General features: G+C 72.1%; 50 protein-coding genes and 1 pseudogene (1 of these 51 cut by a window edge). 26 read left to right on the top strand and 25 right to left on the bottom strand.

Annotated elements, in window-relative coordinates; genetic code table 11:
* Positions 1-875 carry the 5' portion of a hypothetical protein gene (locus ACZ6I3_RS33830; protein ID WP_469419886.1) on the bottom strand. It extends 76 nt beyond the left edge of the window, so 875 of the gene's 951 nt are visible here — the first part of the coding sequence; its start codon is at positions 873-875; its stop codon lies beyond the left edge, outside the window.
* Between the two features lie 347 nt (positions 876-1,222).
* On the opposite strand from ACZ6I3_RS33830, the gene ACZ6I3_RS33825 reads away from it, so the two are divergent.
* The 4 genes from ACZ6I3_RS33825 to ACZ6I3_RS33810 are packed head-to-tail and all read left to right on the top strand — an operon-like array spanning position 1,223 to position 3,463.
* Entirely contained in the window at positions 1,223-2,146 is a 924-nt protein-coding gene (locus tag ACZ6I3_RS33825; protein WP_469419885.1) for a DMT family transporter, read from the top strand.
* A 31-nt stretch (positions 2,147-2,177) separates the two neighbouring features.
* Positions 2,178-2,693 (top strand): NUDIX hydrolase, encoded by a 516-nt coding sequence (locus ACZ6I3_RS33820; protein ID WP_469419884.1) that lies wholly within the window; start codon positions 2,178-2,180, stop codon positions 2,691-2,693.
* A 45-nt stretch (positions 2,694-2,738) separates the two neighbouring features.
* Positions 2,739-3,131, top strand: a complete 393-nt coding sequence (locus ACZ6I3_RS33815) for a YidH family protein (RefSeq protein ID WP_215122459.1) — start codon at positions 2,739-2,741, stop codon at positions 3,129-3,131.
* Positions 3,119-3,463, top strand: coding sequence for a DUF202 domain-containing protein (locus ACZ6I3_RS33810; protein ID WP_469419883.1), 345 nt, complete (start codon positions 3,119-3,121; stop codon positions 3,461-3,463). The genes ACZ6I3_RS33815 and ACZ6I3_RS33810 overlap by 13 nt, the downstream gene beginning before the upstream one ends.
* Before the next feature lie 26 nt (positions 3,464-3,489).
* Here ACZ6I3_RS33810 and ACZ6I3_RS33805 read toward each other — a convergent pair whose 3' ends face one another.
* On the bottom strand, positions 3,490-4,434 hold the full coding sequence (locus tag ACZ6I3_RS33805; protein WP_469419882.1) for an NADP-dependent oxidoreductase: 945 nt from the start codon (positions 4,432-4,434) through the stop codon (positions 3,490-3,492).
* Between the two features lie 200 nt (positions 4,435-4,634).
* Here ACZ6I3_RS33805 and ACZ6I3_RS33800 point away from each other — a divergent pair, with 200 nt between their 5' ends.
* Both ACZ6I3_RS33800 and ACZ6I3_RS33795 read left to right on the top strand, forming a co-directional pair.
* The gene (locus tag ACZ6I3_RS33800) at positions 4,635-5,669 is read left to right on the top strand and encodes a phosphotransferase family protein (RefSeq protein ID WP_469419881.1); all 1,035 of its coding nucleotides are present in this window, start codon (positions 4,635-4,637) and stop codon (positions 5,667-5,669) included.
* A 5-nt stretch (positions 5,670-5,674) separates the two neighbouring features.
* A complete protein-coding gene (locus tag ACZ6I3_RS33795) occupies positions 5,675-6,889 on the top strand; it encodes an acyl-CoA dehydrogenase family protein (RefSeq protein WP_469419879.1) in 1,215 nt (404 codons plus the stop codon).
* Between the two features lie 133 nt (positions 6,890-7,022).
* Here the strand turns inward: ACZ6I3_RS33795 and ACZ6I3_RS33790 are convergent, their stop codons facing one another.
* Genes ACZ6I3_RS33790 through ACZ6I3_RS33780 form a run of 3 tightly spaced genes read right to left on the bottom strand, consistent with a single transcriptional unit; the run spans position 7,023 to position 10,080 of the window.
* Entirely contained in the window at positions 7,023-7,616 is a 594-nt protein-coding gene (locus tag ACZ6I3_RS33790) for a TetR/AcrR family transcriptional regulator (protein WP_469419878.1), read from the bottom strand.
* Positions 7,617-7,645: 29 nt separating this feature from the next.
* Positions 7,646-9,310: a class I adenylate-forming enzyme family protein gene (locus ACZ6I3_RS33785; protein WP_469419877.1), complete on the bottom strand. Its 1,665-nt coding sequence runs from the start codon at positions 9,308-9,310 to the stop codon at positions 7,646-7,648.
* A complete protein-coding gene (locus ACZ6I3_RS33780) occupies positions 9,307-10,080 on the bottom strand; it encodes an SDR family oxidoreductase (protein ID WP_469419875.1) in 774 nt (257 codons plus the stop codon). Before ACZ6I3_RS33780 ends, ACZ6I3_RS33785 begins: the two co-directional genes overlap by 4 nt.
* A gap of 221 nt (positions 10,081-10,301) precedes the next feature.
* Here ACZ6I3_RS33780 and ACZ6I3_RS33775 point away from each other — a divergent pair, with 221 nt between their 5' ends.
* On the top strand, positions 10,302-11,537 hold the full coding sequence (locus tag ACZ6I3_RS33775) for an exo-beta-N-acetylmuramidase NamZ family protein (RefSeq protein ID WP_469419873.1): 1,236 nt from the start codon (positions 10,302-10,304) through the stop codon (positions 11,535-11,537).
* 106 nt (positions 11,538-11,643) lie between these two features.
* Positions 11,644-12,960 (top strand): serine-threonine protein kinase, encoded by a 1,317-nt coding sequence (locus tag ACZ6I3_RS33770; RefSeq protein WP_469419872.1) that lies wholly within the window; start codon positions 11,644-11,646, stop codon positions 12,958-12,960.
* A gap of 28 nt (positions 12,961-12,988) precedes the next feature.
* On the opposite strand, the gene ACZ6I3_RS33765 is transcribed toward ACZ6I3_RS33770, so the two are convergent.
* Entirely contained in the window at positions 12,989-15,787 is a 2,799-nt protein-coding gene (locus ACZ6I3_RS33765; protein WP_469419870.1) for a penicillin acylase family protein, read from the bottom strand.
* 264 nt (positions 15,788-16,051) lie between these two features.
* Between ACZ6I3_RS33765 and ACZ6I3_RS33760 the strand changes: the two genes are divergently transcribed.
* Together ACZ6I3_RS33760 and ACZ6I3_RS33755 are read left to right on the top strand one after the other, a co-directional pair.
* The gene (locus ACZ6I3_RS33760; RefSeq protein ID WP_469419869.1) at positions 16,052-16,657 is read left to right on the top strand and encodes a hypothetical protein; all 606 of its coding nucleotides are present in this window, start codon (positions 16,052-16,054) and stop codon (positions 16,655-16,657) included.
* Between the two features lie 74 nt (positions 16,658-16,731).
* Positions 16,732-17,469 (top strand): 3-keto-5-aminohexanoate cleavage protein, encoded by a 738-nt coding sequence (locus ACZ6I3_RS33755; RefSeq protein WP_469419868.1) that lies wholly within the window; start codon positions 16,732-16,734, stop codon positions 17,467-17,469.
* Between the two features lie 54 nt (positions 17,470-17,523).
* Here ACZ6I3_RS33755 and soxR read toward each other — a convergent pair whose 3' ends face one another.
* Entirely contained in the window at positions 17,524-17,988 is a 465-nt protein-coding gene (soxR, locus tag ACZ6I3_RS33750; RefSeq protein ID WP_469419866.1) for a redox-sensitive transcriptional activator SoxR, read from the bottom strand.
* A gap of 101 nt (positions 17,989-18,089) precedes the next feature.
* Between soxR and ACZ6I3_RS33745 the strand changes: the two genes are divergently transcribed.
* Complete coding sequence (locus ACZ6I3_RS33745) at positions 18,090-18,551, top strand: MaoC family dehydratase (protein ID WP_215122445.1); 462 nt, start codon at positions 18,090-18,092, stop codon at positions 18,549-18,551.
* Here the strand turns inward: ACZ6I3_RS33745 and ACZ6I3_RS33740 are convergent.
* The 3 genes from ACZ6I3_RS33740 to ACZ6I3_RS33730 form a co-directional block, all read right to left on the bottom strand.
* Positions 18,542-19,186, bottom strand: coding sequence for a TetR family transcriptional regulator (locus ACZ6I3_RS33740; RefSeq protein ID WP_469419864.1), 645 nt, complete (start codon positions 19,184-19,186; stop codon positions 18,542-18,544). The two genes, ACZ6I3_RS33745 and ACZ6I3_RS33740, sit on opposite strands and share 10 nt — an antisense overlap.
* 70 nt (positions 19,187-19,256) lie before the next feature.
* On the bottom strand, positions 19,257-19,508 hold the full coding sequence (locus tag ACZ6I3_RS33735; RefSeq protein WP_469419863.1) for a YiaA/YiaB family inner membrane protein: 252 nt from the start codon (positions 19,506-19,508) through the stop codon (positions 19,257-19,259).
* 59 nt (positions 19,509-19,567) lie between these two features.
* Complete coding sequence (locus tag ACZ6I3_RS33730; protein WP_469419862.1) at positions 19,568-20,719, bottom strand: acyl-CoA dehydrogenase family protein; 1,152 nt, start codon at positions 20,717-20,719, stop codon at positions 19,568-19,570.
* A 92-nt stretch (positions 20,720-20,811) separates the two neighbouring features.
* Here ACZ6I3_RS33730 and ACZ6I3_RS33725 point away from each other — a divergent pair, with 92 nt between their 5' ends.
* From ACZ6I3_RS33725 to ACZ6I3_RS33715, 3 genes are all read left to right on the top strand, one after another.
* Complete coding sequence (locus tag ACZ6I3_RS33725) at positions 20,812-21,453, top strand: TetR/AcrR family transcriptional regulator (protein WP_261683994.1); 642 nt, start codon at positions 20,812-20,814, stop codon at positions 21,451-21,453.
* A 46-nt stretch (positions 21,454-21,499) separates the two neighbouring features.
* Positions 21,500-22,210, top strand: a complete 711-nt coding sequence (locus ACZ6I3_RS33720; protein ID WP_469419860.1) for an ArsR/SmtB family transcription factor — start codon at positions 21,500-21,502, stop codon at positions 22,208-22,210.
* A gap of 360 nt (positions 22,211-22,570) precedes the next feature.
* Positions 22,571-23,536 (top strand): DMT family transporter, encoded by a 966-nt coding sequence (locus ACZ6I3_RS33715; protein WP_469419917.1) that lies wholly within the window; start codon positions 22,571-22,573, stop codon positions 23,534-23,536.
* Here ACZ6I3_RS33715 and ACZ6I3_RS33710 read toward each other — a convergent pair.
* The 11 genes from ACZ6I3_RS33710 to ACZ6I3_RS33660 all read right to left on the bottom strand — a co-directional run bounded on the left by ACZ6I3_RS33710 (position 23,525) and on the right by ACZ6I3_RS33660 (position 37,803).
* Positions 23,525-24,916 carry an MFS transporter gene (locus ACZ6I3_RS33710; protein ID WP_469419859.1) on the bottom strand — a complete coding sequence of 464 codons (1,392 nt, stop codon included), beginning with the start codon at positions 24,914-24,916 and terminating at the stop codon, positions 23,525-23,527. The two genes, ACZ6I3_RS33715 and ACZ6I3_RS33710, sit on opposite strands and share 12 nt — an antisense overlap.
* A gap of 191 nt (positions 24,917-25,107) precedes the next feature.
* Positions 25,108-26,190: a Zn-dependent alcohol dehydrogenase gene (locus ACZ6I3_RS33705; protein ID WP_469419858.1), complete on the bottom strand. Its 1,083-nt coding sequence runs from the start codon at positions 26,188-26,190 to the stop codon at positions 25,108-25,110.
* 22 nt (positions 26,191-26,212) lie between these two features.
* Positions 26,213-27,601, bottom strand: coding sequence for an aldehyde dehydrogenase family protein (locus tag ACZ6I3_RS33700; RefSeq protein WP_469419857.1), 1,389 nt, complete (start codon positions 27,599-27,601; stop codon positions 26,213-26,215).
* A gap of 110 nt (positions 27,602-27,711) precedes the next feature.
* Positions 27,712-29,046, bottom strand: a complete 1,335-nt coding sequence (locus tag ACZ6I3_RS33695) for an ABC transporter ATP-binding protein (protein WP_469419855.1) — start codon at positions 29,044-29,046, stop codon at positions 27,712-27,714.
* Between the two features lie 182 nt (positions 29,047-29,228).
* Positions 29,229-30,653: a class F sortase gene (locus tag ACZ6I3_RS33690; protein WP_469419854.1), complete on the bottom strand. Its 1,425-nt coding sequence runs from the start codon at positions 30,651-30,653 to the stop codon at positions 29,229-29,231.
* Positions 30,640-31,221 (bottom strand): hypothetical protein, encoded by a 582-nt coding sequence (locus tag ACZ6I3_RS33685; protein WP_469419853.1) that lies wholly within the window; start codon positions 31,219-31,221, stop codon positions 30,640-30,642. Before ACZ6I3_RS33685 ends, ACZ6I3_RS33690 begins: the two co-directional genes overlap by 14 nt.
* A 93-nt stretch (positions 31,222-31,314) precedes the next feature.
* Positions 31,315-32,610, bottom strand: a complete 1,296-nt coding sequence (locus ACZ6I3_RS33680) for an MFS transporter (protein ID WP_469419851.1) — start codon at positions 32,608-32,610, stop codon at positions 31,315-31,317.
* A gap of 28 nt (positions 32,611-32,638) precedes the next feature.
* Complete coding sequence (locus ACZ6I3_RS33675; protein ID WP_469419849.1) at positions 32,639-34,075, bottom strand: CitMHS family transporter; 1,437 nt, start codon at positions 34,073-34,075, stop codon at positions 32,639-32,641.
* A gap of 135 nt (positions 34,076-34,210) precedes the next feature.
* Entirely contained in the window at positions 34,211-36,454 is a 2,244-nt protein-coding gene (locus ACZ6I3_RS33670; protein WP_469419848.1) for a molybdopterin oxidoreductase family protein, read from the bottom strand.
* A gap of 123 nt (positions 36,455-36,577) precedes the next feature.
* Positions 36,578-37,195 (bottom strand): TetR/AcrR family transcriptional regulator, encoded by a 618-nt coding sequence (locus ACZ6I3_RS33665; protein WP_468197238.1) that lies wholly within the window; start codon positions 37,193-37,195, stop codon positions 36,578-36,580.
* Positions 37,192-37,803: a hypothetical protein gene (locus tag ACZ6I3_RS33660; RefSeq protein WP_469419847.1), complete on the bottom strand. Its 612-nt coding sequence runs from the start codon at positions 37,801-37,803 to the stop codon at positions 37,192-37,194. The genes ACZ6I3_RS33665 and ACZ6I3_RS33660 overlap by 4 nt, the downstream gene beginning before the upstream one ends.
* Before the next feature lie 172 nt (positions 37,804-37,975).
* On the opposite strand from ACZ6I3_RS33660, the gene hmgA reads away from it, so the two are divergent.
* From hmgA to ACZ6I3_RS33640, 4 genes and pseudogenes are all read left to right on the top strand, one after another.
* Positions 37,976-39,337, top strand: a complete 1,362-nt coding sequence (gene hmgA / locus ACZ6I3_RS33655) for a homogentisate 1,2-dioxygenase (protein WP_469419845.1) — start codon at positions 37,976-37,978, stop codon at positions 39,335-39,337.
* Between the two features lie 26 nt (positions 39,338-39,363).
* A complete protein-coding gene (locus ACZ6I3_RS33650; RefSeq protein ID WP_469419843.1) occupies positions 39,364-40,110 on the top strand; it encodes a GntR family transcriptional regulator in 747 nt (248 codons plus the stop codon).
* 34 nt (positions 40,111-40,144) lie between these two features.
* Positions 40,145-41,311, top strand: coding sequence for a type ISP restriction/modification enzyme (locus ACZ6I3_RS33645; protein WP_469419842.1), 1,167 nt, complete (start codon positions 40,145-40,147; stop codon positions 41,309-41,311).
* Positions 41,312-41,335: 24 nt separating this feature from the next.
* Positions 41,336-41,509 (top strand): annotated as a pseudogene (locus ACZ6I3_RS33640) (ABC transporter permease); the annotation flags it as partial.
* Between the two features lie 117 nt (positions 41,510-41,626).
* Here ACZ6I3_RS33640 and ACZ6I3_RS33635 read toward each other — a convergent pair.
* From ACZ6I3_RS33635 to ACZ6I3_RS33625, 3 genes are all read right to left on the bottom strand, one after another.
* Complete coding sequence (locus ACZ6I3_RS33635) at positions 41,627-41,893, bottom strand: hypothetical protein (RefSeq protein ID WP_184562045.1); 267 nt, start codon at positions 41,891-41,893, stop codon at positions 41,627-41,629.
* A gap of 126 nt (positions 41,894-42,019) precedes the next feature.
* Positions 42,020-42,838 carry an anti-sigma factor gene (locus tag ACZ6I3_RS33630; protein WP_469419840.1) on the bottom strand — a complete coding sequence of 273 codons (819 nt, stop codon included), beginning with the start codon at positions 42,836-42,838 and terminating at the stop codon, positions 42,020-42,022.
* On the bottom strand, positions 42,835-43,377 hold the full coding sequence (locus ACZ6I3_RS33625; protein ID WP_215122421.1) for a sigma-70 family RNA polymerase sigma factor: 543 nt from the start codon (positions 43,375-43,377) through the stop codon (positions 42,835-42,837). Before ACZ6I3_RS33625 ends, ACZ6I3_RS33630 begins: the two co-directional genes overlap by 4 nt.
* A 226-nt stretch (positions 43,378-43,603) precedes the next feature.
* On the opposite strand from ACZ6I3_RS33625, the gene ACZ6I3_RS33620 reads away from it, so the two are divergent.
* From ACZ6I3_RS33620 to ACZ6I3_RS33605, 4 genes are all read left to right on the top strand, one after another.
* Positions 43,604-45,136, top strand: a complete 1,533-nt coding sequence (locus ACZ6I3_RS33620) for a DUF4331 domain-containing protein (protein ID WP_469419839.1) — start codon at positions 43,604-43,606, stop codon at positions 45,134-45,136.
* A 116-nt stretch (positions 45,137-45,252) separates the two neighbouring features.
* Positions 45,253-46,770, top strand: coding sequence for a tetratricopeptide repeat protein (locus ACZ6I3_RS33615; protein WP_469419838.1), 1,518 nt, complete (start codon positions 45,253-45,255; stop codon positions 46,768-46,770).
* Complete coding sequence (locus ACZ6I3_RS33610; protein ID WP_469419837.1) at positions 46,767-48,365, top strand: HoxN/HupN/NixA family nickel/cobalt transporter; 1,599 nt, start codon at positions 46,767-46,769, stop codon at positions 48,363-48,365. The genes ACZ6I3_RS33615 and ACZ6I3_RS33610 overlap by 4 nt, the downstream gene beginning before the upstream one ends.
* 114 nt (positions 48,366-48,479) lie before the next feature.
* On the top strand, positions 48,480-50,120 hold the full coding sequence (locus ACZ6I3_RS33605; RefSeq protein ID WP_469419835.1) for a serine/threonine-protein kinase: 1,641 nt from the start codon (positions 48,480-48,482) through the stop codon (positions 50,118-50,120).
* Positions 50,121-50,124: 4 nt separating this feature from the next.
* On the opposite strand, the gene ACZ6I3_RS33600 is transcribed toward ACZ6I3_RS33605, so the two are convergent.
* Complete coding sequence (locus ACZ6I3_RS33600; RefSeq protein ID WP_469419833.1) at positions 50,125-50,931, bottom strand: SGNH/GDSL hydrolase family protein; 807 nt, start codon at positions 50,929-50,931, stop codon at positions 50,125-50,127.
* 278 nt (positions 50,932-51,209) lie between these two features.
* Between ACZ6I3_RS33600 and ACZ6I3_RS33595 the strand changes: the two genes are divergently transcribed.
* The 4 genes from ACZ6I3_RS33595 (at position 51,210) to ACZ6I3_RS33580 (ending at position 55,515) form a co-directional block, all read left to right on the top strand.
* The gene (locus ACZ6I3_RS33595) at positions 51,210-52,415 is read left to right on the top strand and encodes a S8 family peptidase (RefSeq protein ID WP_469419832.1); all 1,206 of its coding nucleotides are present in this window, start codon (positions 51,210-51,212) and stop codon (positions 52,413-52,415) included.
* A gap of 481 nt (positions 52,416-52,896) precedes the next feature.
* Positions 52,897-53,718, top strand: a complete 822-nt coding sequence (locus ACZ6I3_RS33590; RefSeq protein ID WP_469419830.1) for a glycosyltransferase family 2 protein — start codon at positions 52,897-52,899, stop codon at positions 53,716-53,718.
* Entirely contained in the window at positions 53,715-54,722 is a 1,008-nt protein-coding gene (locus tag ACZ6I3_RS33585) for a glycosyltransferase family 2 protein (RefSeq protein WP_469419828.1), read from the top strand. The genes ACZ6I3_RS33590 and ACZ6I3_RS33585 overlap by 4 nt, the downstream gene beginning before the upstream one ends.
* Positions 54,715-55,515 carry a polysaccharide deacetylase family protein gene (locus ACZ6I3_RS33580; protein WP_469419826.1) on the top strand — a complete coding sequence of 267 codons (801 nt, stop codon included), beginning with the start codon at positions 54,715-54,717 and terminating at the stop codon, positions 55,513-55,515. Before ACZ6I3_RS33585 ends, ACZ6I3_RS33580 begins: the two co-directional genes overlap by 8 nt.
* Positions 55,516-55,645: the final 130 nt, after the last annotated feature.

Raw genomic sequence — 55,645 nt, 5'->3', positions numbered from 1 at the left:
GCCGGGGTGGCGTACCGGTCGATCCGGTGGAACAGGGCGGCGGCCTCGGCGCCCCGCCCCTCGCAGAACTTGGCGTGGGCGAGGAAGTTCAGGTCGATCAGCCGCCGCGGGTGGCCCTCCAGCTCCCACTCCAGCCACCAGTCGAAGGCGGTCTTCATCACCTGCCGGGCGCGGCGGCCGGCCCAGTGGCCCGAGGTGGCCGGATCGGCGGGCTCGTACCCGGCGGCCGCCAGCACGCGGTAGCGCTCGGCGTGTGCGATGACGGGCAGGATCGCGAGCGGGGAGTCGGCCGGTGCCTGTTCGGCGGCCCAGTTGGCGAAGTCGTAGACCTCGTGCAGCGGGTCCGGGCCGGCCTCGGTGCGGCGTGCGGCGAGCCGGGCGACCATCAGGTGGTGGGCGTGGTGGTGGTCGGCGTACCGGCCGCGCACCGCCTCGAAGCGCCGGACCACGTCCATGTCGGTGCCGGTCGCGCACTCCAGCATGAGCAGGCCGAGCCAGGGGGTGGGGTCGGCCGGGGCGCGGGCGACGGCGGTCTCGCAGGCCTCGCGGGCGCGGACCGGCTTGCCCTTGCCGCGCAGCGCCCGCCGGACCTCGGCGAGGGCGAGCAGGACGGAGGCGTCGGCGGACTCGGGTTCGGCGAGCAGCCACTCACGGGCCCAGGCGGCGCAGTAGGACTCGGCCGCGAGGACCGTGATCCGATGGCCGCGGCGGTCCCAGTCCTCTCCGGTCCGGACCAGCAGGGAACGGACGTGCTGCCAGCGGCCCTGCGCGAGCGCGGCGCGCGCGGCCACGAGGTCGGCGTCGTCGAGGGCCTCGTCGAAGGCCTGAGCCGCACGTCTGCGGCCACGGCCGAGGGGAGGCGGGGGTGGGGACACCGCGGGACTTCCTCACGCGCTCTTCTGGTGTTTCGGCTCACGGCGGTCGATGGGGCGCGGGTGTGCGCAATGCCATGAACTGATCACGCACAGCCAACCCCCCGCCAATGGTTGACGTCAAGGGCCGTCTTCGCGTTACACGCGTCAAGTGGCGTTACTTGTGAGGGTCTTGTGATCAACGGGGTGCGGGAGGAGCATGTGACCGGCATCCGATTTTTCCGTTTCGCCCTTTGTGACGTACGTCATAGCGTTCGCCGGTTTCGACCCGGACCATGGCAGGACGTACGGGCGCGCCGGGCGGAGCCGGCCGGTACAGTCGGCCCCTACGCAACCGTGAACCCGACCTGATGATCGAGGTACACCGCGTGTCGGTTCTAGTTCTCGTGCTCGCCCTGAGCGCCGCCTGCTGTCTTGGCTTCGGTTTCGTCCTGCAGCAGAACGCGGCCCAGCGGGCACCGCTGAGCGACTTCCTCTCCTTCCGGCTGCTGATCGACCTGGTGAAGGTGCCGCGCTGGCTCGGCGGCATCGCGCTGATGGTGGTCGGCATGGCGCTGGGCGCCGCCGCCCTTGGACAGGGCGAGCTGTCCCTGGTGGAGCCGCTGCTGGCGACGAACCTGCTGTTCGCGCTCGCGCTGTCCCGCAGGCAGACCAAGCAGCCACTGGGCCGTCAGGGCTGGGCGGGCCTGCTGCTCCTGGCGGGCGGAGTGACCGCGTTCATCGTGGCGGGTCAGCCGCAGGGCGGAGCCGCGACGGCGGATCCGGTGCGGCAGTGGCTGATCATCGGGGTCATGGTCGGTCTCGCCCTGCTGCTCACGACCCACGCCAAGCGCTCGCGGCTGAGCTCCGGACCGGTGCTGCTGGCCCTGGCCGCCGGGCTGCTCTACGGCGTGCAGGACGCGCTGACCCGGGTGAGCGGGCAGAAGTTCGCCGAGGGCGGCTTCGCCGAGCTGCTCACCGGCTGGCAGCCGTACGCGGTCCTCGCGCTGGGCGTCACGGGGCTGGTCCTCGTGCAGAGCGCCTTCGAGACCGCCTCCCTGCGCAAGTCGCTGCCCGCCCTGACCGCGGCCCAGCCGCTCGCCGGGATCATCTGCGGCGTCGGCTTCCTCGGCGACCGGCTGCGCACCGACGCGGTGGCCCTGAGCTGGGAGGCCGGCGGCCTGCTGGCCGTGGTCGCGGGGATCGTGCTGCTGGGGCTGCATCCGGCCATGCCGCACGGACTGGCGGAGCGGGCCCGCGTGGGGAAGCTGCAGCCGCAGCCGCAGCCGCAGTGATTCCGGCGCCGCCCCCTGCTTGGATGAGGGCATGAGCGCTGCTGACGAGATCCTCGACATCGTCGACGAGAAGGACCAGGTCATCGGACAGCTGCCCCGAGGCGAGGTCTACGCCGAGGGCCTGCGGCACCGCTGCGTGTTCATCCAGGCCCGGGACGCCGGGGGACGGATCTTCGTGCACCGGCGGACCCCGACCAAGCTGGTCTTCCCCTCCCTCTACGACATGTTCGTCGGCGGAGTCGTCGGCGCGGGCGAGGCCTACGACACGGCGGCCCTGCGCGAGGCCGAGGAGGAACTGGGCGTGACCGGCCTGCCGGAACCGCGGTACCTCTTCAAGTTCCTCTACGACGACGGCGGCGGCCGGAGCTGGTGGTCGGCGGTGTACGAGGTCCGCTGCGAGCTTCCCGTACGGCCGCAGGCCGAGGAGGTGGCCTGGCACGACTTCCTGCCCGAGGAGGAGGTGGAGCGGCGCCTCGGGGACTGGGAGTGGGTGCCGGACGGGCTGGCGGCGTACGAACGCCTCAAGGCGTTTCGGTCGAGGCCCTAGTGGGCGACGGCGACCGGCGAGCGGCTCCCGGGTAGGGTCGCGCAGATGATCGAGTTCGTACGGAACGTCCGTTTGTGGTTCGCGCCCGCGGAGGTCCGGCAGGACGGCGAGACGCCCGACTACCGGTTCTCGCTGGCGAACGAACGCACCTTCCTGGCCTGGCTGCGCACCGCGCTCGCGCTGATCGGCGGCGGCTTCGCCGTGGACCAGTTCCTGCCGGACCTGCGCTGGGGCTGGAGGGTCGGGCTGGCCCTCGCGCTGCTCGCCGCGGGGGTGCTGTGCTCGCTGCGGGCGGTCAACCACTGGGTGCGCTGCGAGCGGGCCATGCGCCGGGGCGAGGATCTGCCGGTGTCCCGGTTCCCGGCGTTGCTGAGCCTCGTCGTCGCGGTCGTCGCCGTGGCGATGGTGCTTGTGGTGCTCGTGGGGTGGGAGGGGTGAGCGCGGCTCCCAGCGCGCCTCGGACCCCCGACCGCGACCCCGGGCTCCAGCCCGAGCGGACCCGGCTCGCCTGGCGGCGCACGACGCTCTCGGGCACGGTCGCCGCCGTGCTCGCCGTGAAGACCGCGCTGCACGGCGGCGCGTCGGTGGCCGGGGTCGTCGGATGCGCCCTGTGCTGTGTCCTGTGGCTTGGCTTCCTCGGCGTCGCCCACCGCCGCATCCGCACGCTCTCCGCGCCCGGCAGCCCCGCGGCGTTCGCGCCCCGGCACGCGACGGCCGCCGTGCTGTGCACGGTGGCGATGGCGGCGTGCGGGGCCGCCCTCGTCCTCTGAGGCCCGTGGGTCTGAGCGGCCGGCGGCTACGCGCCCTCCGTCTCCCAGTCCACCGTCACGACGATCTTGCCTCGGGTCCGGCCCTCCTGGTTCAGCAGGTGCGCGTCCGCCGCCCGCTCCAGCGGGAACGTCTCGGAGACGTGCACGCTCACCACGCCCTGTTCCGCCAGGTCGGTGAGCCGCTGGAGGTCGTCGGCGTCGGGGCGTACGAAGTAGTAGCGGCCGCCGTAGTTCACGACGTCGCCGTCGGCGATCGACACCAGGCGCCCCTCGGGGGCCAGCAGGTTGGCCGAGGCCTTCAGGGCGTCACCGCCGACCGTGTCGAACACCGCGTCCACGCCCTCGGGCGCCAGCCCCCGCACCCGCTCGCCGAGGCCCTCTCCGTAGGTCACCGGCTCGCCGCCGAGGCCCCGCACGAAGTCGTGGTTGGGCTCGCTCGCCGTGCCGATCACCCGGGCGCCGAGGTGGGTGCCGAGCTGTACGGCGATCGAGCCGACGCCGCCGGCCGCCGCGTGCACCAGGACGGTCTCGCCCCGCCTCACCTGGAGGACCTTGAGCAGCACCTGATAGGCGGTGAGCCCGACCAGCGGCAGCCCGGCCGCCTCCTCGAAGGAGAGGTTGCGCGGCTTGCGGGCGAGGGTGCGCAGGGGCGCGGCCACGTACTCGGCGAAGGTGCCCCGGGAGAGGAAGTCCTCGCGTACGTACCCGATGACCTCGTCCCCGACGTCGAACTCCGAGACGGCCACGCCGGGCCGTACGACGACGCCCGAGACATCCCAGCCGGGCACCACGGGGAAGACGGGTTCCAGGACGGCGTCGAGGTAGCCCTCGCGGGCCTTCCAGTCGACGGGGTTCACGGACGCCGCCCGTACCTTCACCAGCACCGTGTCCGGGCCGACCTTGGGATCGCGGACCTCCCCGAACGCCAGCGCCTCGGGTCCGCCGTACCGTGAGTAGCTGATGGCCTTCATGGCTCCGACCTTCCGGGCTTCCCACGCGGCACGCAAGCCGGACTGGCCTGAACGAAGCGGGCCGTGGCCTCCCCGGCGTCTCGCGCGAGGAGCCTTCGGCCTATCGTGGCTCCGATCACGTTTCGGCCCCCCTCTGGACGACATACCGACCGGTCGGCATCATGAGTCGGGAACCGTCCATCTCCCCGTAGGAGCGACGCATGAGCCCCGACCATCCGCCCGGACTCGATCTCGACCGGCTGCGCGGCCTGCTCGACCGGGAGCGCCCCGGCCTGGTGAACGGCCCGCTGTCCGGCCGGCTGATCGAGGGCGGCCGGTCGAACCTCACGTACGCCGTGTCCGACGGCACCGCGCGCTGGGTCGTACGGCGGCCTCCGCTCGGCCATGTGCTGGCCACCGCGCACGACATGAAGCGCGAGCACCGGGTGATCAGCGGGCTGTATCCGACCGCCGTGCCGGTTCCGCGGCCGGTGCTGCTGTGCGAGGACGAGGAGGTGCTCGGGTCGCCCTTCTACGTCATGGAGTTCGTCGAGGGCACCCCGTACCGCACCGCCGACCAGCTGGTGCCGCTCGGTCCGGAGCGGACCCGGGGCGCGGTGCTGAACCTGGTGGACACCCTGGTGGAGCTGCACGCGGTGGACCCGGGCGAGGCGGGTCTCGCGGACTTCGGCCGGCCCGAGGGCTTCCTGGACCGGCAGCTGCGGCGCTGGGGCAAGCAGCTGGACGCCTCCCGCAACCGCGATCTGGACGGTATCGACGAACTGCACGCCGCCCTCGGCCGGGACCTGCCCCGCTCCCCCGCCCCGGCCGTCGTGCACGGCGACTACCGGCTCGACAACGTGCTGATCGGCGAGGACGACCAGATCAAGGCCATCCTCGACTGGGAGATGTCGACGCTGGGCGACCCGCTCACCGACCTCGGCCTGCTGGTCATGTACAGCATGCCGCTCGGCATGCCCGAATCCCCCGTCTCCACCACCGCCGAGGCTCCCGGGAATCCGGCACCGTCCGAACTCATCGAGCGGTACGCCGCGCGCTCGGGGCGCGACGTCTCCGCGGTCTCCTGGTACACGGCGTTCGCCTGGTTCAAGCTCGCCGTGATCCTCGAGGGCATCCACTACCGCTACACGCTCGGCCAGACGGTCGGGCGCGGGTTCGACCGCATCGGCGACCTCGTGCCCGTCTTCGTCCGGCACGGGCTGACCACGCTTCACGAGGGCCTTCAGGAGGGCTGATCCGTATGGACTTCGCGTTCGACGCACGCACCGAGGAGCTGCGCGCCAAGCTGCTCACCTTCATGGACGAGTACGTCTATCCGGCCGAGGCGGTGGCGGAGGAGCAGCGCGCCCTGCTCGCCTCGCCGTGGGACACCCCGGCGGTGGTGGAGGAGCTCAAGGCCGAGGCGCGCAGGCAGGGGCTGTGGAATCTCTTCCTGCCGGACTCCGAGTACGGGGCCGGGCTCACCAATCTGCAGTACGCGCCACTCGCCGAGATCATGGGCCGCTCCCCGCACCTGGCGCCGACGGCGACGAACTGCGCGGCGCCCGACACCGGGAACATGGAGGTGCTGACCCAGTTCGGTGACGAGCAGCAGCGCAAGCAGTGGCTGGAGCCGCTGCTGGCGGGCGAGATCCGCTCGGCGTTCGCGATGACCGAGCCGGAGGTGGCCTCCTCGGACGCCACCAACATCACCACGCACATCCGGCGGGACGGCGACGAGTATGTCGTCACCGGCCGCAAGTGGTACATCTCCGGGGCTATGAACCCGGACTGCAAGATCTTCATCGTGATGGGCAAGACGGACCCGGACGGGGACGACATCCGCCGTCAGCAGTCCATGGTGCTGGTCCCCCGCGACACGCCGGGTGTGACCGTCAAGCGCGCGATGCGGGTGTTCGGCTACGAGGACCACTCCCACGGCGGCCACGCCGAGGTGATCTTCGACGACGCGCGCGTGCCGGCGTCGAACCTGATCGGCGAGGAGGGCGGTGGCTTCGCCATCGCGCAGGCCCGGCTCGGTCCCGGCCGGATCCACCACTGCATGCGGCTGATCGGCATGGCGGAGCGGGCGATCGAGCTGATGTGCCGGCGGGCCGTGGCCCGTACGGCCTTCGGCAAGGCGCTGGCGCAGCAGGGTGTGGTGCACAACTGGATCGCGGACGCGCGGGTGACGGTCGAGCAGTTGCGGCTGCTGGTACTGAAGACGGCCTGGCTGATGGACACGGTCGGCAACAGGGGGGCGCACACCGAGATCCAGTCGATCAAGATCGCTACGCCTCGTGCGGTGGTGGACATTCTCGACCGGGCGATCCAGTTGCACGGTGCGGGGGGTGTCAGTCAGGACTTCCCGCTGGCGGAGCTGTATGCGGCGGCGCGGACGCTGATGATCGCGGACGGGCCTGACGAGGTGCATCAGCGGTCGCTGGCCCGGCGGGAGTTGAAGCAGTACCTGTAGGCGGTGCGGGCGGTGGGGGTTTTCTCGCCCCCGCCGCCCTTACCCGTCCCATCCTCAGGGGGCTCCGCCCCCTGGCCCCCCGTTCGGCCTGAACGGCCTCGTCCTCAAACGCCGGACGGGCTGGTTCGGGCAGCTAGGGGCGCAGGGCCCTCATCAGCAGGTCGGCCAGGTGGTCGGCTACCTGTTGCGGGCTCATGGGCCCGTCCGGGCGGTACCACGTCGACAGGTGGTGGACCGAGCCGAAGTGGTAGTCGACGACCAGGTCCGCCGGGGTCGTCCTGGAGAAGATGCCCGACTCCTGGCCCTCCTCGACCAGCGCGCGGAAGCGCTCGTGGTAGCGGCGGCGCTCGGAGCGGACCTGCTTGTTCTTCTCGGGGCTGAGATGGTGCATCGACCGCCAGAAGATCATCGCGTCGTCGAGGTTGTCGATCGTCGTCACCACGACGTCCGCGGCCGCGGACCGCAGCCGCTTCTCCACCGGCTCGTCCGCGTCCGCGACGGCGTCCAGCCGCTCCTGCTGGATGCGCAGCACGCGCGCGTACACCTCGTGCAGAAGGTCGTCCTTGGAGCCGAAGTAGTGGTACAGCGCCCCCTTGGTGACGCCGGCCGCCTCGACGATCTCCTGCACCGAGGTGCGGTCGTAGCCCCGGTCGGCGAAGAGCCGGGTGGCGGCGGCCAGGAGCCGCTGAGGCACGGGGGTGCCGTCCGAGTCCGTGGTCCTGGGCACTGCCGCCACCTGCCTTTCCGTACTGCTGGTCAATTGCCTTGCGTCCGGGAACGCAGTTCCCGACGGAGGATCTTCCCACTGGCCGTCTTCGGCAAGTCGGGCAGGATCTCCACCTGGCGCGGGTATTTGTAGGCGGCCAGTCTCTCCTTGCAGTAGGCGGCGAGTGCATCCGGGTCCGTCTCGGCGTCCGGACGCAGGCTGATGTACGCCTTGACGGTCTCCCCGCGATAGCCGTCGGGCACCCCGACGACGGCGGCCTCGCGCACCGCCGGGTGCGTGTAGAGCACGTCCTCGACCTCGCGCGGCCACACCTTGAATCCGGACGCGTTGATCATGTCCTTCTTGCGGTCGACGACGTACAGCCAGCCCTGCTCGTCCATGAAGCCGATGTCGCCGGTGCGCAGTTCGGCGCCGGGGAAGGTCTCGGCGGTGGCGTCGGCGCGCCGCCAGTAGCCGGGCACGACCTGCGGGCCGCGTACGGCGATCTCGCCCTGCTCGCCGAAGGGCACCTCGTCACCGTTGTCGTCGACGATCCGTACGACCGTGTCGGGGCCGGGCAGGCCCACGGCGAGCGTCCCGGAGGCCGGGTCGACGGGCGCCTCCAGACCGGGCGGCACCGAGGCGCAGGGCGCGGTGCACTCGGTCAGCCCGTAGCCGTTGCGGATGTACGGCCCGAAGCCAGCCCGGAACTTCTCCACCAGCGCGGGCGGCAGCGGGGCGCCGCCGGAGGAGATCACCCGGAAGGAGGAGAAGTGGTCGCGAGTGACGGAGGGGTGGGCGGCCAGCGCCATGAAGGCCGTGGAGGGGCCGACCGTGTAGTGCGGCGCGTGCTCGGCGAACGCGTCCAGCACCGTGCCCGCCTCGAAGCGGTAGGCCAGCACGAGCGTGCCCCCGCTGTTCAGGCAGGCGCCGAACTGGCAGACCATGCCCGTGATGTGGAACAGCGGCGCCATCGCGAAGTACACGGGCCGCTCGGGCAGCTCCAGGCCGGTCCGCTGCCGCTCGGCGTTGTACATGATGTTGCCGTGCGTGTTGGTGGCGCCCTTGGGCGTGCCGCTCGTGCCGGAGGTGTAGCTGATCAGCGCGATGTCGGAGGGGCCGGGCGCACGGTCCGCCGGTGCCTTGTTCCCGGCTCGCGCCACCGTCACCAGGTCATCGGCGTCCGGGGCCTGCGGCAGCCGCTCGAAGGCCAGCACGCGCGCGTCGTCACGCGTCTGGAAGTCCAGCTCGCACCCGGTGAGCGCGATCCGCACCGGCGAGTCCGCGGCCGTCTCGCGCAGATACGACTCCCACGCCCGGTCCGAGCAGATCAGCGCGGCGACCTCGCCGTCCCGCAGGACGTGGGCCACCTCGCCCGACTTGTACATCGGATTGACGGGCACGACGACCGCGCCCGCCTTCCACGCGCCGAGCACGGCGAGCACGAAGTGCGGGGAGTTCTGGAGCAGCACCGCGACCCGGTCGCCGGGCTCCAGGCCGCGCGCCGCGAGATGCCCGGCGACGGAGTCGCTGAGCTCGTCGGCCTCCCGGTAGGTCAGCCGGCCGTCGAAGTAGGCCAGGAAGTCGTGGTCCGGCGTCTCGGCCACCACCCGGCGCAGGGCGTGCACGAGGGAGCCGGCGGGGCTTATCGCGCCCTTCTGGGCCTCGCCGAGCAGGGCGAGCCAGGGTTTGGCGGCGTAGCGGGACTCGGTCACCGGGTCTCCTCCCACTGCTGCTGGATGCGGTTCATGCCGGTCAGCCACCGGTCGGGATCACCTGCCCGGGCCTGGTGGTAGGCGGCGACCTCCGGGTGCGGCAGGATCAGGAAGCGGTCCTCCTCGATGCCCTTGAGCAGGGCGTCCGCGACGGCCTCCGGCTCGATCGCGGTCGGCTGCAGCACCAGGTCGCCCGCGCTGCCGGTGGCGGCGAGCATGTCGGTGCGGACGCCCTGCGGGCAGATGGCGTGGACGTTCACGCCCCGGTGCCGGTACGTCAGCGACAGCCACTCGGCGAACGCGAGGGCGCCGTGCTTGGTGACGGCGTAGGGCGCGGCTCCGATCATGGTGAGCAGCCCGGCGGCGGACACGGTGGACACGAACCGGCCGCTGCCGCGCTCCAGCCAGGCCGGTAGCAGCTGCTCGGCGGCCCGGACATGCGCCATGACGTTCACGTCCCAGGACGTCGCCCACGCCTCCTCGTCCAGCGCACGACCGGAATCGACGCCGTCGAAGGCGACCCCGGCGTTGGCGCAGTACACATCGACGGTCCCGCCGAGCGCGTCCCGGGCGTCCCCGACGATCGCCGAGGCGTCACCGGGCACGGGGATGCCGCCGATCTCGGCGGCGATGTGCTTGGCCCGCTCGGCGTCGAGGTCGTTGACGACGACCCGGGCCCCCTCGGCGGCGAACCGCCGGGCGAGCGCGGCCCCGATTCCGCCGCCGGCCCCCGTGACAACGACTCCGGCCTCTTGAAAGGCTCCCACCATCGGTCTCCTCATTCGCGGCTCAGCAATGGCGCCAGACTAACCGGTCGGTATGTGCCACGGAAGAGGTGCCGGCAACGCCCCTCGAAGGGGCGCGGGGCTGTACCGATCGTGCGGCTTCGTCGCGGGGCGCGACAAGCCACAACCGACCGGCAGCCTCCCCACAACCCGCGGAAGCGCATACCGTGCCCATGCCGACCGTCCCCGCTCAAGGAGGTCACCGCATGCGCCCTTCCAGACGAGCCGTCCTCACCACCGCCACGGCGGCAGCCGTATCAGCCACCTCCACCGCATCCGCCGCGCAGCGCCGAAGGCACCCGCGCACCGGCTTCGAACGACTCGCCCAGGACGGCTACGCCCTGCTCGACGGCCAGAAGGTCGGCATCGTCACCAACCCCACCGGCATCACCCGCGACGTCCGCCACATCGTCGACGTCATGCACGAGGACGACCGCGTCGACCTCACCGCCGTCTTCGGCCCCGAGCACGGCTTCCGGGGCACCGCCCAGGCCGGCGGTTCCGAGGGACGCTACGACGACCCGGCGACCGGCCTGCCCGTCTACGACACGTACCTCAAGAGCGGCCGCCCCCTCGCAGACATCTTCACCGCGTCCGGCGTGGACACGGTCGTCTTCGACATCCAGGACGTCGGCGCCCGCTTCTACACGTACATCTGGACGCTGTACGACTGCATGGAGGCCGCACAGCTCGCCGGCAAACGGTTCGTGGTGCTGGACCGGCCCAACCCGGTGACCGGCCGGACGGCCCTCGGGCCCGTGCTGCACAAGGAGTTCGCCACGTTCGTCGGACGGCAGCCCATTTCCCAGGCCCACGGGATGACGGTCGCGGAGCTGGCGCGGCTCTTCAACGGCGAGTTCCTGACCGAGCCCGTACCGCTGGAGACCGTGGCGATGTCGGGCTGGAAGCGCTCGGAGTTCTACGACGCCTCCGGTCTGCCCTGGGTGCCGCCGAGCCCGAACATGCCGACGCCGGAGACGGCCCTGGTGTACTCGGGAACGTGTCTGTTCGAGGGCACCAACCTGTCGGAGGGGCGGGGCACGACCCGGCCGTTCGAACTGCTGGGCGCGGAGGGCGTCGACCGGCGCTGGGCGGGCAGGGCCAACGAACTCGGGCTGCCCGGCGTGCGGTTCAGGGAGGCGTACTTCGCGCCCACCTTCTCGAAGTTCCAGGGCAAGACGATCGGCGGCGTACAGCTCCATGTGCACGACCGGGCCGCGTTCGACCCCGTGCGCACGGGAATCGCCCTGCTCGTGACCGCCAAGCAGGTCTGGAGCGGTTTCGCCTGGCGCCCCGACCACTGGATCGACAAGCTCACCGGCTCCACGCGCGTGCGCACGATGATCGACGCGGGCGCGGACACCGACGAGGTCGTGGCGGGGTGGCAGAGCGAACTGGCGGTGTTCCGGCGGATGCGGCGGAAGTACCTCGTGTACCGCTGAGCAAGGCATACGGCCCCCAATGCGCCCGTGACGTATGGCCAAGCCGCCCCGTTGGCAGGACGATACGCCCAGATCGCGGCGTCACCCGGGGGCTAGGGGGCCTGTCATGGCGGATCCGGCGATGAGTGTGACTCCCTACTGGGAGCTGACCTTCGACGCGGACGGGGACCCGGCGGGCCGCCAGCGGGACCGGTTGCTCGCCGGGGTGAGCGAACGGAAGGTGCGCGACCTGATCGTCTTCGCGCACGGCTGGAACAACGACCGCTCGGGCGCCACCCGGCTCTACGACCGTTTCCTCGCGCCCGTCCCGCGGCTGGCCCCGGCGGCCCGGGTCGGGTACGTCGGGGTGCTGTGGCCGGCGATGCGGTTCGCCGACGAACCGATCCCGGACCTGCCACGGGCCGTGGCGGCCGAGGCCCCCGGGCGTCCCGTGCTCGACAAGGACACGCGGCACGCGCTGCTAGAGACCTTCCCGGGCCGGGCGATCCTGGTCGACCAGATCGCGCGGCTGCTGGAGCAGCAGCCGGCGGAGGAGGCCGAGCTGGAGGAGTTCGGGCGGCTGGTGCGGCTGCTGGTGGAGGTGGTGGCGCCCGGGCCGCAGGAGCTGTTCGCGGCGGACACGGTGGCGGAGGGCGTGCCGCAGAGCGAGCCGGAGATGTTCACCGGAACCTCGGCGGCGGCCTGCGAGGAGTACGCGCAGGCGCTCGCGGAACTCGAAGCGTCCGGCGCACGGCGGGACTTCAGGCTCCCGAACCCCTGGGACGGTGCGCACGAACTGCTGCGGCAGGCGACGTACTACGCGATGAAGCGACGCGCGGGAACCGTCGGTGAGCGCGGTCTCGGCCGGGTCGTCGGGCAGCTCGCGGCGGCGGCGCCGGGCGTGCGCGTGCACCTGGTGGGGCACAGCTTCGGCGCGCGGCTGGTGTCGTTCGCGCTGCGCGGACTGCCCGAGGGCGTGCGCACGGTGAAGTCCGTGACACTGCTCCAAGGGGCGTTCTCGCACTACGCGTTCGCGGCCCGGCTGCCGCACGACGCCCGCGCCGGAGGGGTTCTCCAGGGGCAGCAGAACCGCGTCGACGGCCCCCTGGTGTGCTGTCACTCCCGGCACGACACGGCCCTCGGCACGATCTATCCGCTGGCGTCGCGGATGGCGGGCGACAGCCGCTCGGTCGCCGGCCTCGACCTGAGCCGGGCCCTGGGCGAGAAGTGGGGCGCGATGGGCTGCGGCGGGGCGCGGGCGGTACCGGGCACGCGCGCGTACACCCTCGCCAAGGCCCTGAAGGCGAAACTGCCCGCCTCGGGGTGCGTGAACGTCGACGTGGCGGCGGTGGTCAGACGCGGCGGGCCGCCGGCCGGGGCACACAGCGACATCCTGCACGAGGAGCTGGCGAGGCTGGTACTGGCGGCGGGCCGCGTGCGCTGACCCGCCGCCTGTTCTCAGGGCCGCCGGGTCAGCGGTGCGAGGTGAACTCCACGACCTGCTGGTAGGTCGGCCGGTTCTGCCAGCTGATCTTGCCGTGCTTGATGCCGCCGAGGGTGCGGTGGATGACCGAGTCGGCGCACCACTGGTCGCCCGCCGAGCACTGGTCGTCGCCGGGGTAGACCTGGGCGGCGGTCTTGCCGGCCGCCTCCTTCAGGGTGCTGACGAGGATGTCCCGGCAGGCGCCGAGGCTGCCGTCGCCGCAGTACTTCCGGGCGAGCGGGCCCCGCACCTGCTCGCCGAGCACGGCCCGGATGTCCTTGTCGACATAGCTCCACCAGCCGTACTGGAAGGAGCTTCCGGCGTGCCCGCCGGTCGGTCCGTGGGCGGCCGACGGGGACTCGTCCACGGGCAGGTTGGCGGTCATGGCCTCGTACAGCTCGCTGCCGAGGCCCGGTTCGAACTCGGCCTTGACCAGCCGCGGCCACCAGGCGTCCAGGATGCGGATCGCGTCGGCGTCGGCGTACTTCTTGGAGCCGGCCGAGGTCTCCGTGCGCTTGGAGCCGGCCGCGACCCAGGCCTGGAGCTTGCTGACGGCAGCGGCGGTGGCGGAGTCGGTGACCGGTGAACCGGTGACGACCTTCAGCAGCCTGGGCAGGACGTCCTCCGCCCGCAGATCGGCCGTCCCCGCGTCGGCCATGGCCTTCACCAGCGAGGCCCGGGTCACCCCGCCCTGCTGGACCAGCTTCTTCACCCGGTCCTCCAGGAGGTTGCCGCGGTGCACGGACCCGTTGCCCCAGGGCGCGGTCGTGTAGTCCTCGGCCTGCTTGTTGTTCCAGGAGATGTAGTAGTCCTGGTCGATCGAGTTCGGGTGGGCGGAGGGCGGGGTGTAGTCGGCCGTGTTGGCCGCCGGGTCCCAGCCCCGCCACTCGTACGCGGGCCGCGCCCACACCGGGAACTCGGCGTCGACGCCGTTCGCGCGCACCGGGTTGTCGCCGCTGTTGTAGTACGCGGTGTGCTCGGAGTCGGCGTAGAACCAGTTGAAGGTGTAGTTGATGTGCTGCACCGCCTTCTGGAAGGACTCCGGACCCTTGACGTAGCCGGGGTCGTTCAGCATCTGGAAGCCGATGATGGAGTCGGCCTCGTGCATGAAGGACGAGCGCAGGGTGGTGTAGGCGACCTTCTTGCCGCCGACCGTCGCGCGGTACTCGACGGGGCCGTACTTCGTGCGCCAGACGCGCATCGTGTACGAGCCGGCCGCGGTGCCGTCGGCCGTGGTCGGCTTCCAGGCGTTCTTCTGCTCGATCTTCTCCATCGGCGTGCAGGTGCCGCGGTACAGGTAGTGGTAGTCGTCCTGGCACAGTTCGACGGCGTAGGTGTCGATGATGTCCTGGCCGGAGGTCGTGGCGCTCCACGCGTAGTCCTGGCCGCGGCCGAGTTCCACGTACATGCTCAGGCCCGCGAAGGAGGCGCCGCGGGCGCTGATGCCCGGGCCCTGGATCTCCTGGAGCAGCAGCAACTGGGGGGCGAAGTAGCCGGTCTGGGGGCCGAACACGGCGACGGGGTGGCCGCTGGCGGTGTGCTCGCCGCCGACCACGAGGGCGTTGGACATGCCGCGCTTGGCGGACGAAAGGGCCGTCTTGGCCGCCTCGGCGGACGCGCCGGTGGCACCGGCCGCCGCGGCGCTGCCGGTGCGGTCGTACACGAGCGGCTCCGGCTCCACCGAGCCGGCGTCGGGCAGGGCCGTGCCCTGCGGGTCGTCCGGCTTGGTCGCGTACGGGAAGCTGCCGTCGTGGACGGTGAGGACGGCCTCCGGGTCGTTGCGCTCGCGGAAGGACTCCCAGACCTTGGTGCCCTCCACCACGCCGTACTTCTCCTGGGCGGCGAGCAGCGAGAGCGCGTTGTTGACCTCGCCGCCCCCGCCGGACCCGAACAGCGCGCCGATGACCGAACCCAGCGCGACCAGGTCGGTGATCTTGAAGTGCTCGATCGTCCCGGCGTTGGTGACGGAGTCCTTGTGGCCGGTGAGGACGTACTCGCCCGGGAAGTAGCGGCCGCTGTCCGAGGCGTCGATGTAGGAGTTGATGCCGTCGAGATAGGCCGTGGCGTCGGCGAGGGCCTGCTTTCCGCGCTCGCCGTTGGTGGCGACGGCGTTGTCGATCTGCGCCTGGAGGTCGGCCTCGGTGTACGGGGCGTGCCGCCAGAACTGCTGCTCCAGGCCTTGGTTGGAGGGCGCGCCGCCGGCGAAGGCGGTCAGCTGTCCGCGACCGACGTGCCGGAAGACGTCCATCAGCCACAGCCGGTCCTGGGCGGCCGCGTAGCCCGCCCCGAACTCGGTGCCGTACCGGGTGGTGCCGGTGATGTGCGGCACGCCCGTCTTCTTGTCACGGACGATCGTCACGTCGGCGCGCCCGGCGGGCTTGACGGTGGAGGCGACCTGATCCGCCGGGACCCCGAAGGACGCGTCGTTGAAGAAGTTGTTGATCTTGTCGTTGGTGAGGCCGGTGTAGCCCTTGGCGAGGTTCGCGTAGGGCCCGAGCTGGTCCTCGGCGTGCTCGGGCTGGGTGCCGAAGGCCTGGTTGAGGAGGATCTGGGCGAGGGTGGCGTTGCCGTTCTGGCCGGGCGGGAGGATGTCCGAACACTGGTTCCCGCAATAGTCGTTCGCGGCGGCCGCGACCTGCGCGGTCGGCGTTTCCGCGGCGGCCGCCGGGGCAAGCGGCGACAAAAGTCCTGCGATCAGGGCGCATACCGAAGCGGTCTTCAGGAACCCGGGGATTCCCCGGGGAGTTCTCATTCTGTCGAGAACGGTGCGTGGGGTACGCCGTGACATGTGGGGGGCTCCTCCCGAGGGGGTGGCCGGATGTTACCGCCGGTATCCCCGGGTTTGAAGATGAACAAGCGTCACTTCTTGGAGTCAGCACAACAGGCACACGGACCACGGGAGTCGACTCGCGAGCCTCTTAGGACGGCTTATGGAGGGCATTTGAAATCGGATGGAGCCGATTCGCTTGTCGATACGTCTATTCGGCGACGTCCGTACGACGACGCCGAAGTGACCGGATTACAGGTGCAGGTGTGACGGAGGTGCAGGACGATGGCCGGTTTCCGGAGTCTGGCGAGACAGGTCCGCGATCCGCGGTGCGATCTGGCATTGCGGCGCTATTCGCTGCGCAAGTGCCTTGAGAGGTTCGCCCCTTACGGGCACAGGGCGACCTGGGACCATTTGTGCTCCCGGGCAGGGTTCGGTCCCGAGGACCGGTCCCCCGATCCAGTGCGGCTCGTGGCCGCACTGGACGAGCTGGAGGAGGCGCGGGCGGTCTGGCTGGCCTACGAGGTCGAGTTCGCCGAGCGCCGCAAGAAGGAGAAGCACGACGGACTGCGCCGGCCGGGCAGCGTGGACGACTGGCACCGGCTGACCTGGGGCGGTTTCGGCGTGGCGTGGTGCGACGATCCGGCGGTCCATCCCCGTGAACCGCTGGCCGAGGTGCTGCGCCGGCTGATCGCCGCGCTGGAGCGCGAACCGGGCTCGGCGTGCCCGGTGTGCGGCGGGGAACAACTCGCCTGGAAGTACGACCTGGACCACGAACCATCGGCGGGTCCGGTCTGCACGGACTGCGGAATCCTGGTACCGCGTCCCGTGCTCACGCCCGAGTCCCTGGCGTTCGCCAGGCGGGCGAGGCCACTGTTGATGTCGGCTTGACGAACGCGGGTGCGCGGGGGGTGCGCCGGGGATGCCGCACCCCCACTGTCGGTGGTGGCTGAGACCATCGGGACATGGTGCAGGTGTGTCTGAACGGAGCGCGGACAGCCGCCGACGGTGCGGCGGTGCCGCTGTCTCCCGAGGCGATGGCCGAGTCGGCGGCGGAGGCCGTCGCGGCCGGGGCCACGGATGTCCATGTCCATCCCAAGACGCCGTGCGGGCGGGACACGTTGTCGCCGCGGGTGCTCGCGGTGACGCTGGAGGCGATGCGGGCGCGGGTGTCGGTGCCGGTCGGGGTGACGACGGGGGCGTGGGCGGAGCCGGACCCTGCCGCCAGGCTGGAGCGCGTCCGGGGGTGGACCGTGCTGCCCGACCACGCCTCGGTCAACTGGCATGAGCCGGGGGCGGAAGAGGTGGCTGCCGCGCTTCTCGATCTCGGGGTGGAGGTGGAGGCCGGTATCTGGTCGGGGACGGACGGGGCGGAGCGGTTCGCCGCGTCTTCTCTGGGGCCGAGGGTGTTGCGGGTGCTGGCGGAGGTGACGGACACGGGTGCGTCGAGCGCGGTGGCTTCCGCACGGGCGTTGTTGTCCGACATCGGATCCGCGCATGGCCGTCCTGTGCTGCTGCACGGGGAGGACGGGGGTGCGTGGCCGGTGCTGCGGCTCGCAGGGCGACTGGGGGTGGCTACGCGAGTCGGGCTCGAGGATGTCCTGGTCCTGCCGGACGGGAGGTCGGCCCGGTCCAATGCGGAGTTGGTGGTGGCGGGGTCGGGTGAGTACGCGCGTGGTCAGGCGGCGGGCACTCGGCGTTGATGCCGGGGCCGGGTGGGTGCGCGGCCCGGCGGAGCGGGGTGCCGCTGGGGCGCGTTACCCCCGCCCCTTGTCGACCATCAGGCGGGAGCCCGTGCGGCGTTCGCCGAAGGCGTCGTCCGGGTTGGAGAGGACGCAGCCTTCGAGGGAGAGGCAGCCGCAGCCGATGCAGTCGGTGAGGTGGTCGCGCAGGCGGTTCAGCTGCGCGATCCGTTCGTCCAGTTCGGAGCGCCAGGCCTCCGAGAGGTGCGCCCAGTCCTCCTTCGTCGGCGTCCGCTCCTCGGGGAGTTCCGCCAGCGCCTCGCGGATCGTCGCCAGTGGGATGCCGACCCGTTGCGCGGCCCTGATGAAGGCGACCCGGCGGAGCGTGTCACGTGCGTAGCGGCGCTGGTTGCCCGAGGTCCGGCGACTGCCGATCAGGCCCTTGGCCTCGTAGAAGTGCAGCGCGGAGACGGCCGCGCCGCTCCGCGCCGCGAGCTGGCCGACCGTGAGCTCATGGATCTGCTCTGGAATCTGGGGCACCCATCGAACCCTACCCAGTCCGTTGACACGACCCCCCGCGGCCGACCATGCTAAGCAGTCGCTTAGAGAAACAGCTTCCCTGACATGCGAGAGGCCGGGACATGGCAGAGCCGAGGATCTTCACGTCCGTCGACGACCTGAAGTCGGCGGTGGGCGAGCAGTTGGGGTACACCGACTGGCTCGACATCGACCAGAAGCGGGTCGACCTCTTCGCGGAGGCCACCGGTGACCACCAGTGGATCCACGTCGACCCCGAGAAGGCCGCCGCGGGCCCCTTCGGCACGACCATCGCGCACGGCTATCTGACCCTGTCGCTGCTCCCCCTCTTCGGGCCGCAGCTGATCGCTGTCGAGGGCGTGAAGATGGGTGTCAACTACGGAACGAACAAGGTGCGTTTCCCCGCGCCCGTGCCGGTCGGTTCCCGGCTGCGCGCGACCGCCACGATCACCGGCGTCGAGGACGTGACCGGCGGTGTCCAGGTCACGGTCGCCTTCACCCTGGAACGCGAGGGCGGCGACAAGCCCGTCTGCGTCGCCGAGTCCGTGGCGCGCTACTACTTCTGAGCCGGCGCCGTTTCCCCGGCTCCGACCATCCGCAGCACGAGGTCGGCGTACAGCGCGCCGACCTCGTCCGGCGTCCACGGCCCGTCGACGTTGAACCAGCGGGCCACATCGATGCAGAGGGAGAGCACCGCGAGGGTGGTCCCCTTGACGTCGAGTACGTCGAACTCGCCCGACGCCACGCCGTCCTCGATGACCGCGTGCACCTCGTCGTCGCACTGGCGGCGCAGCGCGAGGATCTCGGCCCGGGCGTCCGGCCCGAGCGAGTCCAGCTCGTACTGGACGACCCGGGCGGTGGTGCGCCCGCCGGCGTGCCAGCGGACGAAGGAGCTGACCGCGTCGGCCAGGCGCTCGCGGGCGCTGCCCTCGCGCCGGGCCGCGGTCCGCAGGATCTCCAGGGCCTTCGCGTGCCCGATCCTGCTGATGCGGTGCAGCAGCTCTTCCTTGGTCTTGTAGTGGATGTAGAGCGCGGCCGGGCTCATTCCGGCGCGACCCGCGATGTCACGGGTCGTCGTGGCGTGGTACCCGCGCTCGGCGAAGGCCTCCACCGCGGCGATCAGCAGCCGTCGCGCCGCGTCGGGCGTGACCTCGCCCCACGCCTGCGCCTCGCCGCCGGCCGTCTCCTCCGCCGTACCCATCACGTGCCCCTCTCCACTGGCAGGTGCACCACCATACCGCCGAAGGTGAGCGGTCGCTTAGTGCGGCCGCTCAGTGCTTCTCGAAGGGGGCGTACGCGGGCGCGGTTGCCGCCGCCCCGTCCTGCCGGTCCCGCATCACCTTGGCCAGGGTGAAGGCGGAGGTGACCAGGTACAGGACGGCGATGGCGAGGAAGCCCCGGACCCAGGCGTCGGCGCTCAGCTGGTAGATACCGATGGCGGTGGCTGCCATGGCCACGGCGAACGAGGCGACGGCCTGGCCGTAGAAGGCGGCGGTGTTCTGCTTGCCCGGTGTGTCACTCATGGGGACAAGCTTCGGCCGAAGTGGCCCGTGCCACATCCGCCAGCGTACTCAGAAGGTACTCAGAATGCCGAAACCCCCGTCAGGGCGCGCCCGATGACCAGCTTCTGGATCTGGCTGGTGCCCTCGTAGAGGGTCATGACACGGGCGTCCCGCAGCAGCTTGCCCGCCGGGTACTCGTCGATGTAGCCGTAGCCGCCGAAGACCTGGAGCGCGTTGTTCGCGGCCCGGACGGCCGCCTCCGAGGCGAACAGCTTGGCCTTGGACGACTCGACGGCGAACGGCTGCCCCCGGTCGATCAGATCGGCGACCCGCCACGTCAGCAGCCGGGCGGCGTCGACGTCCACGGCGATGTCGCTGATCAGCTCCTGGACGAGCTGGTGCTGAGCGATGGGCTTCCCGAACTGCTCGCGCTCGCCCGCGTAGCGCACCGCCGCGTCCAGCGCGGCCTGGGCTATGCCGACACAGCCCGCGGCGACCGACATCCGGCCCTTGGCGAGGGCGGACATGGCGATGGAGAAGCCCTTGCCCTCCTCCCCCAGCAGCGCCGAGGCGGGCACGCGTACGCCTTCCAGCACCAGTTCGGCCGTGGCCTGGCCGCGCAGCCCCAGCTTCCCGTGGATCGTGCGGCGCGTCAGGCCGGGAGTGTCGGTGGGGACCAGGAAGGCGGAGACGCCCTTGTGGCCCGGGGCGTCCGTGGAGCGGGCGAAGAGCAGGACGACATCGGCCCAGGTGCCGTTGGTGATGAACATCTTGGTGCCGCTGATGACGTAGTCGTCTCCGTCCCGTACGGCCCGGGTCGCGAGGTTGCCCGCGTCCGAACCCGTGCCCGGCTCGGTCAGGCCGAAGCAGCCGACCGCCTCGCCGGACGTGAGCCCGGGCAGCCACTGCCGCTTCTGCGCCTCGCTCCCCCAGACGGCGACGGTCTTGGCGACGAGCCCCAGCGAGACGGAGACGATGCCGCGCACGGACGAGTCGCCCCGGCCCAGCTCCTCCGTGACCAGGCAGTACGCGAGGTGGTCGCCACCGGAGCCGCCGTACTCCTCGTCGACCGTCAGGCCCAGGAAGCCGACCTCGCCGAGCTTCTTGACGAGTCCGCGGTCGACTTCCTCGGCGCGGTCCCAGGCGATGACGTTCGGGGTGATCTCACGCTCCACGAAGTCCCGCGCGAGCTGCCGGACCGCGGTCTGTTCCTCGCCGAGTTCCAGGTTCACCACACGTCACCCCAGGGAAGCCGTACGTCGTTGAAAGCCGCACCTTTAAATTAGCAGTGCTAGTTTCCAGGCGCAGCCCTACTATGTGCGCCATGGCCCGACCGCGCAAGCCCTTGCTCTCCACCGACCGGATCGTCGAGACGGCCCGCGCGCTCGTGGACGCCGAGGGCCTGGCGGCCGTCTCCACTCGTCGGCTGGCCGCCGAACTCGGGGTCAGCGGGCCCTCGCTCTACAACCACTTCCGCACCAAGGACGAGATCCTGGAGGCGGTCGCCGACTCGGTGAGCGGCCAGGTGGACCTGACGATGTTCGAGGACGGCCGCGACTGGCGGACCGCGCTGCACGACTGGGCCGTCTCCTACCGGGCCGCGCTGCGCGACCACCCGAACATCGTCCCGGTGCTGGCCCGCGGCCCCGGCCGCCGCCCGGCGGGGCTGCGTCTCGCGGACGCCGTCTACGGCGCGATGGTCGCAGCGGGCTGGCCGCCGGCGCAGGCCACGTCCATCGGCGCGCTGATGCGGTACTTCGTGATGGGCTCCGCGCTCGGCTCCTTCGCCGGGGGCTTCGTGGACGACGCGAGCGCCTACGACCCCGCCGACTACCCCCATCTCCAGCAGGCCCATCTCCTCGCCGAGCAGCAGGAGAAGATCGACGAGCGGGCCTTCGAGACAGGACTGACGGCTCTGCTCGACGGGCTGGCACGGCAGTACGAGCAGGTGCGGCGGACCGCGTAGGCACACTTCGGCGGCGGCCGAACGGTCCGTGTTCCATGCTGGGGCCATGACGACGAGGGATCCGCGGGCCACGGGCCTGGCACGGCTCGCCGGGCTGTTCGCGGACGAGACCCGGGCCGCGTGTCTGCTGGCGCTGCTGGACGGGCGGGCCTGGACCGCGAGTGAGCTGGCGCGGCACGCGGGTGTCGCCGCGTCGACCCTGAGCGAGCATCTGAGCAGGCTCGTCGCGGGCGGGCTGCTCACCGAGGAGCGGCAGGGCCGGCACCGGTACGTCCGGCTGGCCGACGCGCGGGTCGCGCAGTTGCTGGAGGACCTCGCCGCGCAGGTCGCGCCGGGCACGGCCGTACGGCCGCGGAGCCTGCGGGAGTCGAGCGCCGGGTCGGCGATGGCCCGGGGGCGCACCTGCTACGACCATCTCGCCGGGCGGCTCGGCATCGCCGTCACCGACGCGCTCACGGCACGCGGGCTGCTGGAACAGGACACCGGGTTCGCGCTCACCGACACGGGCGTGGCGTGGTTCGCGTCGGCCGGTATCGGCCTCGAACGGCGGGGCCGGCGGCCGTTGGCCCGGGCCTGTCTCGACTGGACCGAACGCCGACCGCATCTCGCGGGCGTCGCGGGCGCGGCCCTGTGCCGGCACGCCCTCGACACGGGCTGGTGCGTGCGCATCGGCTCCGAGCGTGCTGTGAAGGCGACGGCGGCCGGTGAACGGGCCCTCTTCGAGCTGCTGGGCGTGGAGGCGGCGGCGCTGCGCTGAGCCCTGGCCGGGCCGGGCCCGGCGACGCACGCGTCCATCGCAACGCCCGAGGTGCAGCGCCTTGGTGGGTGCCTGGGTGGCATGGCACGGCGCAGCCGGCGCACCGCACCGGACGCGACGCCCTGGTCGGGGCGTGGCGCCTTCGGCGGGGGCGCACCGGCCGAAGGCGCTCCCGCCCACCGCTCACTCGACGAGGCGCAGCGCCTTGGCCAGGCCCGGCATGGCCACACGCCCCCGGCCACCGAACCACCCGAGCCCGCCCTCGGCCCCCGGCCCGCACCGCCGCTCCCTCCCGCCCCAGCACCTCGTCCGAAATCCGCGAGCGTCCGTTCCGGACGCGCCCCTAGCCTCTGGAGCATGATGAACACCTCCCCGTCCCGCCCCGATCGCCGGGCCGAACTGCTGGCCGCCGGTGCGGCCGCGGTCACCGTCGTGTTGTGGGCGTCCGCCTTCGTCTCGATCCGCAGTGCGGGGGACGCGTACTCGCCGGGCGCGCTGGCACTCGGGCGGCTGCTGGCCGGGACGCTGACGCTCGGGGTGATCTGCCTGCTGCGGCGCGAGGGACTGCCGCCACGCACGGCCTGGCGCGGGATCGCGATATCGGGGCTGCTGTGGTTCGGCTTCTACATGGTCGCCCTCAACTGGGGCGAGCAGCAGGTCGACGCGGGCACGGCCGCCCTGGTCGTGAACACCGGGCCGATCCTGATCGCGCTGCTCGGTGCCCGGCTGCTCGGGGACCCGATGCCGCCGCGGCTGCTGGCGGGGATGGCGGTGTCGTTCGCGGGTGCGGTGACGGTGGGTCTCTCGATGTCGGGCGAGGGTGGGTCCTCGGTGCTCGGGGTGGTGCTGTGCCTGCTGGCGGCGGTCGCGTACGCCGGTGGTGTCGTGGCGCAGAAGCCGGCGCTGGGCTCGGCGAGTCCCTTGCAGGTGACGACGTTCGGGTGCCTGGTCGGCGCGGTGCTGTGTCTGCCGTTCGCCGGGCGGCTCGTCCAGGAGGCCGCCGACGCGCCGGCCTCCGCGACGCTGAACATGGTGTACCTGGGCATCTTCCCGACCGCACTCGCCTTCACGACGTGGGCGTACGCCCTGTCCCGGACGACCGCGAGCCGGATGGGCGCGACGACGTACGCGGCGCCCGCGCTGGTCGTCCTGATGTCCTGGCTGTTCCTCGGCGAGGTGCCGGGGCTGCTCACCCTGGTCGGCGGTGTGCTGTGCCTGGCGGGTGTCGCGGTGTCCCGGTCCCGGTCGCGGGCGACGGCTCGGGGCGGGGCTCCGGGAGCGGCTCCGGAGCCCCGGCCCGGGGAGGCCGCGGACTCAGCCCGCTGACTCGGCCTCCGCCGCTGACTCGGCCTCCGCCGCCGGCTCGGCGGCCGGCTCGGCCGCCGGTTCCGCCGCACGCGCCCGGTCCGCGAGGACCTTGATCGAGACCAGTGAGATCACCGAGAGCACGATGATGTAGCCGGAGACGGCCATTGACGTGCCCGTCGCCTCCAGCAGCAGCACCATGACGAAGGGCGCGAGCCCGCCGCCGGCGACGGCCGCGATCTGGTAGCCGAGGGAGGCGCCGGTGTAGCGCATCTCGGGCGTGAACAGCTCGGCGAACAGGGCGGCCTGGGGGCCGTACATGATGCTCAGGAAACAGCTGGCGACGAACGTGCCGACCGCGAGCCACAGCAGCGAGCCGGTGTCGATCAGCAGGAAGAGCGGCACGGCCCACAGCGCGATGCCGACCGCGCCGAGGGCGTAGATCCGGATGCGGCCGACGCGGTCGGAGAGCGCGGCGGCGGCCGGGATCAGCACGAGCTGGGTGAGGCTGACGCAGAGCGAGACGGTCAGCACCGCGCTCTTCTTCATGTCCAGCTCGCGGGTCGTGTAGTCGAGGACGCCGGTGATCAGGATGTAGAAGGTCGCGGTGTTGACGGCGAAGGAACCGCCGGCGAGGAGCACCGTGCCGAGGTGACCGCGCAGGATCGTACGCAGCGGCGAGCTCTGCTCGGTCTTCTCCTTCTCCGCGAGGGCGCGTTCGGCCTCCCGGAACGCGGGGGTCTCCTCGACCTTGGTGTGGATGTACCAGGCGAGTCCGAGGACCAGCAGGCCGACCAGGAACGGCACGCGCCATCCCCAGGCGGCGAACGCCGAGTCGGTGGTGAGGGCGCCCGCGGCCAGGAAGACCGTGTTGGCGGTCACCACGCCGATGGGGACGCCGAGCTGGACGACGCTGCCGTAGACACCGCGCTTGCCCTCCGGGGCGTACTCGGTGGCCAGGAGCATCGCCCCGCCCCACTGGGCGCCGACGGCGACGCCTTGGGCGACGCGCAGCAGGACCAGCAGGATCGGGGCCGCGACGCCGATCGTGTCGTACGTCGGCAGCAGGCCGATGCCGGTGGTGGCCACGCCCATCAGCGTGAGGGCGAGGACCAGCATCGGCTTGCGTCCGCGCTTGTCGCCGAGGTGGCCGGCGACGATGCCGCCGATGGGGCGGGCGAGGAAGCCGACGGCGAAGGTGGCGAACGAGGCCAGGACGCCGGCGGTGGGGCTGCCCGCGGGGAAGTAGAGATCGCCGAGGACGAGCGCGGCGGCGATGCCGAAGACGAAGTAGTCGTACCACTCGACGGCGGAGGCGAGCGCTGCCGCGGTGGCTACCCGGCGGCGGTTGCCGGCGGCCGGGGTGGTGGTGGCGGGCTGAGCGGAAGGTGCCGTGTCCATGCGGTGCACGCTCCGGTGGGTGCGGGGACGGAACGGGGGGTGGCTCGGGTTCCGGGAACGTACTGACCGGACGGTATGTACGTCAACGGGTCGCGCACCAGGACTTTTACCTGTACTTGGCACCGACCGCGCGGGCGGGCATGCCTGAGGCCCCGGCCTCGCGCGGAGGCCGGGGTGGCGGGAGCGCCGGGCTAGAAGACGACCAGGGCCCGGCCGCCCTTGCCCGCGAGCATGTTCTCGAACGCGGCCGGGATGCCCTCCAGGGAGATCCGCTCCGTCACCAGCGCGCTCAGGTCGAGGCGGCCCGCCCGGACGTGTTCGGCGAGCACCGGGAGGTCCTCGGCCGGGTCGGAGTTGCCGTAGACGCAGCCGGAGAGGGTGCGGCCCCAGTGGAAGATCTCCAGGGCGTTGAATGTGACCTGCTGGTCCTTCCCGCCGATGCCGACGACCGTGGTGCGGCCGCCGCGCCGGGTGGAGTCCCAGGCCGTGCGGATGGAGACCGCGCGGCCGGCGCACTCCACTGCGACGTCGACGCCCTGTTTGGCGGTGAGGGCGCGGATCTCGCGCGCGGTGTTCTCGGAGGCGATGACGTAGTCGGTGGCGCCGGCCGCCCGGGCCAGTTCCTCCTTCTCGGCGGACACGTCGACCGCGACGATCTTCGAGGCGCCCGCGATCCGCGCCGCCTGGAGGGCGGCGAGGCCCACTCCCCCGACACCGAACACCGCGACCGTCTCGCCCGGCCGCACCCGCGCCGAGTGGTGGACGGCGCCGTAGCCGGTGAGGACGGCGCAGCCGAGGAGGGCGGCGTCGGTGAGCGGGACGCCCTCGGGCACGGGCAGGACGCAGGCGGCGGACACGACCGTCTCCTCGGCGAACGCGGCGACGTTCAGGCCGGGGTGGAGGTCGGTGCCCCCGGTGGTGCGGGCATAGACGTCGCCGGCGCCCTTCAGGGCGTTGGCGCACAGCCAGACCTCGCCGAGCGAGCAGGCGTGGCAGGCGCCGCAGGACGGGGCCCAGTTGAGGACGACCCCGTCTCCGGGCGCGATGTGACCGACGCCCTCGCCGACGGCGACGACGGTGCCGGCGCCCTCGTGGCCGAGGACGGCGGGGACGGGGACGCGCATGGTCCCGTCGGACAGGGACAGGTCGGAGTGGCAGACCCCGGCGGCGGCGAGCCGGACACGAACCTGTCCGGGTCCGGGGTCCGGCAGGTCGATGCCGGTGATCTCCAGCGGGGAGCCGACGGCGGGCAGAACGGCGGCGCGGACAGCCATGACGGAAGGGACTCCCCTGGTTCTAGAACTGGAGGGACTTGGTCTGGAGGTACTCGGCCAGGCCGTGCACGCCGAGCTCGCGGCCCACGCCCGACTGCTTGTAACCGCCGAAGGGCGCGAGGGGGTTGAACCGGCCGCCGTTGATGTCGACCTGGCCGGTCTCCATCCGGCGCGCGAAGGCCACCGCCTCGGACTCGTCACCGGCCCAGACGGCGCCGGCCAGGCCGTAGACCGTGCCGTTGGCGATGCGCAGGGCGTCCTCCTCGTCCTCGTAGCGGAGGATCGACAGGACCGGGCCGAAGATCTCCTCCTGGGCGACGGTCATGTCCGGGGTGACGTCGGCGAAGACGGTCGGGCTGACGAAGTACCCCTTCTCGCGTGGGGATTCGGGGCCGCCCGCGACCAGGCGGGCGCCTTCCGCCACGCCCTTCTCGATGTAGCCGCGCACCCGTGCCCGCTGCTTGGCGTTGACGACCGGGCCGATGCGGTCGCCGTACTTGGCGGCGGCCTCGGTGGCGAGTCCCACCGCCTCGTCGTACTGGTCGCGGTGGACGAGCATGCGCGTCCAGGCGCTGCAGGTCTGCCCGGAGTTGGACATGACGTTGGCGACCCCGACGTTGACCGCCTTGGCCAGGTCGGCGGTGGGGAGGATGACGTTGGCGGACTTGCCGCCGAGTTCGAGGGCGACCTTCTTGACCTGCCCGGCGGCGATCGCGGCGATGTGCCGGCCGACGGCGGTGGAGCCGGTGAAGGAGACCAGGTCGACGCCGGGGTGTTCGGCGAGGGCCTGGCCGGCGACCGGGCCGAGGCCGGTGACCAGGTTGAAGACGCCCGCCGGGATCCCGGCCTCGTGCACCGCTTCGGCGAAGAGGCGGGCGACCAGCGGGGTGTCCTCGGCGGGCTTCACGACGACCGTGCAGCCCGCCGCGAGGGCCGGGGCGACCTTGGCGACGATCTGGTGCAGGGGGTAGTTCCAGGGCGTGATCGCGGCCACGACACCGACCGGCTCGTGGTGCACCACCGAGTTGCCGGTCTTCTCCTCGAAGGCGTACGTCGCCGCCAGCTCCGCGTAGGAGCCCGCGACCGCGATCGGCACGCCCGCGTGGACGGCCTGCGAGAACTTCAGCGGCGAGCCGAGTTCGGCCGTGACCGTCTCGGCGATCTCCTCGGCGCGGGCCACGAGCACGTCCCGGAGGGCGGCCAGGCGGGCCGCGCGCTCGGCGGGCGGGGTCGCGGCCCAGTCCGCGAGGGCGGCGCGGGCGGCCCGTACGGCGGTGTCGACGTCCTCGGCGGTGCCCGCCGGGACCGTGGCGATGACCTGCTCGTCGACCGGGTTCACGACCTCGATCACATCCTGGCCGGCGGCCGGGCGCCAGGCGCCCCCGATGTACATGCCGTCGTGTGCCTTCATCGCGCTTCCTCCGGGGCGGGGCGTCGTCGTCCGGCACATAAACTAGCGACGATAGTTTTCGGGCGCCAGACGTCCCGGTCGTGGGTGCCCGGTCATGGGTGTGCGGCTGCTCACCTTTCCAGGTCGGGCAGGCGCGCCGGGTGCGGACAGATGCGGTCGCCGTTCTGGTCGAAGACGAACAGGTGGGCGAGGTCGACGAGGAGCGGCACCTGCATGCCGTGGCGGAGGGCCAGGTCCGGGGTGGTGCGGACGATGAGGTCCCCGGGCAGGCGGGGTTCGGCGGGGGCGGGGGCGGCGGCCTCGGGGTGGTCCAGGGCGACCACGGGTCCGGCCCGCCCGGCTCCGGACCGCTCCCGCAGCCGGGTGAGCACCGAACCCTCGCGGCGGCGCCGCCGGGCAGGGCGGCCGGGGCGAGGACGCGGGGCCTCCAGGTCGGGGACGACGGCGGGGCTGGAGCCGGTGTTGAAGTGGACGAGGATCTCGTGCCCCTGGAACTCCACGTGCTCGACCAGGCCGGTCATCGGCACCTCGCCGGGACGGGCCGAGGAGTGCTTGGCGATCCTCACGGCTTCCGAGCGCAGGCCCACGATGACCTCGCGGCCCTGCTGGACCCGCAGCAACTGGTGGTCCAGGGAGAGCGGTTCGGGCAGGCGCAGGAACTGCTTGCCCAGGCTGATGGTCATCGCGCCGTCCAGCGGGGCGCGCACCAGGCCGCGCAGCAGGTTGATGCGCGGGGTTCCGATGAACGCGGCGACGAAGACGTTGCTGGGCAGCGCGTACACCGCGCGCGGGCTGCCGGCCTGCTGGAGCACACCGCCGCGCAGCACGGCGACCCGGTCGCCGAGCGACATGGCCTCGGCCTGGTCGTGGGTGACGTAGACCGTGGTGACGCCCAGCTCCCCGGTGAGCTGGGCTATCTCGGCGCGCAGATGGGTGCGGAGCTTGGCGTCGAGGTTGGACAGCGGCTCGTCCATCAGAAAGGCGGAGGGGTGGCGGGCGATGGCCCGGCCCATGGCGACCCGCTGGCGTTCGCCACCGGAGAGCTGAGCGGGCAGGCGGTCGAGGAGGTCCTCGATGCCCAGCATGCGGGCGGTGGCGTCCACGCGGGGGCGGGGGTCCGTGCCGGGGTCCTCGATGCGCAGCGGGAAGCCGATGTTGGCCCGGCCGGTCATGTTCGGGTAGAGGGCGAAGTTCTGGAAGACCATCGCCATGTCCCGGCCGGACGGCGGCAGGTCGTTGGCGTACTCGCCGTCGAGCAGCAGCTCGCCCTCGTCGATCTCCTCCAGCCCGGCGATCATCCTGAGCACGGTCGACTTGCCGCAGCCGGACGGGCCGAGCAGCACGAGGAACTCGCCCGGGGTGATGTCCAGCGACAGCCGGTCCACCACGCGGGCGCCGCGCGGGTAGGCCTTGCTCACGTCGTGCAGGGAGATGGCGCGTGTCATGCGTGCCCCCGAGGGGTCTACAGGGCGCTGGTGCTCCGCGGGCCGGAAGCCCCGTACGGGTCGAACGGGGCTGTGGGTCACGGAAGTTAACGGAATGTGTGCGGCCGGGGGAAGACACCGGGCGGGATCGGGGGCTCCGGTCCAGCTGATGAGAAGGCGGACGGCCCGATTCGGCCAGGGCGTCAGCGGACGGCGGTGAGATGGGCGAAGACCACGACGTTCCCGGAGTAGCCCTTCCTGCGGTCGTACGCACCGCCGCAGGTGATCAGGCGCAACTCGGGGCGGCCCCGGGAGCCGTACACCTCCTGGCTCGGGAATCGCGCCTTGTCGTACGACTTGATGGCGTCGACCGTGTAGACGGCGATCCGCCCGTCGGCGCGGCGGGCCTTGACGACCCGGCCGCGCTCCAGCTCCGTCAGCCCCGCGAAGACGGCGGGACCTCGGTCCGTGTCGAGATGGCCTACGGCGACGGCGGTGCCCTGCTCGCCGGGCGAGGCGCCGTGCTGGTACCAGCCGACCAGTTTCGGTCTGTCCTCCGGGGGCGCGGTGAGACGGCGTTCGCGGTCGAGGCCCAGGGGCATGATCGGGGCGTCGACGCGGAGGTAGGGGATGAGGAGGCGGGTGGCTCGGGAGGGGGGTAGGGGGCTGGGGGTCGAGGGTCGGGTGCGGGTCGGCTCGGGGGTGCCGGGTGAGGGGCTCTGGGGCAGTGCGGGTCGGCTTTCGGTACGGGACGCGGATGGGGATGCGGATGGGGATGCGGATGCGGATGGCTGCGGCGTGCCGGGGGCTCGGGAGAGGCCGGGCCGGGCGGACGGGGAGGCGGAGGAGTCGCCCGGGAGGGCAGAGGGCGCGGCGGAGCGCTTGGGGCGGGCAGTGGTGGTGCCCGCGTCGTCCGAGGGAGTGACCGGGGCGGTACCGAAGTCGCCCGGCAGGGCGGCCGCGGCGGCTCCGGCGGAGCCGGTCGGGAGAGCCGTGACCGTTCGGCCGGGCGCGTCGCCCGGGTCCCAGCAGACACCGAGCAACAGCAACGAGAAGGCCACGGCGATCGTCCGGGTCAGCCGATAGGCACGCGTCCGGTACCAGGGCCTACGAGGCCGCCGGGGCCATCCCGGGGGGCCGCCTCGGGCCCCACCCCGGCCTCCGGCCCCACCGGCCCCCGCCCCACCCCTTCGCCGGCCCACGGGCCCGGGGGCGGCACCAGTGCCGGTCCCACGCCGGGCGGAGGTGGCGACGGATCCGGAACCGGCCCCACGCCGGGCCCCCGGAGCGGCAACGGTTCCAGGCCCGGCCCCACGCCGAGACACCGAGGAGGCCGCAGCCCCCGACCCAGCCTCACGCCGCCGCACCGGACCAGCACCGGAACTGGAACCGGAACCGGAACCGGACCGTCGAACCCTCGGCTCAGCCGGCCCCGCTCCAGCCCCACGCCGCCGCCCCGCCGAGCCCGCACCATCGCCCGCCCCGGCCCCACGCCGCCTCACCGGAGCACCGTCAGAACGAGAACCAGCCCCGCGCCGAACCCCCGACTCAGCCACAGACCCCGCCCCGGGCTCGCGCCGCCCCACAGGAGCGGCGCGATACGCGGAAGGTGTCCTACGCCGCGCCATCAGGGCGGCGGCGGAGGCGGAACCAGACCGCTCCGGCGACGGCGGCCAGGCCGACGGCGGCGGCGCCGGCGACCGGTGTGAAGGCCTCGGCACGGGCGATGCCACCACCGCCCGCCGGCGCACCGCCGTTCGGGGTGATGGTGGCCTTGGAGTCCGGGCAGGAGACCTGGAACACCTTGAACTTGCCCGCGCCGTGGGCCCGGTCGGTGAGCCACGTCAGCTTGTACTGTCCGTTGGGCAGGTCGATGAGCGGACTGCGGCCCGCGCCGGCCGCGTCGAGGGTGACCGAGCCGCTCTTGGCCGGCACCTCGGGCAGCGCCTGGATGGTCCAGTTGACCGTCTCGCCGGCCTCGAAGTCGAACGCGGCGAGGTAGAAGTCGCAGACCTTCGGATCGTTGCGCCGATCACCGGCTGCCGTCTCGGTGGCGTGGATCTTGACGTCCCCGTTGTCCCCCGGAGCGGCGACAGCGGGCACCCCGCTCAGGGTGGTCCCGGCGAGGGTGAGAGCGGCGAGGACGGCGGTGCGGGTGCCGGCACGGCGTGCGAGGGGTACGACGGGCATGAACATGCCTCCAAGTCAGATGATTTTCATACAAACACCTCGTCACCTGACTATCTGCCACATGTCACCCGGAAACGCCGGAGCAGCGCCCACGACGCGTCAGATGTCGCTCTTCCGGCCCAACGGCATCCCGTTCCGGCGGGGTTCGGGATCCTCTCCGCCTGCCTCCTCCGGTTCCTCCGGTTCCTCCGCTGCCTCCGGCTCCTTCGGCTCCTCCGGCTCCTCCGGCTCCCGCGGCGACCGCACCGCGACCCCCGACGACAGCAGCAACAGCACCCCCAGCATCACGAACGGCGCCGCCACCCCCGCGACCCCGGCGATCAGCCCCGCCGCGGCGGGCGCGGCGACCTGGCCGAGCCGGTTGCCGGTCAGCCGCAGGGCCAGAGCCGTGGAACGGGCCTCGTCGGGTGCGGCCTGGACGACCGTCGTCATGGACAGCGGCTGCCCGACGCCCAGGCAGAAGCCGAGCAGGACGAGCAGCAGCCCGAGCGCCCACACCGGCACCGGCAGGGCGATGCCCGCGCACAGCAGGGCCGCCAGCAGACACGTCACGGTGAGCAGCATGGTCCGGCCGACCAGCCGCAGCAGGGGCGTCAGCACCAGACGGCAGGCGATGGTCGCCGCCGCGCGCAGGCTGAGCAGGACGCCGATCACGGCCGGCGCGATGCCCCGGTGCTCGCCGACCACCGGGAGGTACGCGGTGAGGATGTCGGTCGCGGACAGCACGGCGAGGCTGATCAGGATGCCGGCGGGCACGCCCCGGGTGCGCAGGATGCTCCGGACCGGGACGCGGTCGCCCTTGTCCGCGCGGGACGTGGCCGCCGTACGGCGGTGCTCGATGCGCCACAGCGAGGTGAACGCCACCGCGGCCACCGCGCCCGCCACGACCAGGGCCAGCGCGCTGGTGCCCGCCATGTCCTCGCCGCCGATCAGCGCGCCCGCCGCGATGGGCCCGACCAGCTGGCCGAGCGCGGCGCCGATGGTGAAGTGGCCGAAGTTGCGGTCCTGTTCGTGCGGCGCGGACTGGCGGGCGACCAGGGACTGGGAGCCGATGACGAAGCAGAGGTGGCCGAGGCCCATCACCCCGCTCCACAGGGCCATCGTCACCAGGGAGTCGGCGACACCGCTGAGGGCGCAGCCGCCGGAGATGAGGACCACGCCGAAGGGCAGCAGGGGCGCGCAGCGGCCGTGGTCGGTACGGCGGCCCAGGGGGACGGCGGCGAACAGCGGCAGCAGCGCGTACACACCGGCGATCACACCGACGGCGCGTTCGTCCGCGCCCAGCGCGAGGGCCCGGTAGGAGACGGCGGGCCGGGCCATCGACACCGCCGCCTGCGCGAAGCTGAAGGCGATGACGAGGCGGAGCAGCCAGCCACGGTTCCCACCGGGCCTCACGAGGTACTCCAACGGAGATCGGACAAGGTCAGATGATCCCGAACAGGATGCCCGCGCCGAGGATGACCAGGCAGGTGAGGGCGGCCCACTTCACGACGAACTTGGTGTGGTCGCCGAACTCCACCTTGGCCATGCCGACCAGGACGTAGACGGCCGGGACGAGCGGGCTCGACATGTGCAGCGGCTGGCCGACCAGCGAGGCGCGGGCCATTTCCACCGGGGAGACGCCGTGCGCGGCACCAGCCTCGGCAAGGACGGGCAGGACACCGAAGTAGAAGCCGTCGTTCGACATGAAGTAGGTCAGCGGCAGGCTCAGCACACCGGTGACGATGGCCATGTGCGGGCCCATGCCCGCCGGGATGACGTCCACCATCCACTTGGCCATGTTGTCGACCATGCCGGTGCCCTGGAGGACGCCGGTGAAGACGGCGGCGGCGAAGACCATGCCGGAGACGTTCAGGACGTTGTCGGCGTGGGCGGCCAGGCGGGCCTTCTGGTCGGGGATGTGCGGGAAGTTCACGGTGAGGGCCAGCGCGGCACCGAGCAGGAACAGCACCGGGATCGGCAGCAACTCCATGATCATGGCGGTGAGCAGCGCGACCGTGAGCAGCGCGTTGAACCAGTAGAGCTTGGGGCGCAGGGTGGCCCGGTCGGGGTCGAGACCCTGGAAGCCGTCGTCCTCGGAGTCGTCCTCGGCGTCGACGCCACCGCCGGAACCCGCGCCCGCGCCCGCGCCGGCACCCGTGCCGCCGCCCTTGCGCATGTCGACCTTGCCGTCGCCCGAGCCGCCGGCCCCGACGAGGACCGTCTCGCTCTCCTTCTCCTCCTCCAGCACCTCGTCCAGCGTCAGCATCCCCAGCCGCCGGCGCTCACGCACACCGAGCACGTAGGAGAGGCCGAAGACGAAGAGCAGACCCACCAGGAGCGCCGGGATCATCGGGACGAAGATCTCGCTGGCGTCGAGCTTGAGCGCGGTCGCGGCGCGGGCGGTCGGGCCGCCCCAGGGAAGGGTGTTCATCACGCCGTTGGCCATGGCGGCGACACCGGTCATCACGACCAGGCTCATCTTCAGGCGCTTGTACAGCGGGTACATCGCCGAGACGGTGATCATGAAGGTGGTGGACCCGTCGCCGTCGAGCGAGACGATCGCCGCGAGCAGGGCGGTGCCCACGACGATCCGCATCGGGTCCGCTTTACAGAATTTGAGGATCCCGCGGACGATCGGGTCGAAGAGACCGACGTCGATCATCACACCGAAGTAGACGATCGCGAACATGAGCATCGCCGCGGTGGGGGCGAGGTCGGTCACGCCGTCGAGGACGTAGTCGCCGAGGTGGGCGCCCTTGCCGACGAACACGCAGAAGAGAGCGGGAATCAGCACGAGCGCCGCGATCGGCGACATCTTCTTCATCATGATCAGGACCAGGAAGGTCGCGATCATGGCGAAGCCGAGGATGGTCAGCATGAGTGGGTACCTAACGTTCGCCCTTGAACATTCCACCAGGGCCGGCGGTTCCCGAGACGTTAGGGCCCGTCAAGCAGCGTTAACAAGACGTTGACGTGCGAGCAATAAGCGCAGAACTGCTGGTCACAGCTTTGCTCAGGTCAGAGGCATGAGCTTTTCGGCCGCCGGGGCGCATTCGACGGGCACTCCGTTGAGGACCGCGTTGCCCGACAGCGGGTCGAGCAGACGACCGTCGAGAAGCTGGTTGACGTTGACGCCGGGGTCGGCCGAGGCGTGCCCGAGCCGGGTGCCGGGCCGGTCGTGGCCCCAGCCGTGCGGGAGGCTCACCACACCCCTGCGGACGGTGTCCGTGACCTCGGCGGGTGCGGTCACCTCTCCCCCGGCGCCCTTCACCCGTACCGGCGCCCCGTCCGCCACGCCCAGCCGCTCGGCGTCCTCGGGATGGATGTGCAGGGTGCAGCGGTTGGAGCCGCCGGTGAGGGCGGGCACGTTGTGCATCCAGCTGTTGTTGGAGCGCAGATGACGGCGGCCGACCAGGACGAGCCCCTCGGGGCGTTCGGCCAGGGCCGCGCGCAGACGGGGCAGGTCCTGCGCGATCGGCCCCGGCAGCAGCTCCACCAGGCCGCTGCGGGTCTTCAGCGGCTGCGGGAGCCGGGACCGCAGCGGGCCGAGGTCGATGCCGTGCGGATGCGCGAGCAGCTTCTCCAGGCAGAGCCCGTCGGGCCGTACGCCGAAGCCGTCGCCGTAGGGGCCGAGGCGCAGCATCATGTCCAGCCGTCGTTCGGGGCCGGTGTCGCCGGTGAGCTGTGCGGCGACCTCGCTGGGGTCGCGGCCGTATACGGGCGAGTGGGGTTCCGTGACCGCCTTGCCCAGGGTCTGGTCGATGACCATCCCGTCCACGGCAGCGGGGTCGGCCCCGTGCATGCCCGTCGCGGCGAGGATCAGCCGGGCCAGGATCTCCGTCTCCGCCATGCGGCCGGGTTCCAGCGGGACCGCGGGGCGGGTGTAGCGGACCTGGTTGCGCACGGCGAGGGTGTTGAAGGCGAAGTCGTGGTGCGGGCTCTGGGAGGGCGGGGGCGGGGGCAGCACGACATGGGCGTGGCGTGAGGTCTCGTTGAGGTAGGGGTCGACGCTGACCATGAAGTCGAGCGAGTCGAGCGCCTTGTCGAGCCGGTCGCCGTCGGGCGCGGACAGTACGGGATTGGCGGCGACGGCGATCAGCGCGCGGACCGGCTCGCCCTCCTCGGTGGCGGTGTCGATCTCCTCGGCGAGGGCCGACAGGGGCAGCTCGCCCTTCGCTTCGGGATGCCGGCTCACCCGGGAGAGCCAGCGCCCGAGGGCGAAGCCGCGGCCGGGTCCGGCGGGGCGCGGGGTCCTGTCGGTGGCGGCCTGCGGGAAGAGCGCGCCGCCCGGCCGGTCGAGATTGCCGGTGAGGACGTTCAGGACGTCGACGAGCCAGCTGGCCAGGGTGCCGTGCGGGACGGTGCAGCTGCCGATCCGGCCGTACACGGCGGCGGTGGGGGCGGCGGCGAGTTCACGGGCGAGGGTGCGGATGAGACCGGCCTCGACGTCACAGGCCGGAGCCACGGCCTCGGGGGTGAACTCCCGCAGGGCGTCGGCCAGTTCCTCGACCCCCTGGACGTGCGGGGTCGGCTCGACGAGGCCCTCGGCGTAGAGCACCTGGGCCATCGCGGCCAGCAGCAGCGCGTCGGTGCCGGGGCGCACGGCGATGTGCCGGTCGGCGAGCTTGGCGGTCCGGGTGCGCCGCGGGTCGATCACGACGAGGGTGCCGCCCCGGGCCTTGAGCGCCTTGAGCTTGCCGGGGAAGTCGGGGGCGGTGCACAGACTTCCGTTGGACTCCAGCGGGTTGGCGCCGATCAGGAGCAGATGGTCGGTGTGGTCGAGGTCGGGCACGGGGATGGCGTTCGCGTCGCCGAAGAGCAGTCCGCTGGAGACGTGCTTGGGCATCTGGTCGACCGTGGAGGCGGTGAAGACGCTGCGGGTGCCGAGTCCGGCGAGCAGCAGCGTCGGGTAGAGGGCGCCGGCCATGGTGTGCACGTTGGGATTGCCGAGGACGACGCCGACGGAGTTCGGGCCGTGGCGCTCGACGACCGGGCGGATACCGGCGGCGACGGCGTCGAAGGCCTCCTCCCAGGTGGCCTCGCGCAGCTCGCCGTCCCTGCGGACCAGCGGGGTGCGCAGCCGGTCGGGATCGGAGTCGACGGCTCCGAAGGAGGCGCCCTTGGGGCAGACGAACCCCCCGCTGAAGACGTCGTCGCGGTCACCCCGGGCGTGGGTGACGCGCGTCCCCTCGATGGTGAGGGTCAGGCCGCAGGTGGCCTCGCACAGGGGACAGATACGCAGGGCGGTGCGGGACACGGGTCCTCCCGGGGACGGCGGCTACGGTGACGCGCGAACGCGCCGAGCATACCGACCGGTATGCATGGAGGGGAGCCCCTGACGGCACCGGATCTTCTGAGGGGCCCCGACCCGCGCACCGGATCAGTCGAGCACCCGGGACAGATACGCCCGCAGCATCTCCCGCATCTCCTCGATGATCTTCGGGTCCCCTTCCGGGGCGACCCGGAACGCCAGATGCACGAGCGTGTCGGCGGTCTCCACGGCGATGAGGAACACCCGGCTCAGTTCCTCGTCGGGCTCGCGGTCGAGGTAGCCGGAGAGGAGTTCGGTGAGGCGGTCGGCGACGCGGTGGTTGGGTTCGCTGTGGCGGGCGCCGACCGGGATCTGGTTGCCGAAGTCGACGAGGGAGAAGCCGGGCGCGGTGCGCTTCATCTCCAGGTACTCGTCGAGCACGGCGTCCATGGCCACGCGCCAGTCCCCGCCGCCCGTCTCCCGCAGGCGCTCGGTGACGCGGGCGGAGTACCGCTCGAGGTTGCGCTGGGCCAGGGCGTCGGCCATCTGGCGTTTGTTGCCGAAGAAGCGGTAGACGGAGCCGATGGGGACGCCGGCCCGCTGGGCGACGGCGCGGGTGCTCAGGTCGTCGTAGCCGACCTCGTCGAGGAGGTCGGCGCAGGCGTCGAGGATCCTGGTCAGGCGTTCGGCACTGCGCCGCTGCACGGGCGCACGACGGAGCGATGTCGCGTGGGGCACGGGCTTCATGATGCCTTTCCGGCGCGGCCGGGTGAACCTCGCCCCCCGATCCGGGACCGGGTGTCCGTCGCATGCGTCCGCGCTTCCCCCGGGGCGCTCGCACCCGGCGTCGCGCCCGGGCCGGGCTCCGACGCGGTGATGTCGGCCGTGCTCTCCACGGGCCTGCCGTCCACCGCCCAGGCGGTCCCGTCGTCGGCGTAGAGGCGGGCCGTGACATGGTGCGTGCCGCGCGGCACGAGGTGGGCGGCCAGCCGGTACTCGGAGCTGCGGAGGCGGGCGACGAGGCGGCCGTCCACATAGAGGTGCGCGAGGCCGTGCCCGGCCACCGCCGCCTCGGTCGCGCCCGCCCGCGAGAAGCGGAACTTGCGGACGGCCAGCCGGACGTCCCAGCCCCCGGCCGCGTCCGGCTGCACCTCGATGCCGACGTCGGGGGCGTCCCGCCGGGCCACCTGGCGGTAGGGCCGCCCCTCCGGGTCCCGGTCCTCCAGGAGCGTGCCCACCGGCGTGGGCGAGGCCCCGCTCCCCCGCTCCCCCGCCTCATCGGAGGCGCAGCCCGCGGCTCCGGCCAGCAGGACGCAGACCGCGAGCAGGGTGCGAGGTCCACGTGTCCACGACATGTCCGCGAGCGTAGAACGCGCGTGCGGCCCGGCGGATCGTTCTCAAGTCGGGTTCAGGTCATCCGTCAAGAGGAGGGCGCGTGTCCCTCTTGCGCCGGGGAAAACGCAATCCTACGGTGTTCCATAGGAATCGGACGGCACAGGAATTCGGACGGCAAGGGAGCAGCGATCAATGGGTGATGGGGGTACCTCCCGCGCGAGCGGGTTCGAGCGTGGTGGAGCGCGGAAGACCGCCGAAGGGCTGACCTACCTCTCCGGCTTCGGCAACGAGCACAGCTCCGAGGCCGTGCCGGGCGCGCTGCCCGAGGGCCGCAACTCGCCCCAGCGGGCCCCGCTCGGGCTGTACGCGGAGCAGCTGAGCGGTACGGCCTTCACCGAGCCGCGGTCCCACAACCGCCGCTCCTGGCTGTACCGGATCCGCCCGTCGGCCGCGCACCCGGCGTTCACCCGGACCCACAACGGCTCGGTCCGTACCGCTCCCTTCACCCAGACCGTTCCCGACCCGAACCGGCTGCGCTGGAACCCGCTTCCCGACCCGGCCCCCGAGACGGACTTCCTGGCCGGACTGTGGACGCTGGGCGGCAACGGCGACGCCGCCCAGCGCACCGGCGTCGCCGTGCACCTCTACGCCGCCAACGCCTCGATGGAGCGGGTGTTCAGCGACGCCGACGGTGAGCTGCTGATCGTCCCGGAGCGCGGCGGGCTGCTGCTGCGCACCGAGTTCGGTCTGCTCCATGTGGAGCCGGGCCATGTCGCGCTCGTCCCGCGTGGGGTCCGCTTCCGTGTGGAGCTGCTGGATGGATCCGCCCGCGGGTATGTGTGCGAGAACTACGGCGCGCCCTTCCGCCTCCCCGACCTGGGCCCGATCGGCGCGAACGGCCTCGCCAACCCCCGGGACTTCCGCGCCCCGGTCGCCGCGTACGAGGACGTCGAGGGCCCGGTGGAGGTGGTGAACAAGTTCTGCGGCAACCTCTGGACGGCCACCTACGACCACTCCCCGCTCGATGTGGTCGCCTGGCACGGCAACCATGTGCCGTACGCCTACGACCTGCGCCGCTTCAACGCGCTCGGCACCATCACCTACGACCACCCGGACCCGTCGATCTTCACGGTGCTGACGTCCCCGTCGGACACCCCGGGCCTGGCCGGGGTCGACTTCGTGGTGTTCGCGCCGCGCTGGCTGGTGGGCGAGGACACCTTCCGGCCGCCGTACTTCCACCGGAACGTGATGAGCGAGTACATGGGCCTGATCGAGGGCGCGTACGACGCGAAGACGGCCGGAAAGGGGGGTTTCGTACCGGGTGGCGGTTCGCTGCACAACATGATGTCGGCGCACGGCCCGGACCGGGAGACCTTCGACCGGGCGAGCGCCGCCGAGCTGAAGCCGCAGAAGATCGACGACGGACTGGCGTTCATGTTCGAGACCCGCTGGCCGCTGACCCTCACGCCGCACGCGGCCCGGGCGGAACACCTCCAACAGCGTTACGACGACGTCTGGCAGGGCCTGGAGCGGCACTTCCGTCCCTTGCACTGAACCCCCCTGACCGGTACGGATGGCCCGTGACCTCCTTCGCTCCGGACTCGATCGTCCTGAACCGCAAGCTGCCGCTCTGGTACCAGGTGTCGCAGTCGCTGCGCGCCTCGATCCTCGGCCGCTCGCCCCAGGACCCGCTGCGCCTGCCCACCGAGGAGCAGCTGGCCGGGCACTACGGCGTGAGCGTGCTGACCATGCGACAGGCACTGAAGGAGCTGGAGGACGAGGGGCTGATCACCCGCCACCGCAGGCGGGGCACCTTCATCGAGCCGCACGCGCGCCGGGGCTCCCCGGTCCGTCTGCTCGGCTCGGTGGACGCGATCGTGGCCCAGCAGTCCGGCATGACGACCGAACTGCTCGGCCACGGCACGATCCCCGTGCCGGGCGAACTCGCCGAGTTCTTCGGGGAGGTGCGGGAGGTCTCGACGTACCACCGGCTGCGGAGCGACGAGAAGACGGGCGAGCCGACGAATCACGCCCGGAACTACGTCCGTCCCGAACTGGCCGCGCGGATCGACCTGGACGACCTCGTCCGGTGGCCCATGACCAAGGTGCTGCGGGACGTCGTCGGGGTGGACATCAGCCGCATCACGGACACGGTGGAGGCCCGGCTGGCCGACCCCGAGACCGCGAAGCTGCTCCAAGTGCCGCTGCTCAGCCCGATCCTGCACTACACGGGCATCACATACGGCACCGACGGCCGGCCGCTGGACGTGGCCGTCATCCAGTACCGGGGCGACCGGTTCTCCTTCACCGTGACCCTCGACGCCTGATGGCCGCCCCTCGCGCCGGCGGAGGCGTCGTACGATGCCCTGCGTGACGCACGACGACGCTCCGCCGCTGGCGGACCTCATGCCGTGGTCCGTCGCACCGCCGCGGCTCGGCCGGGGCTGGCCGGCGGCCCCCGACGCGGCGTCCCTGAAGGCCCGCTGGGACGCCTTGGTGAAGGCCGGGGGACCCGACCGCGAGACCCTGTTCGAGCCGACCCGCTCGCGCACGCTGCACTCGGCGGTGGGCCAGCTGCCCGGCCGGACGGGCGGCACGGAGAAGCTGCTCCGCGCCTCGGGCCCGTGCCCGGAGCCGGTGCGGGTGCTGCGGGCACCCTTCGACGAACAGTGGCTGATCCCCGACCAGCGGCTGATCGACGCGGCCCGCCCGGAGCTGTGGCGGGTGGCGGACGAACGGCAGGTCTTCGTGGTGGAGGCGTCCGCGGCCCCCGCGCCTCCCCTCCTCGTCACCTCCCTGCTCCCGCTGCTCCGCCCCGGCCGCGTCCGCCCGCTGTTCCGCAGGCCGGGCGGGCGGGAACCCAACCTGGCCCCCGGTCTGCTGGAGCACCTGGGCGCCCGCCTGGGCGACACCCCCTCGCCACTGGACGTGCTGGCCTGGATCACGGCAAGGGCCCGCCCGGACCTCACCGTCCCGCTCACCGGTGACGGCGACACGTGGGCCCGGGGCGTGGAGCTGGGCCACCGCCTGCTGTGGCTGATGCGCCGTGACGGCGCACGCCCGAAGCTCCCCGGCGGCCGCCGCCCCTACGTCCGCGCCCCGCTGCCCTCGCGGCCCCTGACCCTGGACTACGACAGGGACGAGGAGGCCCTGCTGCTGGACGAGGGCCGCATCTCCCCGGTGCCGCCGCAAGCCTGGGACTTCGAGGCGGGCGGGGTCCGCGTCCTGGAGCAGTGGTTCGCCGCGCGCGTCACCGAGGCCGAGCCGGGCACCCTCGCGGCGATCCGCCCCGCGACCTGGACGCAGACCTGGACGTCGGAACTGCTCGAACTGATCACGGTCCTCGCCCTGCTGGCCGAACTGCGCCCCCTGGACGAGCCGGCGGACGAGCCGACGCTCCCCGACCCGATCACGACGACAGGACTCCGCGAGGCGGGCCTCCTCCCGGTGCCGGCGACGGCCCGCCGACCGGCCTCGGTACTGGACGGCCCCGAGGAGGGCCCGGAGGGCCAGCTCGCGCTGCTCTAGCGCAGACCGGGGTCGTAGGCGTGCCTCGGCCTGCTCACCCGGAACGAGGAGGCGGCCGGTCAGCCGGGCGGGGCGACCTTCCTGCTGCCGCTGCTGTCCAGCGCGTGCATCCCGACGACGGGACTGCCCGGGTGGCCCGTGACCGACGAAGCGGCCTGGCCGCCGGCCGTGCGTCAGTACGCGCATGGGGAGAGATGAACGGAGGGACGTACCGCGCTCGGGAACACACCTGGCGCTGCTGCGTGCCGTGGGGATGACGGACGACGAGTGCGCAGCGTGACGCCGGGGGCGGTGTGACCGCCCGAGCGCGGGCCCCTACCTGCCGCCGAACAGCGAGCGGCGCAGTCGGCGCAGCGGTGCGAAGAGCGAGACGCGGCGCACGCGTGCTCCCCTGCCACTGCGGTCGTGCGGCTGACGCGCGGTCAGTTCACGCATCAGCGAGGTCGCCTCGACCGTCTCCCGCTGCGGGACGGCAGGACCGCCCAGCACCGACAGATGGCGGTCGAGGCGCGAACTGGTCGCGCTGCTCCCGCAGGTGATCGCAGGGACCCTCGCCCTGCTGCGCACTGTTATCTGTTCCATGTCACTCCCCACCCGTACGAGTCCACCCGGCCCGGGCAGGTTAACCCTATCGCCCCGCCCGGGCACTCGTGTATCGCGGTCACAGGATTCACCTTCCCCATAAGGGGGTTGACGATGTATCTCCGATTACTCTCCGAATCCAACAGATTTCAGGGCGAGTTGGACGATGGGCTGGGTGGTGGGCTGCGGTGACCCGCCGGCGGGCTCGACGGTCACGGCCAGTGACGTCGCGGAGGAGCCGAGACTGGTCGCGACCAGGGGTGTGTCGCCTTTGAGCAGCCCCAGGGAGCGTGGTTGCGCGCCCGGGCGCATGAGCCACAACTGGTGCACCCGGCCGCCCGGCGGGGTGCTGTAGCCGCCGAGGGTGACCACCGCACTCCCCTCCGTCGCGGAAGCGATCACTCCGATGGTTCTGCCCCGCCCGTCCCGGCCGCTGCTCGCACGGGCGTCCGGAGCCGCCAGAACGTGGGCGATCTCACGCGACCGGTCCCGTTCGGCGGTCAGTTCGCCCTGGGTCCGGTTCGCCTGGACGGCGAACAGCGCCGCGACGACGAGGGCCGCGGCGGCGGTGGCCGTGGCGAAGGGCACGAACAGCGGGATCCGGCGCCGCCCCCGCTGTCTCGGCGGCGGCTGGGTGCCCCACACGTGCGGCGGCAGCTGTGCCGCACGCCCGCGTGCCGTCTCATGCGCCGCCTCCTGGGGCGCCGGGACCTGCGGAGTCGTCCGTACGGCGGCCATGACGCGGTCGCGCATCGCGGCCGGGGCCGGGGCGGCCGTGGACCAGGCGAGCCGGACGGCGTCCTCGGACAGGGCGCGCACCTCGGCGGCGCAGCGGTCGCAGTCCTTCATGTGCCTCTCGAAGCGGACCCGCTCCGGGGGTTCCAGGGCGTCGAGCGCGTAGGGCGCGGCGAACGAGTGCGGGTCCTCGCGGCGGAAGAGGCTCATGCCACGCCTCCCAGGCACTCGCGCATCCGGGTCAGCCCGTCGCGCATCCGCGTCTTGACGGTGCCCAGCGGCAGGGAGAGCCGCTCGGCCACTTCACGGTAGGTGTAGCCCTCGTAGTAGGCGAGGGTGACGGACTGGCGCTGGAGGTCGGTGAGGCGGTCGAGGCAGCGGCGTACCCACTCGCGTTCGAGTCCCGCCTCGACCTCCTCGGTGACCTGGTCGAAGGCCGGGAAGTGGGCCCGCCAGGCCTCGCGCTGCTCGCGCTCCCCCGCCGCGCGGGCGCTGCGCACCCGGTCGACGGCACGGCGGTGGGCGAGGGTGAGGATCCAGGACAGCGCGCTCCCCCGGTCCGGGTCGAACTTCGCCGCGGACCGCCACAGTTCGAGCAGCACCTCCTGAGCCACCTCCTCCGACTGGGCCGGATCGCGCACCACACGTCGTACCAGACCGAACACCGGGCCGGACACCAGTCCGTACAGCTCCTCGAAGGCCTGGTGGTTCCCGCCCGCCACGAGCAGCAGCAGCTCGTCCGCCTCCACTCGGTCCCCCTCTCCGAGGCCGCATCGGGCCTGTCCCCTCACACGAGGTATTCGCAACGCACACACCTCCGGATGGGGTTACGGATCAACTCGCCGAAAACGCGGGTCTCCTGCGATGAAACAACTTTTCACTCGCGCCGTAAGAACGTTTGAGATTCGACCAATCCGCTCTGCCGACCACTCCGAATGGCGTGTGTCAGGCAAGTTGGCACCGAGGACGGACGGCATGACACCTACCTTCAGGACCGGCGCGGGGCGCCGGAGCATCGCGACTGTGATCTGTGGTGCGCTGGCCACCGGCGGGCTCACCGCCGCCGGTGTGACCGCGCTGGCGCCTGAGGAGGCCTCCGCCTCCAGCCACCGCGAGGCCCCGCTGATCTCAGGGACCCCCCAGTACGACAACACCGACGTGTACGCGTTCGTCAGCCCGGACAAGCCGGACACGACGACCATCGTGGCGAACTGGATCCCGATGGAGGACCCGGCGGGCGGGCCCAACTTCTTCACGTTCGCCGAGGACGCCGAGTACGACCTGCGCATCGACAGCGACGGTGACGCGCAGGAAGACCTGCTGTTCCGGTACACGTTCAAGACGCACACCAAGAACGACAAGACGTTCCTGTACAACACGGGTCCGGTGGAGAGCCTCGACGACCCCGACCTCAACATCACGCAGACGTACGACCTTGAGCTGATCAAGCTGAAGAACCTCAAGGCGGTGTCGAAGACCAAGGTCGCCGACGACGTGCCGGTGGCGCCGTCGAACGTCGGCAAGGCGTCGATGCCGGACTACAACACCCTGCGCAAGCAGGCGATCCACAAGCTCGCCGGAGGCGCCCAGACGTTCGCCGGGCAGGCCGACGACCCGTTCTTCCTGGACCTGAGGGTCTTCGACCTGCTGTACGGCGGGAACCTCTCCGAGGTCGGCAACGACACCCTCAAGGGCTACAACGTCAACTCGGTCGCCCTGCAGGTCCCCAACAGCTTCATCGCCGAGTCGCACGAGCAGCCGATCGTCGGCATCTGGTCGACGACGCAGCGCAAGAACGCCAAGGGCTACTACTCCCAGGTCTCGCGCCTCGGCAACCCGCTGGTGAACGAGGTCGTCAACCCGCTGAAGGACAAGGACAAGTTCAACGCGTCCACGCCGCGCGACGACGCCGAGTTCCTGGAGAACGTCACCAACCCGGAGCTGCCCAAGCTCATCGAGGCGATCTACAAGATCCCGGCGCCCGACGAGCCGCGCGACGACCTGGTCGACGTGTTCCTCAAGGGAGTCAAGGACCTCAACCAGCCGCCGCACGTGACGCCGTCGGAGCAGTTGCGGCTCAACACCTCCATCAAGCCGGCCGCCAAGCCCAAGCGGCTGGGTGTCCTGGACGGTGACAACGCGGGCTTCCCGAACGGTCGTCGGCTCACCGACGACGTGATCGACGCGTCGCTCCAGGTCGTCGAGGGTGAACTGCTCGGCGCCAAGAACGACCTCGGCGACGCGGTGAACGAGAACGACAAGAAGTTCGGCAAGTCCTTCCCGTACCTGGCCAACCCGACCGAGGGCTCGCGCGGCCCGCTCGCCAAGGGCGTGGACGGCGGCAACGACGTCCGCAGCCAGCTGGGCGACGCGCTGCAGCCGGCCGGCGCCGAGGGCTCGGACGACATGCGCCTGATCGCCGCGTCCGCCGGGGCCGGCGCGGGCGGCATAGTCCTGATCGGCGCGGCCCTGATGTGGTGGCGCCGTATGCGGAACCGGGCGTACTGACCCCTTCCGCTCCCCCGACTGGCGCGGCCCGTTCCCACCCATCCCCCACGGCACGGGCCGCGCCTTCTACTTCCCCACACCAGCACCCGCACCCGCACAGCCGACTGAGGAGATCCATGCCTCCGCGTACGACGGACAGCGCACCGGAGAGGCGCGACGACGACCGCCCACGCCCGGACCACGAGCCGGCCGTCGCGCCGGAGGCCGATGCCGCGGCCGGGCGGGACGGGGAGGCCGGCGAGGACGTCGACCAGCGCGTGGCCGCGATGCGGCGGACCGCTGACGGCGCGCGGCGCTGGCGGGCGGCTCATCTGGCCGGGTGCGCCGCGCTGCTGGCCGTCGCGCTGACCGGTGGGGCCATCGCCCTCGGGGGTGCGGGAAGCGGCCGGGCGGGCGGCGACGTCGCCGCCGTGTCCGCGGCCGGGGCCCTGTCGCCGGGCGCGCTGGCCCGGGGGGATCTCGACGCGGGGATCGCCTCCCTGCAGAAGCATCTCCGCGCCCAGCCGAGGGACTACGGCAGTTGGGCCACCCTCGGCGTCGCCTACGTCGAACAGGCCCGCACGAAGGGCGACCCCTCGCGCTATCCGCAGGCCGAGCGCGCGCTGAAGCGGTCCCTCGCACTGGAGCCCGGCAACGACCCGGCCCTGGCCGGCCGGGCCGCCCTCGCAGCGGCCCGGCACGACTTCCCCGGCGCCCTGAAGTACGCCGACCGGGCCCTGAAGCAGAACCCCTACAACGAACGTGCCCTGTGCACCCGTATCGACGCCCTCGTCGAACTCGGCCGGTACGACGAAGCCGAGAAGGCCGCCGACACCGCCGACACCAAGCGTCCCGGCGTGCCCGTCTTCACGCGGTACGCGTACGTGCGGGAGCTGCGCGGCGACGTCCGCACGGCGCGTGAGGTGCTGGAACGCGCCCTGGACTCCGCCGACTCGCCCGCCGACATCGCGTACGTCGCCACCACCCTCGGGCAACTCGCCTGGAACCAGGGCGACTACGAGGCGGCCCTCGGCCACTACGCCCGCGCGCTCGCCGCCGACGACTCCTACCTGCCCGCCCTGGAGGGCCGCGCCCGCGCACAGGCGGCGGACGGTGACCGTGCGGCCGCGGTGAGGGGACTGGAGCAGGTCGTCGCCGGCTTCCCGCTGCCCGGCCCGCTCGTCGCCCTCGGCGAGCTGTACGAGGACCGCGGCGCCGACGGCGACCGGGCGAAGGCCGGCGACCAGTACGCCCTCGTCGACGCCTGGACGGCTCTCGCCCGGGCCGGCGGCGCCAACACCGACCTCGAGACGGCCATGGCCGCCGCCGACCACGGCGACAAGAAGGAGGCCCTGCGCGCCGCCCGCGCCGAGTGGGACCGCCGCCACAGCGTGCACACCGCCGACGCCCTCGCCTGGGCCCTGCACGTCAACGGCCGCGACGAGGAGGCCCTGCCGTACGCCCGCCGGGCCACCGCCACCGGCTACCGCAACGCCTCCTTCCTCTTCCACCGCGGGATCATCGAACGCGCCACCGGTGACGAGCGCGAGGCCCGCGACCATCTGAAGGCCGCGCTCGACCTGAACCCCGGCTTCTCGCCCCTCGGCGCCCGCGAGGCCCGTACCGCGCTCAAGGACCTGGAGAAGAACCGGTGACCCTGCGCCGACTGTTCGCGTCCGGTGCCGCCGTCCTCACGGCCGCCTGCGCGCTCACTCTGCTGCCCGCCGCCACGGCGAGCGCCCACCCGCTGGGCAACTTCACCGTCAACCGCTACGACGGTCTCGTCGCCGCCCCCGGCGAACTCCGGGTCCAGCACGTCGAGGACCTCGCCGAGATCCCGGCGACCCAGGCGAAGCCGGACGTCGAGCGGCTGGGCATCGCCCTGTGGGCCCGCGAGCGGTGCGCCTCAGCCGCCGCGGACAGCAGGGTGACCGTCGACGGCCGTACCGCGGCCCTCACCGCCGAGCGCAGCCGGGCCCGGGTGCGGCCCGGGCAGGCGGGGCTCGACACCCTCCGCGTGGAGTGCGAGCTGACCGCTCCCCTGCCGTCGGACAAGGAGAGCGTGTCCCTCGGCTTCCGCGGCGCGGGCGCCGCCTCCGGCCCGGGCTGGCGGGAGGTCACGGCCCGTGGCGACCGTATGACCCTCACCGCCTCGGACGTACCCGAGAAGTCGATATCGGCCGAACTGACCAAGTATCCCGAGGAGTTGCTCTCCTCTCCGGCCGACACCGCGTCCGCCGCCCTGCGGGTGCGCCCCGGCGGGGCGGCGCTGGCCGAGGAGGAGTCGGACGCCCCGGCCGCCTCCGTGCTGCCGCGCGGCGCCGACCGGTGGACGCGTGCCCTGGACGACCTGGTCGCCCGGCACGACCTCACCGCGGGCTTCGCCGCGCTGGCTCTCGGCATCGCCGTCGTCCTCGGCGCGATGCACGCGATCGCCCCGGGCCACGGCAAGACCATCATGGCCGCGACGGCGGCGGCCCGGGGCGGTCAGGCCCGGATGAAGGACGTCCTGCCGATGGCCGCCTCGGTGACGGTCACCCACACCCTGGGCGTGGTCGCCCTGGGCCTCCTGGTCACGGCCGGTTCGGCGGCGGCCCCTTCGGTGATCGCCTGGCTCGGCGTGGCCAGCGGCCTTCTGGTGACCCTGGCCGGCGCGAGCCTGGTCCGCCGCGCGCTGCGCAGCCGCGCGCCCCACCCCCATCTCCACCCTCACCCTCACAAACATGACCACGATCACGAGCACGACCACGACCACCCGCACGGCGATCACCACCACCACGACCACAGTCACGACCACGACCACAGCCACGACCACAGCCACCCGCACGACCACGCCCACCCCCACTCGCATCCGCACACGGTCGTGCACACCCACGGCGGCTTCACCCACTCGCACCCCGTCGCCCCCACCCTCCGCGGCACGATCCTCATGGGCTTCGCGGGCGGACTCGTGCCCAGCCCGTCCGCCGTGGTGGTGCTCGTCGGGGCCGCGGCCCTCGGGCAGGCCTGGTTCGGTCTGCTGCTCGTCGTCGCGTACGGCGTCGGGCTGGCGCTCACCCTGACGGCCTGCGGGTACGCCGTCGTCAAGGCGGGCAGCGGGATGACGCGGCTGCTGGACCGGCGCCCCCGCTGGACGGCGGGCCCGATGGCGGCCCTGATACGCCGCACCGCTCCGCTCGGTTCGGCCTTCGCCGTGGTGGTACTCGGCGCCGGACTGGTGTTCAAGGGGGCGGCATCCGCACTCGGCTGAGTTACGTTCGTGAGAAAACAGGCGTCAAAGGGAAAGCGGACGTCGTGAGGAAAACCGACCTCGTGGGGAAAACAGACCTCGTGGAGATTTCGCCCGGCTGCGAATGGGGGCTCCGTGTCCGAAGAACCGGGCCATGAGCGTGTGATCGCGGGCCGCTACCGGCTCCTGGCGCCGCTGGGCGAGGGCGGCATGGGGACGGTGTGGCGCGCCCGCGACGAGGTGCTGCACCGCGAGGTCGCCGTCAAGGAGGTGCGCGCCCCGGCCGGGCTGGCCGGCGACGACGTGCAGCGGATGTACGCCCGGCTGGAGCGGGAGGCGTGGGCGGCCGCCCGGGTCGCCAGCGGGAACGTGGTGACCGTGTACGACGTGGCGACGGACGGCGGCCGGCCGTGGATCGTCATGGAGCTGGTCCGCGGGCTCTCGCTGGCGGAGGTGCTGGACGCCGAGGGCCCGATGCCACCGCAGCGGGCCGCGCACATCGGCGCCGAGGTGCTGGCCGCGCTGCGGGTCGCGCACGAGGCCGGGGTGCTGCACCGAGACGTGAAGCCGGCCAACGTGCTGATCTCGAACGACGGCCGGATCGTGCTCACCGACTTCGGGATCGCCATGGTCGAGGGCAGTTCCGCGCTGACCATGACCGGAGAGGTCATCGGTTCGCCCGAGTTCCTCTCCCCGGAGCGGGCGCTCGGGCGCACGCCGGGGCCGGAGTCCGACCTGTGGTCGCTCGGGGTGCTGCTGTACGCGGCGGTCGAGGGCCACTCCCCCTTCCGTCACGACACACCGCTGAGCACGCTGCGCGCGATCGTCGACGAGGAGTTGCCGCCGCCGTACCGGGCCGGGCCGCTCGCCCCGGTCATCGAGGGACTGCTGCGCAAGGATCCCGAGCAGCGGCTGCCGGCCGAGCGGGCCGAGCAGGATCTGCGGGTCATCGCCGCGGGCGGCACGGCGGGCGCGGACACCACACGGGCGGTCCCGTACCCGCCGATGGCCGCGGCCCGCGCCGAGCCCGCCGCCACGCCCCCGATGCCCTTCCCGGGGCAGCCGACGCCGTCCGGCTCGGGCGGCACGACGACGGCCACCCGTCAGGATCGCGACCGCCGGAGCGGCCGGGTCCTGGTCGCGGGCGTGGTCGCCCTGGCCCTCGCGGTGGGCGGACTGACGTACGCGCTGCTGAACAGCGGCGGCGACGGCTCCGGGGACAACGACCGGGGTGCCGGGGCGAGCACTCCGGCCGAGACAGGCCCGAAGGAGAACACCGGGAGCGGGAAGTCGAGCCCTTCCCCGACGCCGAGCGAGAGCGAGAGCAAGACCGAGAAGAGCAGTCCGCCGCCGCAGTCGGTGCGGGTGGCCCTGGAGGGCAGGCGCACGGACTACTCGGGCCCGTGCCCGCCGCAGAACGCCAGGGCGCCGCAGTTCACGGCGACGTTCACGGTGGGCAGGCTGCCGGCCGAGGTGCGCTACCGCTGGCTGACGCAGGACGGCTCCGAGCTCGACGGTGGCTGGAAGACGCTGTCGTTCCCGGAGGGCGGCGGGCGTACGAAGCAGGACAGGGTGACCGTGACGACGGACGCGGAGAGCGGGGCGTTCGAGAACGAGATCAGCGTCGAGGTGCGGGAGCCGGTGCGGACGACGTCCGAGGGGGTGCCGTTCTCGGTGACGTGCGAGACGGAGACCCCGACGGACGGGGCCTCCCCTTCTCCTTCGGGCACGGACACGGAGACGGACACGGGCTCGGAGGACTCTGACTCCGGATGACCGGTCAGTCGTTGGCGTTGAGCACCGGCAGATAGCCACCCGACTGGCCGGGGGCCTTCGGGTGGTAGGACTCGCCGATGTTGAGCCAGCTGACGCTGTGCAGCCAGGAGTCGCCGGAGCAGATCTCGTGGCCGGTGAAGGTGGCGCGTACGTCGCCGAAGACGAAGCCGTGGTCGGCGGCGCGCTTGGCGACGGCGGTGTTCAGGTAGTCGGAGGCGTCGTTGATGGCCTTGCGCTTGGTCTCGGAGAGACCGAGACAGGTCGTGCCGAGCTTGTAGAAGCGGGGGTAGCCGAGGACGACGACGCGTGCGTTGGGTGCCTTGGAGCGGATCGCCGAGTACACGCCGTCGAGCTTGCCGGGCAGCGTGGAGTCGACGTACGCCCGCGCGGTGTTGATGCGGGAGACACAGGAGCTGTCGGACTGGGTCACACAGGTCGTCATGACGTCGGCGAAACCGGCGTCGTTGCCGCCGACGCTGACGGAGACGAGGGTGGTGGCACTGCTGAGCGGGCCCAGCTGACCGGACAGGACATCACCCGTTCGGGCGCCCGAGCAGGCCGTGAAGTCGAACGTAGAGGGTGAGTGGGCGGCTGCCCAGAGGTAGGGGAATGCCTTCGTGCTGCGCTTGCAGTCGCCGCTGGAGCTGATGTAGCTGCCGGCGCCCACTCCGGAGGAGTAGGAGTCACCGAGCGCCACGTAGCCGCCAGTTGCGGCGAGAGAGGACGCCTGCGCCGTCGCTGCCCCGGTGAGGGCGGTACCGACGGCGAGGAGGAGCGAGCTCACGAAGACGACAATGGGGGAACGTCTCATGGAACCTCCCTTTAGCAGGATTTCTGCCATAACTGTCGTAGCAGCTACGCGTGTTGACAGGAAGTGTCCATGCCAAGTCTGTTGATTTATTTCGTGCTCATGACAGATTTGTTGACTAGTGCTCAACTCTCTTGTTCTACGCCGGTAGATGGTCGACGCTTTACCCCGGCAGCGAGCGGAACGCGACGCTCCTGGCCGTGTGCGCGAGCCCGCGCACCACCCCCACATGACGCGCGCCCCACCCAGGCGCGCGCCGCCTAGAGGAGGACTCCCTCGTAATGGCACAACTGCGTAGCAAGAGACTCGGACTCACCGCGATCACCTCTCTGGCGACCGCCGCCCTCGTGGGCGGGTTCACCGCCCTGCCCGCCCAGGCCGCTCCCGCCGAGGGCCGGGTGCTCGCCGCGGACTCCCCGACCGCGATCAAGGACAGCTACATCGTCACGCTCAAGAAGAGCGCGGGGCTGAAGGCGTCCTCGGCCGCGGGCAAGGGCCTGGTGAAGGAGTACGGCGGCAAGGTCGAGCGGACCTTCGGCAAGGCGCTGAACGGCTACTCCGCGGCCCTCTCCGCCACGGAGGCCAAGAAGCTCGCCGCCGACCCGGCCGTGGCCTCGGTCGAGCAGAACCAGCGCGTCCAGGCCGACGCCACCCAGACCAGCGCCCCCTGGGGTCTGGACCGCATCGACCAGACCTCGCTCCCGCTCTCCGGCACCTACACCTACCCGGACAGCGCGGGCGGCGGCGTGACCGTCTATGTGATCGACACCGGTGTGCGCGTCACCCACCAGCAGATCAGCGGCCGTGCCGCGCACGGTTACGACGCCGTCGACGGCGACAACGACGCCTCCGACGGCAACGGCCACGGCACCCATGTGGCCACCACGATCGCGGGCACGACCTACGGTGTCGCCAAGAAGGCGAAGATCGTGGGCGTGCGGGTGCTCAACAACAGCGGCTCCGGCACCACGGCCGGCGTGATCGCGGGCATCGACTGGGTGACGCAGAACCACTCGGGCCCCTCGGTCGCCAACATGTCGCTCGGCGGCGGCGCCTCGGCCTCGCTGGACACGGCGGTCCGCAACTCCATAGCCGCGGGCGTCACCTACGCCGTCGCCGCGGGCAACAGCAGCACCACCGCCTCCTCGTCCTCCCCGGCCCGGGTCGCCGAGGCCATCACGGTCGGCGCCACCACCAGCACCGACGCCAAGGCGAGCTACTCCAACTACGGCTCGGCCCTGGACATCTTCGCGCCCGGCTCGTCCATCACGGCCGGCTGGCACACCAGCGACACCGCCACCAACACCATCTCCGGCACCTCGATGGCGACCCCGCACGTCGCGGGCGCGGCGGCGGTCTACCTGGCGGGCCACACCTCCTCCACCCCGGCCCAGGTCGCCTCGGCCCTGGTCGCCGGCGCCACCACCGGCAAGGTCACCAGCGCGGGTACGGGTTCGCCGAACCGGCTGCTGAAGCTCGTGCAGTAACCGGCGCGAACGCCGGCACCTGAAGAACCGTTCCCCGGAGGCTCGCCCGAGCCGCCGGGGAACGGCTGTTTCCGTGACCGGAACCGTTCAACTTACGACGCATAAAACACAGTACGTAACGACCAAACCAACAAAAACGTGAGGGGCCGTTCCAGGTCTTGCCATACGGGTTCAATCGTCAATACCGTCATACATCTCACCCGCATCGGTCCGTCAGTAAGCGGCTCTAGGGGAGGGCTCAAGGACCGCGACGTACCGGCGCGGGGCGCGGTAGGGGGGTGCCGTGCTCGGTGACCGCTTTTGGTGGCCGGGCCGTGCCGCGCGGTCGGCTGCCGTTTTCGCGGCCGACCAGTTTTGCCAGCTCACCCGGCGTGCCCGAAGCTCCATCTCGGCGTGCCACGGGTGAGAACCCCCCTTTCGAACCGGACTGGATCCGGACTGCCCTGGGGGGGCGGTCCACCGGACGAGAGGGCCCAGACTCATGAGCTCAGTTCTGCAGCCGGCCGCCGCGGAGCAACATCCGCCGACCGCCTCCAAGTACCGACCCGTCTCCTCTCACCTGGCCATCGCGCCGCCGGTGAGCGTGGTCATTCCGGCCATGAACGAGGCGGAGAACCTTCCGTACGTCTTCAAGACCCTGCCCGACTGGATACACGAAGTGGTCCTGGTCGACGGGAACTCCACCGACGACACCGTCCGGGTGGCCCGCGAGCTGTGGCCCGAGGTGAAGGTCGTCGAGCAGCGCGGCAAGGGCAAGGGAGACGCCCTGATCACCGGCTTCCAGGCCTGCACCGGCGACATCATCGTGATGGTCGACGCGGACGGCTCGGCCGACGGGGGCGAGATCCTGTCGTACGTCTCCGCCCTGGTCTCCGGCGCGGACTTCGCCAAGGGCTCCCGCTTCGCCAACGGCGGCGGCACCGACGACATGACCTTCATCCGCAAGCTCGGCAACTGGGCGCTGTGCTCGGTCGTCAACCGCAAGTTCGGCGCCCGCTACACCGATCTGTGCTACGGATACAACGCGTTCTGGCGGCACTGCCTCGACAAGATCGACCTCGACTGCACCGGCTTCGAGGTCGAGACCCTGATGAACATCCGGGTCGTCAAGGCCGGGCTCAAGGTGCAGGAGATCCCGAGCCACGAGTATCTGCGCATCCACGGCACCAGCAACCTGCGGGCCGTGCGGGACGGGCTGCGCGTGCTGCGGGTGATCCTCCAGGAGCGCTCCAACCGCCGTGCGCTGCGCCGGCGTTCGCCCCAGTCGCCGATGGTGGACGCCATGCGGGGAGAGGTGTCTTGAGCGGTCCCGGCATCTCCGTCGTGATCTGCGCGTACACCGAGGACCGCTGGGAGGACATCCTCGCGGCGGTCTCCTCGGTGCGGGCGCAGTCACGGCCGGCCCTGGAGACCCTGCTGGTCGTCGACCACAACGACACGCTCCGGGAGCGGCTGGCCAAGGAGTACAAGGAGTGCCAGGAGCCCTCCGAGGGTGCTGTGGTGCGGGTGCTCGCCAACGCGGGCCCCCGCGGCCTGTCCGCGGGCCGCAACACCGGGATCGCGGCGGCGCGCGGCGAGATCGTCGCCTTCCTCGACGACGACGCCGTGGCCGAGCGCGACTGGCTGCGGCACTTCGCCGAGGCGTACACCGACCCGCTGGTGATGGCGGTCGGCGGGCGCACGATGCCGGTCTGGGCGTCGGGGCGGCGGCCCGACTGGTTCCCGGAGGAGTTCGACTGGGTGGTGGGCTGCACCTACCGGGGCCTGCCGCGCGGCCGGGTCCGGGTGCGCAACGTCCTCGGCGGCAACGCCTCGTTCCGCCGCAGCGCCTTCGACGCGGCGGGCGGCTTCGCCACCGGCATCGGCAGGGACGGCGACAAACGCCCGCTGGGCTGCGAGGAGACGGAACTGTGCATCCGGCTCAGCCGCGCCCGGCCCGACGCGGTGCTGCTGATCGACGACCGGGCGGTGATCCACCACCGGGTGCCCGAGGTCCGCGAGCACTTCCGCTACTTCCGTACGCGCACCTACGCCGAGGGCCTGTCCAAGGCCCTGGTGGCCCGGAGTGTCGGCGCCGGGAAGGGACTCGAGTCGGAGCGCCGGTATACGACCCGGGTGCTGCCGGCCGGGGTGGCCCGGGGTCTGCGGGACGCCCTGCTGGCCCGGCCGGGCGGCGTGGGGCGGGCGGGCGCGATCGTCGCCGGCGTGCTCACGGCGGCGGGCGGATACGTGGTGGGGAGCGTGCGGGCCCGTCGGGGCGGGGCGACCTTCTCGGTGCCCGCGGTGGAGGAGGCGCTTCGTGAGTGACGCGACCGTACCGATCCTCATGTACCACGCGGTCGCGACCGATCCGAACGACGCGACCCGTGCCCTGTCCGTGACCCCGGAGGCGTTCGCCGAGCAGATGGCGGTGCTCGCGGACCGGGGTCTGACACCGCTCACCACGGCCGGACTCGCCGCGTGCTGGCGCTCCGGCCGCCCGCTGCCCGCACGGCCGGTCCTCATCACGTTCGACGACGGCTACGAGGGCGTGCACCGGCACGCGCTGCCCGTGCTCGCCAAGCACGGCTTCCCGGCCACGCTGTTCGTCTCGACCGGGTGGCTGAAGGGGCCGTACGACACCGGCGGCGGCCTGGACACCATGCTGGACTGGGACCAGGTCCGCGAGCTCGCCGCGGCGGGCGTCGAGATCGGCGGGCACAGCCACAGCCATCCCCAGCTCGACCAGGTCTCCGCCGCCACGCTGCGGTTCGAGCTGATCCACTGCAAGGAGATCGTCGCGGACCAGCTGGGCACCGTTCCGGTCTCGTTCGCCTACCCCTACGGCTACTCCAGCCGCCGGGTCCGGCAGGCGGTGCGCGAGACGGGGTACGCCCAGGCACTCGCCGTGGGCAACGGCCTCGCGCGCCGTGCGCAGGGGCCGTACGCCCTGCGGCGTGTGACGGTGCGCCGCGGCACCGGCATCGACGAGTTCGAGCGGCTGATCGAGGGCCGCGCGATCGCCCGTACATTCGCCGGGGACCGTGCCCTGACCAAGGGGTACGCCCTGGTCCGCAGGACCCGGCAGGCACGCCGTCTGGTGTCCCGCTCCGGGGTCTGACCTGCGCGGGCTTCACGGGTTCCCCGCGCGCGGGGAACCCGCCGCGTGCACCAGGGAAACAGGGGGGAGGGGAGTCCCCGTGGCGGGTCACGGGGGGAGGTTTTGGAAACCGACAAAAGGAGCGTCGAGT

The sequence above is a fragment of the Streptomyces sp. NPDC041940 genome (genome assembly GCF_055589465.1).
Note: the sequence above shows the minus strand (reverse complement) of the source record. Positions and strands in the feature narration are given on the sequence as shown.

Excerpts from the sequence above, each read along its gene's own strand:
- ACZ6I3_RS33700 (WP_469419857.1), bottom strand. The coding sequence starts at position 27,601 with ATGAAGGCACACGACGGCATGTACATCGGGGGCGCCTGGCGCCCGGCC.
- ACZ6I3_RS33620 (WP_469419839.1), top strand. The coding sequence starts at position 43,604 with ATGACACCTACCTTCAGGACCGGCGCGGGGCGCCGGAGCATCGCGACT.
- ACZ6I3_RS33740 (WP_469419864.1), bottom strand. The coding sequence starts at position 19,186 with ATGGGTACGGCGGAGGAGACGGCCGGCGGCGAGGCGCAGGCGTGGGGC.
- ACZ6I3_RS33710 (WP_469419859.1), bottom strand. The coding sequence starts at position 24,916 with ATGGACACGGCACCTTCCGCTCAGCCCGCCACCACCACCCCGGCCGCC.
- ACZ6I3_RS33705 (WP_469419858.1), bottom strand. The coding sequence starts at position 26,190 with ATGGCTGTCCGCGCCGCCGTTCTGCCCGCCGTCGGCTCCCCGCTGGAG.
- ACZ6I3_RS33725 (WP_261683994.1), top strand. The coding sequence starts at position 20,812 with ATGGCCCGACCGCGCAAGCCCTTGCTCTCCACCGACCGGATCGTCGAG.
- ACZ6I3_RS33735 (WP_469419863.1), bottom strand. The coding sequence starts at position 19,508 with ATGAGTGACACACCGGGCAAGCAGAACACCGCCGCCTTCTACGGCCAG.
- ACZ6I3_RS33615 (WP_469419838.1), top strand. The coding sequence starts at position 45,253 with ATGCCTCCGCGTACGACGGACAGCGCACCGGAGAGGCGCGACGACGAC.
- ACZ6I3_RS33635 (WP_184562045.1), bottom strand. The coding sequence starts at position 41,893 with ATGGAACAGATAACAGTGCGCAGCAGGGCGAGGGTCCCTGCGATCACC.
- ACZ6I3_RS33685 (WP_469419853.1), bottom strand. The coding sequence starts at position 31,221 with ATGTTCATGCCCGTCGTACCCCTCGCACGCCGTGCCGGCACCCGCACC.
- ACZ6I3_RS33720 (WP_469419860.1), top strand. The coding sequence starts at position 21,500 with ATGACGACGAGGGATCCGCGGGCCACGGGCCTGGCACGGCTCGCCGGG.
- ACZ6I3_RS33775 (WP_469419873.1), top strand. The coding sequence starts at position 10,302 with ATGCGCCCTTCCAGACGAGCCGTCCTCACCACCGCCACGGCGGCAGCC.
- ACZ6I3_RS33645 (WP_469419842.1), top strand. The coding sequence starts at position 40,145 with ATGCCCTGCGTGACGCACGACGACGCTCCGCCGCTGGCGGACCTCATG.
- ACZ6I3_RS33595 (WP_469419832.1), top strand. The coding sequence starts at position 51,210 with ATGGCACAACTGCGTAGCAAGAGACTCGGACTCACCGCGATCACCTCT.
- ACZ6I3_RS33795 (WP_469419879.1), top strand. The coding sequence starts at position 5,675 with ATGGACTTCGCGTTCGACGCACGCACCGAGGAGCTGCGCGCCAAGCTG.
- ACZ6I3_RS33755 (WP_469419868.1), top strand. The coding sequence starts at position 16,732 with ATGGTGCAGGTGTGTCTGAACGGAGCGCGGACAGCCGCCGACGGTGCG.
- ACZ6I3_RS33590 (WP_469419830.1), top strand. The coding sequence starts at position 52,897 with ATGAGCTCAGTTCTGCAGCCGGCCGCCGCGGAGCAACATCCGCCGACC.
- ACZ6I3_RS33770 (WP_469419872.1), top strand. The coding sequence starts at position 11,644 with ATGGCGGATCCGGCGATGAGTGTGACTCCCTACTGGGAGCTGACCTTC.
- ACZ6I3_RS33660 (WP_469419847.1), bottom strand. The coding sequence starts at position 37,803 with ATGTCGTGGACACGTGGACCTCGCACCCTGCTCGCGGTCTGCGTCCTG.
- ACZ6I3_RS33780 (WP_469419875.1), bottom strand. The coding sequence starts at position 10,080 with ATGGTGGGAGCCTTTCAAGAGGCCGGAGTCGTTGTCACGGGGGCCGGC.
- ACZ6I3_RS33760 (WP_469419869.1), top strand. The coding sequence starts at position 16,052 with ATGGCCGGTTTCCGGAGTCTGGCGAGACAGGTCCGCGATCCGCGGTGC.
- ACZ6I3_RS33745 (WP_215122445.1), top strand. The coding sequence starts at position 18,090 with ATGGCAGAGCCGAGGATCTTCACGTCCGTCGACGACCTGAAGTCGGCG.
- ACZ6I3_RS33690 (WP_469419854.1), bottom strand. The coding sequence starts at position 30,653 with ATGGCGCGGCGTAGGACACCTTCCGCGTATCGCGCCGCTCCTGTGGGG.
- ACZ6I3_RS33825 (WP_469419885.1), top strand. The coding sequence starts at position 1,223 with ATGATCGAGGTACACCGCGTGTCGGTTCTAGTTCTCGTGCTCGCCCTG.
- ACZ6I3_RS33805 (WP_469419882.1), bottom strand. The coding sequence starts at position 4,434 with ATGAAGGCCATCAGCTACTCACGGTACGGCGGACCCGAGGCGCTGGCG.
- ACZ6I3_RS33815 (WP_215122459.1), top strand. The coding sequence starts at position 2,739 with ATGATCGAGTTCGTACGGAACGTCCGTTTGTGGTTCGCGCCCGCGGAG.
- ACZ6I3_RS33630 (WP_469419840.1), bottom strand. The coding sequence starts at position 42,838 with ATGAGCCTCTTCCGCCGCGAGGACCCGCACTCGTTCGCCGCGCCCTAC.
- ACZ6I3_RS33800 (WP_469419881.1), top strand. The coding sequence starts at position 4,635 with ATGAGCCCCGACCATCCGCCCGGACTCGATCTCGACCGGCTGCGCGGC.
- ACZ6I3_RS33665 (WP_468197238.1), bottom strand. The coding sequence starts at position 37,195 with ATGAAGCCCGTGCCCCACGCGACATCGCTCCGTCGTGCGCCCGTGCAG.
- ACZ6I3_RS33715 (WP_469419917.1), top strand. The coding sequence starts at position 22,571 with ATGAACACCTCCCCGTCCCGCCCCGATCGCCGGGCCGAACTGCTGGCC.
- ACZ6I3_RS33765 (WP_469419870.1), bottom strand. The coding sequence starts at position 15,787 with ATGTCACGGCGTACCCCACGCACCGTTCTCGACAGAATGAGAACTCCC.
- ACZ6I3_RS33600 (WP_469419833.1), bottom strand. The coding sequence starts at position 50,931 with ATGAGACGTTCCCCCATTGTCGTCTTCGTGAGCTCGCTCCTCCTCGCC.
- ACZ6I3_RS33820 (WP_469419884.1), top strand. The coding sequence starts at position 2,178 with ATGAGCGCTGCTGACGAGATCCTCGACATCGTCGACGAGAAGGACCAG.
- hmgA (WP_469419845.1), top strand. The coding sequence starts at position 37,976 with ATGGGTGATGGGGGTACCTCCCGCGCGAGCGGGTTCGAGCGTGGTGGA.
- ACZ6I3_RS33675 (WP_469419849.1), bottom strand. The coding sequence starts at position 34,075 with ATGCTGACCATCCTCGGCTTCGCCATGATCGCGACCTTCCTGGTCCTG.
- ACZ6I3_RS33695 (WP_469419855.1), bottom strand. The coding sequence starts at position 29,046 with ATGACACGCGCCATCTCCCTGCACGACGTGAGCAAGGCCTACCCGCGC.